This window comes from Sulfurimonas sp. RIFOXYD2_FULL_34_21 (assembly GCF_001830805.1).
Lineage (GTDB): Bacteria > Campylobacterota > Campylobacteria > Campylobacterales > Sulfurimonadaceae > Sulfurimonas.
Genome location: NZ_MICH01000005.1, coordinates 88,264 through 129,232, shown reverse-complemented (window position 1 = coordinate 129,232; position 40,969 = coordinate 88,264). Strand labels below are relative to the sequence as shown.

35 protein-coding genes, 1 tRNA gene and 1 pseudogene (1 of these 37 cut by a window edge) are annotated in these 40,969 nt (G+C 34.7%); 17 read left to right on the top strand and 20 right to left on the bottom strand.

The features are described 5' to 3' along the window. The 9 genes and pseudogenes from A2530_RS03540 to A2530_RS03500 form a co-directional block, all read right to left on the bottom strand. Nucleotides 1–641, bottom strand: a pseudogene (locus A2530_RS03540) (cell shape-determining protein MreD); the annotation flags it as partial. A 176-nt stretch (nt 642–817) separates the two neighbouring features. Further along, a tRNA-Ser gene (locus A2530_RS03535) sits at nt 818–907 on the bottom strand. A gap of 43 nt (nt 908–950) precedes the next feature. Beyond that, complete coding sequence (gene pyrF / locus A2530_RS03530; protein WP_294885762.1) at nt 951–1,634, bottom strand: orotidine-5'-phosphate decarboxylase; 684 nt, start codon at nt 1,632–1,634, stop codon at nt 951–953. A gap of 87 nt (nt 1,635–1,721) precedes the next feature. After that, nucleotides 1,722–3,671 carry an acetate--CoA ligase gene (gene acs, locus A2530_RS03525; RefSeq protein ID WP_294885755.1) on the bottom strand — a complete coding sequence of 650 codons (1,950 nt, stop codon included), beginning with the start codon at nt 3,669–3,671 and terminating at the stop codon, nt 1,722–1,724. Continuing rightward, nucleotides 3,671–4,285 (bottom strand): 3'-5' exonuclease, encoded by a 615-nt coding sequence (locus tag A2530_RS03520; RefSeq protein ID WP_294885754.1) that lies wholly within the window; start codon nt 4,283–4,285, stop codon nt 3,671–3,673. Before A2530_RS03520 ends, acs begins: the two co-directional genes overlap by 1 nt. A gap of 2 nt (nt 4,286–4,287) precedes the next feature. Then, complete coding sequence (locus A2530_RS03515; protein WP_294885752.1) at nt 4,288–6,102, bottom strand: putative nucleotidyltransferase substrate binding domain-containing protein; 1,815 nt, start codon at nt 6,100–6,102, stop codon at nt 4,288–4,290. 54 nt (nt 6,103–6,156) lie between these two features. Beyond that, a complete protein-coding gene (locus A2530_RS03510; protein ID WP_294885750.1) occupies nt 6,157–7,821 on the bottom strand; it encodes a cation acetate symporter in 1,665 nt (554 codons plus the stop codon). Continuing rightward, nucleotides 7,821–8,135 carry a DUF485 domain-containing protein gene (locus tag A2530_RS03505; RefSeq protein ID WP_294885749.1) on the bottom strand — a complete coding sequence of 105 codons (315 nt, stop codon included), beginning with the start codon at nt 8,133–8,135 and terminating at the stop codon, nt 7,821–7,823. The genes A2530_RS03510 and A2530_RS03505 overlap by 1 nt, the downstream gene beginning before the upstream one ends. A 9-nt stretch (nt 8,136–8,144) precedes the next feature. After that, nucleotides 8,145–9,485 (bottom strand): OprD family outer membrane porin, encoded by a 1,341-nt coding sequence (locus tag A2530_RS03500; protein ID WP_294885747.1) that lies wholly within the window; start codon nt 9,483–9,485, stop codon nt 8,145–8,147. A gap of 435 nt (nt 9,486–9,920) precedes the next feature. Between A2530_RS03500 and A2530_RS03495 the strand changes: the two genes are divergently transcribed. Continuing rightward, a complete protein-coding gene (locus tag A2530_RS03495; protein WP_294885745.1) occupies nt 9,921–10,520 on the top strand; it encodes a hypothetical protein in 600 nt (199 codons plus the stop codon). 115 nt (nt 10,521–10,635) lie between these two features. Here A2530_RS03495 and A2530_RS03490 read toward each other — a convergent pair whose 3' ends face one another. Continuing rightward, entirely contained in the window at nt 10,636–11,292 is a 657-nt protein-coding gene (locus tag A2530_RS03490) for a response regulator transcription factor (RefSeq protein ID WP_294885744.1), read from the bottom strand. Further along, entirely contained in the window at nt 11,292–12,512 is a 1,221-nt protein-coding gene (locus tag A2530_RS03485; protein WP_294885743.1) for a HAMP domain-containing sensor histidine kinase, read from the bottom strand. Before A2530_RS03485 ends, A2530_RS03490 begins: the two co-directional genes overlap by 1 nt. Before the next feature lie 64 nt (nt 12,513–12,576). Between A2530_RS03485 and A2530_RS03480 the strand changes: the two genes are divergently transcribed. From A2530_RS03480 to A2530_RS03425, 12 genes are all read left to right on the top strand, one after another. Next, on the top strand, nt 12,577–13,077 hold the full coding sequence (locus A2530_RS03480; protein WP_294885741.1) for a peptidylprolyl isomerase: 501 nt from the start codon (nt 12,577–12,579) through the stop codon (nt 13,075–13,077). Between the two features lie 42 nt (nt 13,078–13,119). Beyond that, nucleotides 13,120–14,202: an epoxyqueuosine reductase QueH gene (locus A2530_RS03475; RefSeq protein WP_294885739.1), complete on the top strand. Its 1,083-nt coding sequence runs from the start codon at nt 13,120–13,122 to the stop codon at nt 14,200–14,202. Nucleotides 14,203–14,253: 51 nt separating this feature from the next. Further along, nucleotides 14,254–14,700 (top strand): 3-hydroxyacyl-ACP dehydratase FabZ, encoded by a 447-nt coding sequence (gene fabZ, locus A2530_RS03470; RefSeq protein ID WP_294885761.1) that lies wholly within the window; start codon nt 14,254–14,256, stop codon nt 14,698–14,700. Next, nucleotides 14,700–15,485, top strand: a complete 786-nt coding sequence (gene lpxA, locus A2530_RS03465) for an acyl-ACP--UDP-N-acetylglucosamine O-acyltransferase (RefSeq protein ID WP_294885737.1) — start codon at nt 14,700–14,702, stop codon at nt 15,483–15,485. Before fabZ ends, lpxA begins: the two co-directional genes overlap by 1 nt. After that, a complete protein-coding gene (clpX, locus tag A2530_RS03460; RefSeq protein WP_294885736.1) occupies nt 15,482–16,726 on the top strand; it encodes an ATP-dependent Clp protease ATP-binding subunit ClpX in 1,245 nt (414 codons plus the stop codon). Before lpxA ends, clpX begins: the two co-directional genes overlap by 4 nt. 9 nt (nt 16,727–16,735) lie before the next feature. Then, the gene (locus A2530_RS03455) at nt 16,736–17,773 is read left to right on the top strand and encodes a rod shape-determining protein (RefSeq protein WP_294885733.1); all 1,038 of its coding nucleotides are present in this window, start codon (nt 16,736–16,738) and stop codon (nt 17,771–17,773) included. Then, nucleotides 17,766–18,527 carry a rod shape-determining protein MreC gene (gene mreC / locus A2530_RS03450; RefSeq protein WP_294885731.1) on the top strand — a complete coding sequence of 254 codons (762 nt, stop codon included), beginning with the start codon at nt 17,766–17,768 and terminating at the stop codon, nt 18,525–18,527. Before A2530_RS03455 ends, mreC begins: the two co-directional genes overlap by 8 nt. 83 nt (nt 18,528–18,610) lie before the next feature. Then, nucleotides 18,611–21,868, top strand: a complete 3,258-nt coding sequence (gene carB / locus A2530_RS03445; protein ID WP_294885729.1) for a carbamoyl-phosphate synthase large subunit — start codon at nt 18,611–18,613, stop codon at nt 21,866–21,868. Nucleotides 21,869–21,870: 2 nt separating this feature from the next. Beyond that, nucleotides 21,871–22,302, top strand: a complete 432-nt coding sequence (locus tag A2530_RS03440) for a Sua5/YciO/YrdC/YwlC family protein (RefSeq protein WP_294885728.1) — start codon at nt 21,871–21,873, stop codon at nt 22,300–22,302. Continuing rightward, nucleotides 22,299–22,742: a hypothetical protein gene (locus A2530_RS03435; RefSeq protein ID WP_294885727.1), complete on the top strand. Its 444-nt coding sequence runs from the start codon at nt 22,299–22,301 to the stop codon at nt 22,740–22,742. The genes A2530_RS03440 and A2530_RS03435 overlap by 4 nt, the downstream gene beginning before the upstream one ends. After that, nucleotides 22,739–23,314, top strand: a complete 576-nt coding sequence (locus A2530_RS03430; RefSeq protein ID WP_294885726.1) for a hypothetical protein — start codon at nt 22,739–22,741, stop codon at nt 23,312–23,314. Before A2530_RS03435 ends, A2530_RS03430 begins: the two co-directional genes overlap by 4 nt. After that, complete coding sequence (locus A2530_RS03425; RefSeq protein WP_294885759.1) at nt 23,314–24,492, top strand: glutathionylspermidine synthase family protein; 1,179 nt, start codon at nt 23,314–23,316, stop codon at nt 24,490–24,492. The genes A2530_RS03430 and A2530_RS03425 overlap by 1 nt, the downstream gene beginning before the upstream one ends. 7 nt (nt 24,493–24,499) lie before the next feature. Here the strand turns inward: A2530_RS03425 and pglF are convergent, their stop codons facing one another. From pglF to lsrK, 7 genes are all read right to left on the bottom strand, one after another. Next, a complete protein-coding gene (gene pglF, locus A2530_RS03420) occupies nt 24,500–26,218 on the bottom strand; it encodes a UDP-N-acetylglucosamine 4,6-dehydratase (configuration-retaining) (RefSeq protein WP_101244922.1) in 1,719 nt (572 codons plus the stop codon). Between the two features lie 6 nt (nt 26,219–26,224). Continuing rightward, nucleotides 26,225–27,433, bottom strand: coding sequence for a glucose-6-phosphate isomerase (locus A2530_RS03415; protein ID WP_294885723.1), 1,209 nt, complete (start codon nt 27,431–27,433; stop codon nt 26,225–26,227). Nucleotides 27,434–27,435: 2 nt separating this feature from the next. Beyond that, on the bottom strand, nt 27,436–28,275 hold the full coding sequence (galU, locus tag A2530_RS03410) for a UTP--glucose-1-phosphate uridylyltransferase GalU (protein WP_294885721.1): 840 nt from the start codon (nt 28,273–28,275) through the stop codon (nt 27,436–27,438). Nucleotides 28,276–28,332: 57 nt separating this feature from the next. Continuing rightward, nucleotides 28,333–30,429: an STT3 domain-containing protein gene (locus tag A2530_RS03405; protein WP_294885719.1), complete on the bottom strand. Its 2,097-nt coding sequence runs from the start codon at nt 30,427–30,429 to the stop codon at nt 28,333–28,335. Between the two features lie 13 nt (nt 30,430–30,442). Then, nucleotides 30,443–31,495, bottom strand: coding sequence for an aminofutalosine synthase MqnE (mqnE, locus tag A2530_RS03400; RefSeq protein WP_294885717.1), 1,053 nt, complete (start codon nt 31,493–31,495; stop codon nt 30,443–30,445). A 2-nt stretch (nt 31,496–31,497) separates the two neighbouring features. Further along, nucleotides 31,498–32,697 carry a methionine adenosyltransferase gene (gene metK, locus A2530_RS03395; RefSeq protein WP_294885715.1) on the bottom strand — a complete coding sequence of 400 codons (1,200 nt, stop codon included), beginning with the start codon at nt 32,695–32,697 and terminating at the stop codon, nt 31,498–31,500. 77 nt (nt 32,698–32,774) lie between these two features. Next, nucleotides 32,775–34,337 carry an autoinducer-2 kinase gene (lsrK, locus tag A2530_RS03390; protein WP_294885713.1) on the bottom strand — a complete coding sequence of 521 codons (1,563 nt, stop codon included), beginning with the start codon at nt 34,335–34,337 and terminating at the stop codon, nt 32,775–32,777. Nucleotides 34,338–34,748: 411 nt separating this feature from the next. Here lsrK and A2530_RS03385 point away from each other — a divergent pair, with 411 nt between their 5' ends. Both A2530_RS03385 and A2530_RS03380 read left to right on the top strand, forming a co-directional pair. After that, nucleotides 34,749–35,747 (top strand): DUF4062 domain-containing protein, encoded by a 999-nt coding sequence (locus tag A2530_RS03385; protein ID WP_294885711.1) that lies wholly within the window; start codon nt 34,749–34,751, stop codon nt 35,745–35,747. Nucleotides 35,748–35,837: 90 nt separating this feature from the next. After that, complete coding sequence (locus A2530_RS03380; protein ID WP_294885709.1) at nt 35,838–37,655, top strand: AAA family ATPase; 1,818 nt, start codon at nt 35,838–35,840, stop codon at nt 37,653–37,655. Nucleotides 37,656–38,134: 479 nt separating this feature from the next. Here A2530_RS03380 and A2530_RS03375 read toward each other — a convergent pair whose 3' ends face one another. Beyond that, on the bottom strand, nt 38,135–38,605 hold the full coding sequence (locus tag A2530_RS03375; RefSeq protein WP_294885708.1) for a hypothetical protein: 471 nt from the start codon (nt 38,603–38,605) through the stop codon (nt 38,135–38,137). A gap of 124 nt (nt 38,606–38,729) precedes the next feature. Between A2530_RS03375 and A2530_RS03370 the strand changes: the two genes are divergently transcribed. Next, entirely contained in the window at nt 38,730–38,936 is a 207-nt protein-coding gene (locus A2530_RS03370) for a hypothetical protein (RefSeq protein ID WP_294885707.1), read from the top strand. 39 nt (nt 38,937–38,975) lie between these two features. On the opposite strand, the gene A2530_RS03365 is transcribed toward A2530_RS03370, so the two are convergent. Next, a complete protein-coding gene (locus A2530_RS03365; RefSeq protein WP_294885705.1) occupies nt 38,976–39,263 on the bottom strand; it encodes a putative quinol monooxygenase in 288 nt (95 codons plus the stop codon). Nucleotides 39,264–39,356: 93 nt separating this feature from the next. Here A2530_RS03365 and A2530_RS03360 point away from each other — a divergent pair, with 93 nt between their 5' ends. After that, nucleotides 39,357–40,969, top strand: partial view of an HD domain-containing protein gene (locus tag A2530_RS03360; RefSeq protein ID WP_294885704.1) — the 5' portion only. The gene runs 913 nt beyond the window's last position; 1,613 of the gene's 2,526 nt are visible here — the first part of the coding sequence; its start codon is at nt 39,357–39,359; the stop codon falls past the right edge of the window.

Sequence of the window (40,969 nt, the reverse complement as noted above, 5' to 3'; positions counted from 1 at the left end):
TCAGTGTCTGTATCTGTGTCCGTATCTGTGTCCGTATCAGTGTCTGTATCTGTGTCAGTGTCAGTGTCTGTGTCTGTATCTGTGTCAGTGTCTGTATCTGTGTCAGTGTCAGTGTCTGTATCACCTTGACGAGTTTCTTCAAATAGTGTAGGATCGTAGTCGTTAGCTACAACTTCAGTAACTCCAAAACCTCGATCCCTAAGATCTGAAACTACATCTTGTTCATCTGCTGTTCTTGCATCAAATTGAGCTTCTCCCGCTTCTTCTTGTGCAGCATTTGCATCTGTTCCTGCAGCTGTTTCAATATCTTCAATATTATCACCTGCTGCAGTTTCAACAGCGTCACCATTTTCCATCATTGCTACAATAGAATCTGCTTCGGTAACTGTTTCATCAGCTGTAAAAATCTTTTCAGACATAGTTGAGTCAAAAAGTTGTGATTCATTTCCATTAATAGAAATTTCAGAACCATCATTTAAAGCTACTGAAATGGTGTTTATTGAAGAATTTGAGCTATCGCCAATAACAGTCTCCCCTTCATAAATCTTATCACCGTTAGAGGCTTCACGCGTTGAACCATCAGCAGTTTTTATGTAAAACTTACCTTCTAATCCCGTGATTTGTCCAATTATTTTAGACATAGCAGACCCTTTATTTTGATTTTATTGTGACAATTGTATAAAAAATTTTAATAAAAAGATATTGTACTTTAGTACATAAATTGTAAAAATAAGTTGTTAAGTTTGATATATGTAAATGTAAGTAAAGAAGTAGATTAAATATATAGATAAGACTCAAACTAATATTTAAAGCTTCGTGGTGGACAAGGAGGGATTTGAACCCTCGGTACAGTTACCCGTACGCATCCTTAGCAGGGATGTGGTTTCAGCCGCTCACCCACTTGTCCATTTGAAGACCGAGATTATAATCATATATACATAATATATAGCTTAAAATTGTTGCAAAATTTTCTCAACCACTAACGCCGGATTATTGGATTTATAAATCGGACGACCTACTACTATAAAATCTACTTGTGCATTTTTTGCAAACTCTACATCCGCAACTCTCTGCTGATCGCCGGCATCTTCACCAAAAGGACGAATCCCTGGAGTTAAGGTCATAAAATTTTGATTTGTTATATTTTTTATTGATTTGCTCTCGTAAGCAGAACAGACAACACCGTCAAGTCCGCTCTCATAAGCATCTTTTGCAAATTGGTCAGCTTTAGTTGCAATATCTTTTCCATATACTTCATTAAACTCATCTTCATTAAATGATGTAAGTGCTGTTACTGCTAAAACTATAGGTCTTTTTTCATAAGTGTTCAGTCTATCCATTACTTCTTTCATAGCTCGTTTGCCGGCACTTGCATGGACATTAAACATATCAACACCAAGTCCCATTATAGACTCAGCGGCATCTGCCATAGTATTTGGAATATCATATAGTTTGAGGTCTAAAAATATTTTAAAATCAGGATTTATTTTTTTGATATCTTTTAAAAACTCTTCGCCGTCTCTTATGTATGAACGAAGTCCGACTTTTAGCCAAATATTATAATCTTTTATTTTGTGGATTAAATCTAAATTTTCTTCTTTTGTGGGTAAATCGAGGGCTACGCAAAGTTCCATAATTAACTCTTTATATTTTAATGATGAAATTATAGCATTTTTGAAGTATGACATGTAGATATTTCTACATGTCAATATATGTAAAAACTACTTTTTAACCATACCTTCTATTACTGCAACGACAGTAGGGTCTTCAAGAGTTGAGATATCTTGAGTTATCACCTCTCCTTTAGCAATTGAGCGAAGAATTCTTCTCATAATCTTGCCAGAACGGGTTTTAGGAAGCCCCGGAGTAAAAACCATATCATCACAAAGAGCAATATTTCCTATCTCTTTTTGAATAACTTTGTTTATTGCTTTTAATTCTTCAACTTCATCAGCAATACCTTTGTCAGATTTTAAAACAACGTAGGCAAAAATACCCTCGCCTTTTATCTCATGAGGCTTACCGACAACTGCAACTTCTGCAACATTAGGATGTTTTTTGATAGCTGCTTCAACTTCAGCAGTACCCATTCTATGTCCTGAAACATTAATAACATCATCCGTTCTACCTGTAATAGTGATATAGCCATCTTCATCATAAATAGCACCGTCACCCGTAAAATAGACAGGTTTGCCGTCTTTTTTAACATCACCGAAATATGATTTAACATATCTATCTTCATCACCCCAAACACCGCGAATCTGAGAAGGCCATGGACGAGTTACGCACATGTAACCACTCTCTCCTGCTCCTACTTTTTCGCCTGTTTGCGGGTCTAAAATCTCAGCCATAATCCCAGGAAGAGGAAATGTTGCACATGCAGGTTTAATCGGAGTTGCACCTGGAAGCGGAGATACTATATGTCCGCCCGTCTCAGTCTGCCAATAAGTATCGACTATCGCGCACTTAGAGCCACCTACTGTTTCATAGTACCATTTCCAAGCAGGAGGGTCAATAGGCTCACCAACCGTACCAAGAACTTTCAAGCTCGATAAATCGTATTTAGCAGGTTCATGCTCACCTGATTTATGAAGTACACGAATAGCAGTAGGAGCCGTATAAAACTGGTTGATTCTATGCTCTTCTACCATTTTCCAAGGACGTCCTGCATCGGGATGAGTAATAACTCCCTCAAACATTACGGTTGTTGCACCCATTGCAAGAGGTCCGTAAACTATATAAGTATGCCCGGTAATCCAACCTACATCGGCTGTACACCAATAAGTATCGTTTTCTTTTACGTCGAACACCCACTCCATAGTCATTTGTGCCCATAATATATAACCTGCAGAGTTATGTTGAACACCTTTTGGTTTACCTGTACTTCCTGATGTATAAAGCAAGAAAAGAGGATCCTCAGCGTCCATAACTTCCGGTTCACATGTTACCGGCTGATGTTTAATCAACTCATTGTAAGAGTAGTCACGTCCTGCGACCCAAGTAACATCTTCGCCGTTTCTCTCAACAACTAAAACTTTTTTTACAGGTGTGTTACCGCTAAGCGCATCATCTACAACAGGTTTTAACATGTAAGGCTTATCTTTTCTATAAGCACCATCAGCCGTAATGACAACTTTTGCATCGGCATCTTCGATTCTGTCTTTTAGAGCTTCAGCCGAAAATCCTCCAAATACTATAGAGTGAATCGCTCCGATTCTTGCACAAGCAAGCATCGCATACGCAGCTTCAGGAATCATCGGCATATAGATTACGACTCTATCACCTTTTTTTACACTAAACTCATTTTTTAGCAGATTTGCAAATCTGTTTACATTATAATAGAGTTCGAGGTAAGTGATGATTTGTTTATCGCCTCTGTCACCTTCAAAAATAATTGCAGCTTTATTTTTGCGACTATCTAAATGACGGTCGATACATTGAGCCGAAACATTTAGTTTTCCGCCCTCAAACCACTTAACAAACGGTGCTTTGCTCTCATCCAATACATTAGTAAACGGCTTTATCCAATCCAACTTCTCTTTTGCATAACCACCCCAAAAACCTTCATAGTCTTCTTTTGCAGCATCTTGCAATGCTTGATATTCACACATATTTTTTATACGTGCATTTTTAGCAAACTCTTTATTAGGGTTAAAAATTTCTTTTATCATTACTTTTCCTTTGTTAATTTTAAATATATCATAGCTGTCATAATCGCGTCATTAACAGCATTGTGTGCTCCCATATTGGGAATACCGCAGTTTTTTAAGATTGTATCAAATCGTAAATCAATATTTCCTTGAGGAATTAGTGAAATCGTTTTATCAAAGTATATCTCAGATACTTCAATCATTCTATTGGGAAGTGTTATTCCAAGCATCGGTTTTGTATATTTGTTTATCATACTTACATCAAACTCCAAATAATATCCCACAAGTGGTCTAGAACCCACAAAATTTAAAAACTCTACAATGCCCTCCTTCGTTGTTTTTGCATTTTTTAAATCAAACGGACGAATCCCGTGTATTTTAATACTTTTAGAACTTATCTCTTTTGAGTTTTGCAAAAAAACCTCAAAAGTTTCTGACGTAATGATTTTATTATCTTTTATTTTTACTGCTCCTATAGAGAGTATCTCATCATCTTTTGGATTTAGACCCGTTGTTTCCGTATCAACAACAACATATTCACCGCTTTTATCTTCATCAAACAAAAATTCAAAACTTTTATCTTTGAGTTTTGAACGATTTGCTTTATGTTTTATCTTAGAGATAAATTTAAACATCACTAAACTACCATATTTAAATGAAAATGAAAACTCATAAATTTTTTAAATTTATTTATGATTTTAAAACTGTCTTTTAGCAAATCTCTTTGATTTTTTTCTAAGTTTCTAGGATTTATATAGTTGCTCTCATCTAAGCTTTTTGCCTCAAGCATCGCTTTAAGACGAATTGAACTTAGGGTGTCAAAACTCTCTATAAGTTCTGTTGCAAATGTTTTATCAATTATCTCTAAATTGTTTAACTCTTTAATTCTCTCTATAGTATTAGTAGCCTTGATTTCATACTGAAGACTAAGCGTTCTAACGCCGTGTATAAGGGCAAACAATCCACCTTTTTTCAAATCAAGCTTGTTGTCATGTTCTTTTTGCAATACAAAACTTGAAAATAGAGAAAGCGGCGTTTCAAAGTTTAAAACTGCTTTTGCAATATGAGCTAAAACATCATCTCTTGAGTGAAAACTTACATGTAGATATCTCATTAATTCATCCAGTAAACTATTATCGCCCGCCACACATTTTGCGTCTAAAAAGATACTTAAATTTTGAACACTCTCATCACTCATATCATAAGTCCATTTTTCTATCAGCTCTTTATATGAGTTAAAATTTCTGCGCCAAAACTCATTGCTTACCATTACGTCTCCGCTACATTTTGGGAAACCGAGTTCAAGTAGATAAGAGTTGAACTTTATCATCGGTTCAACAAAAAGCTCCTCATCAACGCCGTTTTTAATTATAAGCGCATTGTCTTGGTCGCTTCTTAAAGTCTGCTCTTCTCTTCCTTCACTGCCCATTACTATAAGAGCGCACTGCTCTCTTAGCTCCTCACTCACGCACATGTCAAAAACTTTTTTATATACTTTATGATTTAACGCTGCAATTAATTTGGTAATATATCTAACCTTAACGCCTTTTGCTCTAAGCGTGATTATAAGATTTCTAAAATCATGTTCAAGAGCTTTTAAGTCATCAAGATTTGAAGCTTTGTCTATTTGAACGGCAACAAGATGTGAATGACTTGCAAAATAACTAAGCAAATCCAACTGTTCTAACACACCTACAATTTTTTCATCTTCCACCACTACTACTCTTTTAACTGCGTTATGCGTCATCAGCAAAAGCGCATTGAATAAAAAATCGTTAATATCTATAGTCACAAGCCCTTTAGAGGCAATTGTAGATATTTTATTTTCTAAATTATTATCACCTAAAATAAATTTCTCTCTTAAATTTGTATCCGTAACGATTGAATAAGCATTTTGCTCTTTTACGATAATAACTTTTGCTTTTAGTTTTTTCTGTTTTATCAAAGAGTCATATATACTCTCATCGGCATCTACTACACAAGCTACATGTAAAAACATATCTGAAACTTTTGATATAAGAAACGGAGATAAATCACTTTGCAAATCATAATCTTTTAACTGTTTATGACGCGAAATAAAATCTTGCAAGAAGTAACTTTGTACCTTTTTATCCTGCATCAAATCTAAAAAATCATCTTTTTTAATCTCGTAACAGATAAGATCTTCATCAACTATAAATTTTGCTTTTGTTTTTGCGTAAATTAGTGCATCGGCATCAAAACTGTCACCTGCACTATAGACATTATGAATTTCATCATCTATATATTCGGTTACAGAGCCTTTTATAATGATATAAAAGGCAATAGATGAGATTGTAGGAGAAATAAGGAGTGTTTTATTTGGGTAATATGCAATATCTATCTTGCTCATAAGATTATCCAAAGAGGCTGAACTGAGCAATTCAAAGGGATGAATCGACTCAATAAGTTTTCTTTGATCTAAGATACTCAAAATACTCTCCTTTGTTTTTTTCTTTACATGTAGAAGTTTCTACATGTAATAGTATTAATGCTCACTTGCACCTTCAGCGCCTATACCTGTTTGACTTCTGATATATTGAGCTTCAAATGCCTCTTGTTCGTCTTTAGCATTTTGTGAGTTATCTGTAATTGAGAAAAACCAGATACCTATAAACGCTATTGTAACAGAGAAAAGTGCCGGATATTTATATGGGAAGATTGCTTCTGCATTTCCTAATATTTGTACCCATACGATAGGACCTAAAATTACCAGTAAAACAGCTGTAGCAAGACCTAAAGATCCACCGATAACTGCTCCGCGAGTCGTTAGTTTTTTCCAGTACATAGAAAGGAATAAAATCGGGAAGTTAGCAGATGCCGCGATAGCAAAAGCAAGACCGACAACAAACGCTATATTTTGTTTCTCAAAAGCGATACCCATAGCAATTGCAACTATTCCAAGAACTACCGTAGCAATTTTAGATACTTTCATCTCTTTTAATGAGTCAACTTTACCTTTTTTAATAACAGATGCATAAAGGTCATGACTAATTGCAGATGCACCTGCAAGAGTAAGTCCTGAAACAACCGCTAAAATTGTAGCAAATGCAACCGCAGAAATAAATCCTAAGAAGAAGTCGCCGCCGACTGCATGACTTAAGTGAATTGCAGCCATGTTGTTTCCGCCTAATATCGGTGAACCCCCACTTACTGCTTCTTTTGCCATATCTAAGTATTGTGGATTTTTAAATACCATAACAATCGCACCAAAACCGATAATGAAAGTTAAAATATAAAAATAACCGATAAAACCTGTTGCATAGAAAACTGATTTACGTGCTTCTTTAGCATCACTAACCGTAAAAAATCTCATAAGAATATGAGGAAGACCGGCAGTACCGAACATTAGCGCGATTGCAAGTGATATAGCCGATATAGGGTCACTTACAAGTCCGCCCGGGCTCATAATCTCTATACCTTTAAGTTCTGTAGCATGTGAAAAAAGTGCACCAAAACTAAAATCATAATGTGCCATAACGGCTAAAGACATAAATGTAGCACCGGAGAGAAGTAAAAATGCTTTAATTATCTGTACCCATGTTGTAGCAAGCATACCGCCGAAAGTTACATATAAAATCATTAAAACACCAACTAGCATAACCGCTACTTCATATTGAAGACCAAATAGAAGCTGGATAAGTTTACCTGAACCAACCATTTGAGCAATAAGATAAAGAATAACAGTTGCAATTGAACCTGAAGCCGCAAGAGTACGGATTGGAGTTTGACGAAGTCTATATGAAGCAACATCGGCAAAAGTGTATTTACCTAAGTTTCTTAATGGTTCAGCAATCATAAAAAGGATAACAGGCCAGCCAACTAAAAAACCGATAGAGTAGATAAGTCCGTCATACCCTTTTGCATAAACCAAACCTGATATTCCCAAAAATGACGCAGCCGACATGTAGTCTCCCGCAATCGCCATACCGTTTTGAAAGCCTGTTATTCCACCGCCTGCAGTATAAAAATCTTTTGCACTTTTTGTTTTTTTAGCTGCCCAGTAAGTGATTCCCAAAGTACCGCCGACAAATATTAAAAACATTACTATAGCAGACATGTTAACTGCTTGTTTTTGTATTTCACCCGTAATTGCACCCGATGCAAAAACTGCAACAGTTCCAAGGATTAAAAAAGCAAATATTCTATTCATTATTTCTCCTTTATTGAGTTTTTGATTTTGTTGTTTAAATCATCAAATTCGCCGTTTGCTCTTTTTGTATATATACCAGTTAAGATAAAAGCAAAAATAATAACTGCCATACCGATTGGAATACCGATAGTCGTAACAGAATCTGATGATATAGGCGTACCTAGTGCTGATGGGTTAAAAGCTATTGTTAATATAAATGTAAAATAGACTACTAACATAGCAATTGACAACTTTATCGCAAAGCCATTTCTTTTAGAAATAAGCTCTTGATAATTTGGATCATTCTTGATTTTTTGGACTAAATCTTTGTTCATCATTTTTCCTTAAAAATTATAGTTAGCTATAACTCTATACTCGTTCCAGCCTGTGTCGCCTGAAGCACTCTCATGAAATTTTCTCGGGAAATTACCGCGAAAACGAAGTTGTAATTTTTTAATCATCTCAGGATTGTATATAACGTCAAATCCGCTCTCTTTTGCAGTTCTTGCTATACCGTAGCCGCTATTTGCATCCATATCAAACGAAGCATAATAAAGCGTAGTAGAAAGATTTGCTCCCATATCTTTGAAATTATATGTTCCTGCAACTTTAGTCGCTTTTGTTCCAGCTAAGAATTGGTGTCTAGTTACCATTCCTTGCGTATATGCCGGCATACCGCCCCATGGAGTAATAATTGCATTTGGCAAGCCTGTTGCAGCTTCAGCAGCACTATTTTTTCCTGTTTGAGAGTATGCGATAGAAGCTGTAAAGTTTTCTACTTTAGCTTTAAATTGTGCAGCCCAATAAGTACTGTCGATTTTTCCTGCTAGTTCATCTCCTACCTCATTCTCTTTTATACCTTGAACCGATAATGAAGGCTTAATCATATCCGTTAGTAAACATTTCCATGATAAGTCGGCTTGAGCATATATAGCATTAATAATATCATGCGCATAGTAATCCCAAACTTGAACTTTAAAGTTTTTATCCATCGCATAAGTTGCAGATAATACAGATACACCGTCAGTTGATTTACCTACGGCATATTCACCCATATCTTTAAAATCACCTACTTGATTTTGCGCATCAACATATGAGTAACCAGATGTTACTGAAAGTAATTTATTTGCATTTGATGAGTTAGAGTATGCACGACCAAACGTTCCTTGTGCAAATTTTGTTACATGTGCAGCCATTAAAGTAGTGTTTGCAATATCTTTGTTTGTTAAAACATAAGCTTCAAACAAGTTAGGAAGCATTCTAGCATCATCACTTCCCGCTAAAGGTGTATCAAGCTTTTGACGACCGCCTTTGAAAACAGTGTTTGCCGCTTTATACTGAACATAAGCTTCGCCCAATATCGAATAACTTTCATTATCTGTCCCAAAAAGAGTAGCATCCGTTACTGAACCCGTAGCTACTTTATTTGTCGTATAAAATGCCGTTCCTAAGCTTAAACCTTTATAGTCAGCCGTTTCATACTTTAAATTACCGCCAAGTGCAGTTGAACTTCTGTGAGTTGTATTTCCTGCACTTCCTTGATAATCTCTATCTATAAAGAATGCACGAATCTGACCGTTTACTTTCCCTTGCGAAAACATACTGCTTAAATCATCCGCAGCGTTAACATGTGCCGTAGCTATTGCACTAATAGCTATTGCGCTTAACATCAATCTTTTTTTCATTTTACTCTCCCTTTTTAGTTCTTAACGACCTAATCCTAAAATAAGAAAATAGCATGAACATAGCATTGATGAAAAAGTATGATTAAAATTTAATAATTTTTAAAGGTGGGAAGGAAAGTAACAGTTAGGGCTTATCTATCATGTAGCAAAAAATTATGCGTAGTAAGCAAATAGGCTTATTTACTGTTTCGTAATAGCTAATCTATAAACAACTGCGTCAATTATCTTACTATATCTCTTATCAAAAAACGGTACAAAAAAATATATTAATTTTATATTTTCCTTTAATTTATTGGTAAAATTTTATAGTTGGTTTAATTTCCATTAGCAATATTTATACTACCACTAATAATTTAGACAACTATTTTAGTATATATTTTAAAATAAATAGATACAATCAAAAATAGAAATTACTTTATACGAGGAAAAAAATTTATGTCTAAATATATATATCTAATAAGCATTATAGCGATTTTCATAATATTTATCTTTTCAGGGTGCGGTGGTAAGACATTTTCAATTAAAAAAGTAACTAGTAATAAACAATATTCAATATATGACTTATCTAAAGAATCTTTTAATGAATATGAAAAAAATTTATACTTCTCTGAATATAGTGTATCTAGTTTAATTAAACAAAATGATCCATATAAAAAATTACAGACAGACTTGAAAAGTGGCTTTAAATATATATGTTCAAATCATGGTGGAAAAATTGAAATTGATCATAGCAGTGATCTTACAAGAATAATAAAAATGGAATTTGAAAGACATCAGAAAACTTATATATCACACACAAAGTTTGCTTCAATCAATGATTATAAAAGATTCCTTACAGACAAATCATATTATACAGTAAATATAGAAGGTACTACTGCCCCACAAGCTATAAATCAATATGCTTGTAAAGTAAATAATACAAACTTATTTTATTATGCAATTAGTGATACCTATACAGATTTCGTGAGTAAAGGTTTAAGTGGCATTAGTGCAAATTGGTGGACTATGAATGCATACATACATATTCCAAATTAATTATAAAAAGTTATCTATAAACTAACATATTCTCCACAGATTATAGCCACTTCCTCCATAAAAAAGGACTATTACAATTGCGTACAAAATAATTTTAACACCACTAAATAGGCAGTTAGGGCTTATCTATCATATACCCCATTCCTCTGACATTTATAATAACATCCTCTTTTAAAAACTTTTTGAGTCTATTTATCTCTGCTCTTATTGTGGCATTATCGACTATCTGTTCACTCCAAACGTAAGTCTGAAACTGCTCAAAGTCAACAACGCGTCCGCGATTTCTTGAGAGAAGGTCTATTATCTGAGACTGTCTTTTCGTAAGTATTTGCGGTTCTTGGTTGAATAGAAGCGTGCTGTGTTCTTGGTCGTAACTATAATTTTTAGAAAGACGCAGATGGATTCTAGGAGCATTGTTAAAAACATTTACTCTATCCACACGCAGGGAAAGTTCTTTTAAATGAAACGGTTTTTTAAGATAATCATTACAGCCCAAAGTATAAGCTCTTGAGATATCTTCTATATCAACCAAAGCGCTTATATAGATAACAGGTACATGTATCTTTAGCGCGTGAATTTCTTCCAAAAAGGTAAGTCCATCAATACCTGGGACTGTAATGTCTAAAATAAGAAGGTCATAAGAGTTCTCTTTTATAGCCTTAAACGCTTCAAGACCGTCAAAAAAGCTCTCAACCTGATGTCCGTCTGATTCAAGATACTCACAAATAGACTCATTGAGCATTATCTCATCTTCTAAAAGCAGTATCTTCATCAATCCCCCATCACTTTAAACTTGTAACTAAACATTGTCAAAGAGTCGCTTGAGCTGACTTTAACTTCTACCCCCTCTTCATCGCATATACTCTTTACCAGTCTAAGCCCGAGTCCGAAACCGTCTCTGCTTTTTTCTTCCCTATAGTAAGCCTCAAATACTTTATCCGTATCTTTAATAATTTTTGATTTGCTACTTACTAAAAACTCTACAAATGCGCCTAACTTTTCAAGCTTTACATGTACTACTTCATTTGGAAGCGTATATTTTATTGCATTTGTCAAAGTATTGTCTATAATTCTTTGAAGTTTTGTCTGATTAAAATATACATGTAGTTCCTCGGAAGTTTTATAATAATCAAATTTTATACGCGATAATTCCGCAACATCTTTAAAAAAGTCTATTCTGCTTCTTAAAAAATTCTCCAAATTTATAACCGTTTTTTTATACTCAATATGGTCTTTTTTAACTAAATAGCTCAAATCATCATATATACTAAAGATATTTTTTGCGGCTGCTTCTATTTTAGAGATTTGTCTATCTTTTTTATTTTTCATCAAGTAGAGTTCTATGCTTGTCAAAATTACGCTTAGTGGCGTATTTGTCTCATGTACCGTATATCTTAAAAACTCTTTTTGAGCTTTTAGTAAATCTTGTGAAAAAATCTTCTCTTTTTCTAAATTTTCGTTTATTTGCAAAAGAGCAGTCGTTTTTTTCTTTACTCTCTCTTCCAGTCCTAAATTCAGCTCAATTAAACTATTTTTTTGCTCATTAATTTTATGAACCATCTCATTTGCATAGCCTACCATTACTTTGAAATCTTGGAAAAATATAGTATTTGGATTTATCGCCTCTTCACGGTCAACCGCTCTCTTAAAAAAATCCAAAAAAGTTTGAGTATCTCTTTGTAACAATTTGTTAAAAAGGTTATTTAGTCCTAAAAATATCGCAAATATTATAAAAGAGAGAGTGACGATTGCTAAAACAGTTTTTATTAAAAGCGATTTTAATTTTTTTTGGTTTTGTGCCAAAATATCGATATTAGATATGTTGTCATCCAATTTTATAACATAGCTTTTTTCAAGTGCTCTCTCATACTCTTCATACATCTCTTCAACAAGAAGTCCGACAAAAATCATAGTAAATAGAAATATAATCAATATGGTAAAAACATCGGCTTGTTTTATAGTAATATTTTGAAATAGTGATTTTATTTTCATGTATAGGATTATATATTATTAAACTTAGATTATAATTTCAAAAAAATAACCACAAAGGCAAAAAATGTTTGGAAGAAAACTAAAAACATACGATTTAAGCGCAGAAGAGTTAAGTAAACTTCAGTGGGCAAAAGTATCAACTAGCAAAGGCGATATCTGGTTAAAATTACTCCCGGAAGAAGCTCCAAATACGGTAGCAAACTTTGCACATCTAGCAAATACAGGTTTTTACAATAACCTTAGTTTTCACCGCGTAATTCCCGGTTTTATGGCTCAAGGCGGTTGTCCTCACGGAACAGGAACAGGCGGACCGGACTGGGCAATTGCTTGTGAGACAAAACAAAACAAAACTAAACATAGAAGAGGCGCTCTTTCTATGGCTCACGCAGGACCAAATACGGGCGGAAGCCAATTTTTCATTACTTTTGTAGCGACTCCTCATTTAGACGGCGTTCATACTGTTTTTGGCGTAATTGAAGAAAATGACAAAGATAGTTTTGCAGTTCTTGATAGCATTAGAGGACAAGACGCAATTAATTCTATAGAAGTTCTTGAAAATAGATAATTTTATTGCAAAGCACTATTGCTGCTTTGCATGGAGACATAAATGCTAGTCCACATCTGCTGTAGCGTTGATTCGCACTTTTTTTTAGAAAAACTTCAACACGACTATCCTGATGAAAAACTTATCGGCTTCTTTTACGACCCAAATATCCATCCATATTCTGAGTATCAGCTTCGTCTTTTAGACGTTAAACGCTCTTGCAAAAAACTAGGCATTGAACTGCTCGAAGGCGAGTATGATTTTGTGAGTTGGATGGAAGCTGTTAGAGGTTTGGAAAATGAGCCTGAAAAAGGCGCAAGATGTGAAGTATGTTTTGATAGACGATTTGAAGTAAGTGCAAAAAAAGCTCTTGAGCTAAATGAGAGCAAAATAACTACTACACTGCTTGTTAGTCCGCTAAAATCCCAAGAACAGTTAAAGAGGAGCGGAGATATATTTTTTAAAAAATACGGTGTTGAATTTATAGCGTACGATTATAGAAAAGAGGGCGGCACGCAAGACCAAAGTCGAGTTACAAAAGAGCAGCAGCTCTATCGTCAAGACTACTGCGGATGTATCTACGGGCTTACCATGCAAAGAGAACAACAAGAACGTCTTATGGATGAGATGTTTTCACCGATTTCAAACCAAGTTTTACCTGCTTCAATAGAAGAGAGACTTGACATGTATAAACATAGAATGGAACTTGAAGATAAAAATATTGCCTATAAGATAGTAAAAGAGAAATTTTTAAACTATCGCCAATTTAATTTTAAACTTTTTTTTAAAAATGATACGATAATTCCTGCATATGCTCTCTCTTACTCAACTATGCCTAGAAAAAAAGCGCAAGGAAGCATTGAGTTTATCCATGATAATATTGGCTATTTTAATCGCGAAGAGATTAGATTTGTTACTTTAGATTTTTTCAATACGACATGTAATTTTGAGTACAAAACAGTAAATGAACTGATTTTTAATCAGCCTGATTTTGAGGAAGAGCAGAAATTTAGAAGCGTTTTAACAAATAAAAATTACGATTTAAGCCCAATAATTATTGTTGATGAAATCCCGCATACAAAACTTACAATCGAACTTGATGCAAAAATTTATGAAGACGTAAGAGAAAAACTAATCATTATATAATGTTTTTTTTGCTAAAATAACCGAAATTATTATAAAGGCTTTTGTATTATGATTATGGATGTTATGGAAATTCAAAAAATTATTCCTCATCGTTACCCTTTTTTACTTTTAGACAGAGTTACCGAGATTCAAGAAAACATATCTTTGGTAGGATTTAAAAATGTAACAATAGGCGATAACGTTTTCCAAGGTCACTTTCCGGGTCACCCAATATATCCAGGCGTTATGATTTTAGAAGGAATGGCTCAAGCAGGCGGAATTTTGGCATTTAAAAGCATGGGAACTATGACGGAAGAAGAAGCCGCAAACAAGGTTGTCTATTTTATGAGTATCGACAAAGCAAAATTCCGTTCTCCCGTAAAACCGGGGGATAGACTGGAATACCGCATAAATGTTATCAAAAACAAAGGTCAAATCTGGGTACTCGACGGCAAAGCTTATGTTGATAATGTTTTGGTTTCAGAAGCCGAATTAAAAGCCATGATTGTAGATAAATAATGAGTAAAATTTCTCCTCTAGCAATTATAGAAACAGGAGCCGTTATAGGCAGTGATGTTGAAATAGGAGCGTACTGTTTTATCTCTGCAAAAAGCACTATAGGTGATGGAACAAAAATAGAACAAAGCAGTTGTATCTATGGAAAAACGACTATTGGTAAAAATAATCATATCTTTTCACACGCCGTAATCGGTTCGATTCCGCAAGACCTTAAATTTGAGGGAGAAGATGTTGAACTTATTATCGGCGATAACAATAAAATTAGAGAGTTTACCCTTTTTAACCCCGGTACAAAAGGCGGAGGCGGAAAAACAATCATAGGCTCAAACAATCTTTTTATGGGTTATGTTCATATAGGACATGACGTTATTATAGGCAATCATTGTATTTTAGCAAATGCCGCTACTTTGGCAGGACATGTAGAGATGGGTGATTATGCAGTAATCGGTGGAATGACTCCGATTCACCAATTTGTTCATATAGGCGATTATGCGATGATTGCCGGTGCATCTGCACTTGCTCAGGATGTTCCCCCTTTTTGTATGGCAGAAGGTAATCGTGCAACGCTTAGAGGATTAAACCTAACAGGTCTTAGACGACACATTAAAAGAGAAGAGATAGATGAGATTAAAATAGCTTATAAAGAGCTATTTGAAGCAGGAAAACCGCTTAAGGATGTTGCAAGCGAGTTACTTGAAAAAACGACTAGTCATCATGTTCAAGATCTTTGCAATTTTGTTCTTAAAACAAAACGCGGAATTCCATATGAGAGGAAAAATTTATGATTCATAGAGCATGTAGCTTTTGTGATGCTCATGAGAGCGATGCAAATCCTTTAATTGCAGGCAACGGTGTATATATTTGTAAAAACTGTGTAATTTCTGCTTACAAAATAATGTTTGGAGACGAGAGTTCTTCTACTACTTCAAAAAATGAAGAGTTAGTTGATGCCGTTACAAAACTAATGACTCCAAAAGAGTTAAACAACTTTTTGGGTGATTATATCATAGGTCAGGAACGCGCTAGAAGGCTTCTTAGTGTTGCAGTGTATAATCATTATAAAAGAATATTTAAAACTCAAAATGTAAAAGATGATGAAACAGAAATAGCAAAATCAAATGTACTTCTAATAGGACCAACCGGAAGCGGAAAAACGCTTATGGCACAGACAATTGCCAGAGTACTAAATGTTCCGATTGCAATTGCCGATGCTACAAGTTTAACGGAAGCCGGATACGTTGGAGAAGATGTTGAAAATATTTTAACAAAGCTTCTTCAGGCGGCTGATGGAGATGTTAAAAAAGCTCAAATGGGAATAGTTTTTATAGATGAAATCGATAAGATTTCTCGTATGAGTGAAAACCGTTCTATTACACGTGACGTTTCAGGAGAGGGTGTTCAACAAGCACTTTTAAAAATTATTGAAGGAGCAGTTGTAAATATACCTCCAAAAGGCGGAAGAAAACATCCAAATCAGGAATTTATTGCAATTGACACTACAGGTATATTATTTATTTGCGGCGGTGCATTTGACGGGCTTGATGAAATTTTAAAGAAAAAACAAGGAGAAAATATTTTAGGCTTCGGTCATGAGAAAAAAAGCAAAAAAGAGCAAAAAATGAGCTATGACATGGTTGAACCGGATGATTTAGTAAATTACGGTTTAATTCCAGAACTTGTAGGTCGTCTTCCTATTATTGCTTCTCTTAATGAAATAACGGAAGATGATATGGTTCGCATTTTGACGGAACCTAAAAATTCTATTATTAAACAGTATAAAAAACTCTTCTCAATAGATAACGTTGAACTTAACTTTGAAGATGATGCGCTAAGAGCGATTGCCAAAAAATCTATTAAACGTAAAACCGGTGCGCGCGGACTTCGCGCGATTTTGGAAGAAAATATGATTGATATCATGTATGAACTTCCGGAATACAACGGATATGAAGTTTTAATAACGAAAGCCGTAATAGATGATGCTGATGTACCGGTGTACATCAAAAAACACTCAAAACAAATAGCATAAGGTAATATAATGATTTTTAATAAATTAATTGGTCTTTTCTCTAATGATTTATCGATAGATTTAGGAACTGCAAATACGATTGTAATTGCAAAAGGAAGAGGCATTATTATAAACGAACCATCCGTAGTTGCCGTTAAAACGGAAAAATTCGGTCATCAGAGAGTTTTGGCGGTTGGACATGAAGCAAAAGAGATGGTAGGCAAGACTCCCGGCAATATTAAAGCTATTCGTCCAATGAAAGATGGGGTTATTGCAGACTTTGACATGACAGAGAAGATGATTAGAAAGTTCATTGAAAAAGCTCATGGAAGAAGCTCTCTAATTAGCCCAAGAATTATTATTTGTGTTCCGTACGGCCTAACGCAAGTTGAGAGAAAAGCTGTACGAGAGTCTGCTTTAAGCGCTGGTGCTAGAGAAGTATTTCTAATTGAAGAGCCTATGGCTGCAGCAATCGGTGCAGGAATAGAGATACGTGAACCGCAAGGAAATTTGGTAGTTGATATCGGCGGCGGTACGACGGAAATAGGTGTTGTTTCGCTAGGAGGACTAGTACTCTCAAAATCTATCCGCACTGCGGGAGACAAAATAGATCAAGCAATTGTTAACTTTATCAGGAAAAAATACAATCTTCTAATTGGCGAGCGAGTTGCCGAAGAGATAAAAATTGCAATCGGTACTGCCGTAACTCTTGATGAAGAACTAAGAATGGTAATTACAGGCAGAGATCAAGTCGAAGGGCTACTCAGTTCTGTTGAACTAACTAGCGAAGATGCAAGAGAAGCTATGAGAGACCCTCTCAAAGAGATAGGCGAAGCCTTAAGAGATGTGCTAGAACAGATGCCTCCTGATTTAGCTGGCGATATAGTAAATCACGGCATTATATTAACAGGTGGCGGTGCTTTGATTCGTCAACTCGACAAGTATTTATCCGATATTGTAAAAATTCCGGTGTATGTTGCAGATGAGCCTCTTCTAGCAGTTGCTCGAGGAACAGGTCGCGCACTTGAAGAGATAGATTTACTACAAGAACTTTTTGAAAATGACTAAGGGATTATTTAGCTTTTTCCTAATATTTATTACGCTCCTTTTGGGTGCGTTATATTATACTGACATAATTCAATCGCCTTTTATTTCTGCATTAAATAAAGTAAAATCAAATTATAATGCTTCAATTGAATTTGTAGAAAAACAGCTAGTTAAACACTTTTATCAAGCCTCGCATATAGAAGAGCTTGAAGAAAAACTTCAAAAATATGAAGATGACCACTTAGTTATGCAACAGTTGGCTTCTGAAATAAACGACCTTCTTGCACAAAATAACTCAACTTTAAAAACAGATCCTAATGTTCAGCTAGTAAGAGCTATTTCTTACCAAAACTTCGGTGACCAAAATAGAATTTGGATGGATATAGACGATTACAACTCTTCACGTATCTATGGACTTGTGTATAAAGAGTTAGTAGCAGGTATAGTAGTATCGCAAAACGATAAAGCGCTTGGTCTCTTAAACAGAGATATAAAGTGTTCTTATGCCGTTTACGTCGGAGAAAGCAGAGCCTCAGGTATAGCACAGGGAAACAATGCTAAAAATCTAATTATCAAATTTATCCCTGCTTGGTTTATAATAAATATAGGTGATGAAGTAGTGACTTCAGGGCTAGATGAGATTTTTTTCAAAGGGCTAAAAGTCGGAAAAGTCATATCGGTTACAAAATCTCAAGGCTATCAAAGTGCAGTAGTGGAGCCTTACTACAGAGCCAATGACCCTAATTATTATCATATGATTACAAAAGTAAAATAAAGCTCTGCATAACTCATCAAATCTTAAGTGCTTTTTGCCTATAATATACAAATTTTTTTATGTATAAATATTAAAGGTAAAAAATGCCAAAACGCACCGACATTAATACTATTTTACTTATTGGTTCAGGTCCAATAATTATTGGTCAAGCTTGTGAGTTTGACTATTCAGGGACTCAAGCAGTTAAAACATTAAAAGAGCTTGGTTATCGTGTAGTTCTTATAAATTCTAATCCTGCGACTATTATGACAGACCCTGAATTTGCGGACAGAACATACATTGAGCCTATTAAAGAAGACGTAATTGCTAAAATTATCAAAGATGAAAAAGTTGATGCAATTCTGCCTACAATGGGTGGACAAACCGCATTAAACGTAGCTACTAAAATGTACGAAAAAGGTATGCTAGAGGGGATTGAATTTCTAGGTGCATCTCCAGAAGCAATACATAAAGGCGAAGACCGCTCTGCTTTTAAAGAGGCAATGATTAAAATAGGTATGGATTTACCTTTCTCAATGTACGCATACAATATGGATGATGCTCTTAAAGCTGCTGAAACAATAGGTTTTCCTATAATTATCCGTGCTTCATTTACACTTGCAGGCGGGGGAAGCGGTGTTGCTTACAATATGGATGAATTCAAAAAACTTGCAAAACGCGGTTTAGATGAATCTCCTGTTACAGAAATTCTAATCGAAGAGTCTTTGCTTGGATGGAAAGAGTACGAGATGGAGGTTATTCGTGACAAAGCGGACAACTGTATCATCGTATGCTCAATTGAAAACTTTGACCCAATGGGAGTTCATACAGGAGACAGTATTACTGTAGCACCTGCCCTTACCCTGACAGATAAAGAGTATCAAAGAATGCGTAATGCCTCTTTTGATATTTTAAGAGAGATAGGCGTTGATACCGGCGGAAGTAATGTTCAGTTCTCAATTGATCCTAAAACTGGGCGTATGATAGTTATTGAGATGAATCCTCGTGTTTCACGTTCATCTGCACTTGCAAGTAAAGCTACCGGATATCCTATTGCAAAAGTAGCAACTCTTTTGGCAGTCGGATTTACTCTTGATGAAATTACAAACGACATTACAGGAACACCTGCATCATTTGAGCCTGTAATCGACTACGTTGTAACAAAAATCCCTCGCTTTACATTTGAAAAATTTCCAGAAGCTGAAAATACACTAAGTACAAGTATGAAAAGCGTCGGCGAAGTAATGGCAATCGGACGTACTTTTAAAGAGTCTATTCAAAAAGCGCTCTGTTCACTGGAAACTGGTCTGTGCGGCTTTGACCAAATAGATGGAGATATGGATTTTATCAGACATGAAATTCGTCGTCCAAATGCTGACAGAGTTCTTTATGTAGCTGAAGGTTTTCGCCGTGGAATGAGCATAGAAGAGATGTTTGATACATGTCAAATCGACCCTTGGTTTTTATACCAATTGGAAGAGATTATAAAAAGCGAAGGTACTATAACAGAGAAGGTCTTGTCTGATGAAGAGTTTATGAGAAGCTTAAAGGTGGACGGTTTTTCAGATAAGAGAATCGCTCAGCTAATAAATAAGAACTCAAACCAAAATGTAAGTGAAGAGGATGTTTACAAAGCTAAAAAATCTCTACATGTAAACTTTGAATATAATGAAGTTGACACTTGTGCAGCAGAATTTGAAGCACTGACACCTTACCTATACTCTACTACAAATATTACAAAACTTCCAAATGTAAAAAACAGAGTAAGCGATAAGAAAAAAGTTCTGATTTTAGGCGGTGGACCAAACAGAATCGGTCAAGGTATAGAGTTTGATTACTGTTGTGTACATGCCGCTTTCGCACTTAAAGAGATGGATATAGAGACTATTATGTACAACTGTAATCCTGAAACTGTTTCAACTGATTACGATACTTCTGATGTACTATATTTTGAACCGATTGATTTTGAACATGTAAGAGAAGTTATAGAGAATGAAAATCCTGATGGAATCATAGTTCACTTTGGGGGACAAACACCGCTTAAACTTGCAAACTCTCTTACTAATATCGGAGCAAATATTATAGGTACGCCTTCAGCTGTAATTGATTTAGCAGAAGATAGAGAACAATTCTCTAATTTTGTTATTAAAAACGGTCTTAAACAGCCATTAAACGGTCTAGCTCGAACAAAAGAGGAATCTTACGGTATTGCTGAAAAATTGGGTTATCCTGTACTTGTTCGTCCATCTTTCGTTCTAGGCGGTCGCGGAATGCGAATCGTTTACAGTGAAGATGAGTTAAAACAGTACATGGATTTAGCTGTTTCCGTTTCAAACAATGCTCCTGTTTTAATAGACAAGTTTTTAGATCAGGCAGTAGAACTTGACGTTGATGCTATTTGCGACGGGGTTGATGTTTATATCGGTTCAGTCATGCAACATATCGAAGAAGCAGGTATTCACTCGGGTGATAGCGCATGTTCACTTCCTCCGGTTAATTTATCAAAAGAGATGATAGACAAAGTTGAGCAGCAAACAAAAACTATTGCACTTGGATTAGGTGTACGCGGTCTTATGAACGTTCAATATGCAATATATCAAGACGAAATTTATCTAATAGAGGTAAACCCGAGAGCTTCTAGAACTGTTCCGTTTGTAAGCAAAGCTACGGGAATGCCTCTTGCCAAAGTTGCAACACGCGTTATGGTCGGAGAGACTCTTAGAGACGCATTAAAATATTACGACAAATATAATATTGTTATGGAAGAAAATGGACTTTTAAAACCTCGCTTAAAAGGACATATTTCAGTTAAAGAAGCGGTATTTCCTTTCCATAAACTCTACGGTGCAGATTTAGTACTAGGACCTGAAATGAAATCAACAGGCGAAGTTATGGGAATTAGCTCTAATTTTGGTATCAGTTTTGCAAAAGCTCAAATTGCTGCTGGAAATAGAATTGTAACGGAAGGAACTTGTTTTCTATCTTTTGTAGATACAGATAAAAAATATGCTCCTGAAATTGCAAAAGGACTTTATAAACATGGCTTTAAACTTGTGGCTACAAAAGGGACACAAGCCGTCTTAGAAGAAGCAGGCGTTCCTTGTGAAATTGTTTTAAAGATATCTGAAGGTCGCCCAAATATTGAAGACAGTATGAAAAACGATGCTATTCATATGGCAATTAATACATCCGATAACAATACGTCAAAAAAAGATGCAGTTGTTATCCGTCAAGAGGTACTTAAGAGAAATATCCCTTACTTTACAACGCTAAGTGCCGCAAGAGCACTTATACTTGCTCTTGATGAGATGAAAAATGATTCATGGTCTTCTTCAAAAGCTCTGCAAGATTTTCTAGCATAACAATGAGTGTAATCTTAACTCAAACCGACACTACCGTCGGTTTTTTGTCAAAAGATGCACAAAAACTCTGCGATATAAAATCTCGTCCGTCTGTAAAACCTTTTATAACTGTATATAAGAATTTTAAAAGTTTTTTAACTGATGGAAACAGAGTGATGAAAAATAGAAAAAATCTTATTCGCCGCTCTAAAAAAACAACGTTTATAATAAATAATTTTGCATTCAGAATTGCCCCTTTTACACTTCATTCTCAAATATTAAGAGACGCTTCTTGGTTTTACTCTACATCTGCAAACAGAAGCAATGAAAAATTTGAGAGAAGCTTTTGTGAATCAAAAGCTGATATAATAATAGAAGATGTAAACTTTTTAATTGAAAAAGATTCGTCTGCTCTTATAAAAATCAATAAGCTTAAAAGGAGAAAACTAAGATGAATAGATTTATACAAGCACTTTTAACAGGTATTTTTATTACTTTTATATTAGATTTTTTTCTTTTTTTAGGAATTTTATTAAATTACATAAACTTTCATAATATCGATCTTTACTATAATATCTTATTTGCAGACAATCAAAACGGAGTAATATTCTTTTTTCTTTCTGTACTTTTGGGATTTATAGTCACATATATAAAAAATTATAAGATAAGCCTTATTACGGTTGGTTTACTATTTTTTCTTTCACTTTTAACACTTATTGAGAGTGTAGGACATTATGTCGGAGAAGCTATGTTTATGAAAAAAAACATTACGCTTAAGGACAAAAAATATAGTTATACGGGAGATCTCTACTATGAGGGAAGAAAAGAGATTACATTTTATGACTATAATCTAAAAAAAATCATTAAAATCAATAAAAAGGATTTAGATAAGTGAAGCATATATCTTCAATAGCAAGCGGTATCGCACTAGGCAGTGCCGGAATAGCAATGATGAGTGTTTTAAGCGGTTGTGAGTCAAAACAACAAGAGCAAGTACAGCAAAATAAGTTTTTAATAATCGAACAGCAAACAAACGGAAAATATGTAGTTGTAGAGGAAATGCCGACTGATGGTCCAAGCAGAGCTATAATTCGCGAAAAAGATGCTAACGGCAACGTTACTGAACGTTTTATGAACGAAGATGAGATGAAGACTTTAGCAGATCAGGAGTATCAAAAAGTTAAAGACGGTACATCAGAAACTCTCCAAAGCAGTGAAGGCAGTGCAGGAATGGGGCTTGCAGGAACAATTTTAGCTGTTGCGGCAGGTTCTCTTTTAGGAAACATGATAGGTAATGCACTTATGAATAATAAAAATTTTGCACAACGTTCAAATACGGTAAATAAGAGTGCATATAGCCGTTCAAGTTCTGCTTCAAGCAGCGGAAGTACATCTTCAACTAAAAAAAGTTTTTTTGGCGGCTCTAGCGGAGCTTCATCATCAAGCAGCACAAACTACGGCGGTTAATCTTGAAACTTACTAAAATAAAACCTCTAAAAAATGAACAGCTAGAAGAGTTGGGATTTACATGGCATACGGATAATGACAGCAGTAGATATATAGATGATACTCTGGTACAAATTACGCAAGATGAAGCCGAAGCCTACTATGAAGCAGTTAATGAACTCTATGACATGTACGCCGAAGCTGCCGAATATGTAATAGAAAACAACCTATTTTTTGAACTAGGCATACCTTTTAATCTTGTCGATGCGATTAAAAAAAGTTGGGAAAATGATGTTCACTGGCATGTTTACGGTAGATTTGATTTATCGGGCGGAATTGATGGCAAACCTATAAAACTATTGGAATTTAATGCCGACACGCCGACAGCACTTTTTGAGACTGCTCTTTTACAGTGGGCTATTCTTAAAGAGAACAATATGAATGAAGATAGACAGTTTAACAACGTTTATGATGCGATAAGAGAGAATTTTAGACGCCTTGTAACACTCTTTGATGATACGGATAGTTTTGATGAGAATTATGATGGTTGGAAGATACTTTTTTCATCAATACAAGGAAACGATGAAGAAGAAGCAACTACTAGACTTTTACAACAAATTGCTACTGACGCAGGTTTTAACACAAGTTTTGAATATCTTCAAGACATAAAATTTGACGATAACGGAATTTTTGACAGAGACGAAAATCAGTATGAGTATTGGTTTAAACTCTATCCATGGGAGGATATAGCAACCGATGAGCCTGAACTTGCCACTATGCTTACAACAATTATGCAAAATCAACAAGCAATCATTTTAAATCCTGCATATACCTTACTTTTTCAGTCTAAGGGAATGTTGAAAATTTTATATGATTTGTTTCCTGATTCGCCGTATCTTTTAAAAACTTCTTTTGAACCTCTTAAAGGAATCAAGCATGTTCAAAAACCTGTTTTTGGCAGAGAGGGTGCTAATGTAGCGATAATTGACTCAAACGGAGACCTTATTACTCAAGTGAGCGGTCCTTATGATAATCATAAAAAAGTTTATCAGGAGTATGTAGAACTAAACACTGACAGCAGCGGTGCAAAATACCAAGCAGGTGTTTTCTTCGCCTATGAAGCATGCGGTCTTAGTTTTAGAAAAGGCGGTGAAATCATGAACAATATGAGTAAATTTGTAGGACATTATATAGCCTAACATATTTTTAACGGCTAAACTCAGGAACAATTTCTTTGAGTTTAGCTAGTTTATCCTCGCAAAAAAGCAGTTCCTCAATATCTCTGTTTAATTTATCTATATCATACTTTGTAGGCTTTGCAACTGTTATAGAATCATAATCTGTTTTTGCGTCACTTTTGTCTATTAACAGCTCTTCATAGAGTTTTTCACCTGCACGAAGTCCTGTAAACTCTATCTTTATATCTTCTCTTTTACTAAGCTCAATCATTTTTTTAGCCAAATCCACTATTTTAACAGGCTCACCCATGTCCAGTATATATATCTCGCCTGCAGTTGCTATCGCTCCTGCTTGAAGCACAAGTTCGCAAGCTTCCGGAATAAGCATAAAGTATCTAGTAATGTCAGGATGTGTTACGGTTACGTTTTGTCCCTGTTCTATCTGATATTTAAATTTAGGTATAACACTTCCGCTACTTCCTAGAACATTTCCAAATCTGACTGCTACTATATCTGTTTTTAAAGAAACTACGTTTTGGGCATAAAGCTCACAAACTCTCTTTGTGGCTCCCATCACGCTCGTTGGTCTAACAGCCTTGTCGGTAGAAATCATTACAAATTTTTCTACACCATATGTTATAGCCGCATCAATAACATTCTTTGTCCCAAGAATGTTGTTTATGATTGCTTCTTCTATATTTGTCTCGACTAACGGAACATGCTTATATGCCGCAGCATGTATTACGATTTGAGGTTTATGTATTTTAAATGTTTCTTCTAGCAGTTCTTTGTTTACGACACTTTGCAAAACCTGCACTATTTTTATCTTTTGTATCTCTTCCCCGATAGCATAAAGATTATATTCGCTATGGTCTAAAAGTATTAATGTTTTGGCTCCGTATTTTTCGCATTGACGACAAATTTCACTTCCTACACTTCCACCTGCGCCGGTAACAAGTACTGTTTTGTTTTTTATAAAAGAGGAAATTTTATTTTTATCCAAATCTTGCGGATGACGTGCAAGCAAATCTTCTACCGATATATTTTTTAGCTGCTGTGCAAAATTTTTATTTTCTAAAATTTTTTCAAGAGAAGGTAATATCTGAATTATTCTGAAATATTTGGATAGACTATCATATATCTCTTTTACTCTGTTTTTGCTTGCTGATGGCATTGCAATAACCAATAAATCAAATTTATCATCGCCTATCTTATCTTTTAGCTTATCTTTTGAAAGTACATGTATAGAATCGATTGAGCGGTTTTGGATTATTTTATCGTCATCTACAAAATATTTAACTTTGTATTCACTGTTTGCAAACTCTGATTCAAGCCTTATTCCTGCTCTTCCTGCACCGTAGATAACAACCGATTTTGTCTTTGTTATATGACTTTTATTTATTAAATAGTAATACAAATACATAATAAAATTTATACAAAACAGATATAAAAATAGCTCAGATGCCAAAAATGCAATTCTTACCTTTGTGTAAAAAAAAGGCATATAGATTAAAAATGCGGATATATACACAAAACTTTTTATAAGAAACGTTTTTTGAGAAGCTTTAGACCATGAAAGAGAGTAGTCGCTAAATATGAAAAATGATGATAAAGTACGAACTACTATTACGATAAGGACCAATTTTATATCAAATGGCGTATGAAATATAAAAAAAGTCCACCAAAAAGTGATAAAGGAGAGCGCTATAATTACTAAAAAATTTAATATTCTTCTATCTGCGCCCATATCTTTTTACTTGTTACTCTCCAACTTCTGTTTTAGAATGACTTTTCCTGCTTCAACACCAGGTTGGTCATAAGCATTTATGTACATAAATTTAGCACAAATCGAAGTTAATAGTTCATACTCGTACATAAGACTAGCTATACTTTTTTCACTTACACTATCTATTGTTATTACGTCACACGGGATATCACTCAGATTATGTATCGATTCTATCGTTGCATCAGCTTGTTTGTTGATAAGCGAAGAGAACTCTATATTATCAAGATAATCAAGCTCACCAAGACCTTCGAGTTTTACAGGCGGAATTTTTAAATGATTGTCAAAATCCTCAACCTTTATAACGGTAACCGTTTTATCTCTTGTTCCCTCGACAATAAGCTGTAAAAAAGAGTGCTGATCAATCGGACCTATAATTCCGATTGGAGTAAGTCCCTGTCTGGAGCTGTTTATATCCACTTTACCTAAACTCTCTCCCCAAAGCTGAATATACCATTTGTTAAAACCGTCTAGTCTTGAAGAGTAGGAGAAGATTACGTTTATATTAAAACGATTTTTATACTCCACAAAAAATCTTGCTTTTTTAAGCACTCTGTCATACACATCTTTTTTATCGAAAAATGAGTCATACACCTCTTTTGCACCGCTTAAAAGCCCATCTATATCCATGCCGACAATTGCTAAAGGGAGCAGACCGACCGCACTAAAAACAGAAAATCTTCCACCAACGTTCTTTGGTATTTCAAAACTTTGTATATCGTTAGCTTTTGCATATTCGTTTAATTTAGAGTCGCTCTCTGTAATAACTACCGTATTATTTTTATCGCACTTAACCAAAGAGTTGATATATTTAAAAATAGAAACGGTCTCAATAGTAGTGCCTGATTTTGATATAACGATAAAAAGAGTGTCATTTAAATCAATATTTTCTACTTTTGATTTTATATCAATCGGGTCTGTCGTTTCTAAAAAATAGAGTTTTTTACTAAATTTTTTAGAGTGTTTTAAAAATTTATATATTGCGTAAGTACCAAGTGTACTGCCGCCTATACCGATTACGACTATATTTTTTTGCACTACATGTGAAGCATACTCTTTGTATTTTAAGGTATCTCCAAATACGAGATTATAGTAACCTATAAAATCTTTCTCTTTTACTATTTCGCCAAAAACATCCTCATCCGATATAGTAGGGTTAAAGTTGTGTTGATATTGCATCGCTATTCTTTAGTTTTATTGTAGAAAAAATTTGTAGCTTCTACAAACCCATCTACACTCCCGCAGTCAAATCTTTTGCCTTGAAACTTATATGCAAGAACTCTGCCCTCTTTTGCCTGAGTTAAAAGCGCATCGGTAATCTGAATCTCCCCGCCTTTACCCGGTTTAGTCTCTCTGATGATATCAAAAATATCAGGCGTTAAAATATATCTGCCGATAATTGCCAAATTTGAAGGTGCATCTTTTGGTTCCGGTTTTTCTACCATATCTGTAACCCTTATCACACCCTCTTCTTCTACATTTCCTGCTATAACACCGTATTTGTTGCTATCCTCGGGCTCTATCTCTTCAACGGCTACGATTGAACACTTATATTTATCATACAGTTTAACCATCTGAGATAAAACAGATTCGCCATCGTTATCGCACAAGTCATCTGCCAAAATAACTGCAAACGGTTCATCTCCTATTAACGGCTCACCGGTCAAAATAGCATGACCTAAACCTTTCATTTCAACTTGTCTCGTGTAAGCAATTGTACAATTTTTCACAATATCGCGTATCTCTTTCATGAGTATCTCTTTTGAAGTTCCATTTATCTGATGCTCAAGCTCATATGATCTATCAAAGTGGTCTTCAATCGCTCTTTTTCCACGACCCGTCACTATCGCCATAGTGTTTATTCCTGCTTCTCTAGCTTCTTCCACACCGTATTGTAAGAGTGGTTTTGTCAGTATAGGGAGCATCTCTTTTGGAATAGCTTTAGTAGCAGGGAGAAATCTTGTTCCGTATCCTGCAGCAGGGAAAAGACATTTTCTAATTTTTGTGTTCTCTTTTGGCATTTTTTAACCTTAATGAATTGTAATTTATAATTCTATCCAATCACGCCATAAAAAATATTAAATTTTTAATTTATAAACTTTTACATGTGGAGTTAATATAACTTCTTCAAAGAGTGATTTGTCATACTCTTCCAAAGCCATAAGCTGTATATATAAAGAGCTATAAGCTTTCTCATCAAGAACTAAAAAAGTATTGTAGTTTGACATGTAAATGATGGTTACATCTGCATCTGGATTTGATATTTTTAGCTCTTTATGAAGCTTCATATTTTTATCGTATGAAGTCTGTATAAATCTTTTAATAGATGTTTTTTGATTTCCTATAGTCAAAATTTGGCTTTGTAAATCAAACAAAATCCCCTGCCCAAGATTTAAAATATTTTCATTCTGCTTAAACATTTTTGTAGCATAAAACAGAGGTTGATTTTTCATATCTCCATTCATTAAATCTATATTTGAAAAAGTACCCACGACTGGATAAATATCTAACATTCTATAAGGAAGATAAAAATAGATATCTCTTGTTTTTTTCGGAAGTTTTAAATCTGTTTGCAAAGAGAGTAAAAAATCGTTTGTATCCTTAAAACCGTACTCTTTGGTCATTTTTTCAATATTTGATAAATTTGTATCAATTTTTATAAATCCATTTTCCGTATATTCTACATCAAGCCTTGCCATTTTTGCAGAAACATCCTGAGGATTTGTAAGCATAAAACTTACCGGAAAATTAACGCTTCCATCATGTTTTCCGCCGTCTATCAGCGTTTTAACATCACTGTAATATCTAATCGGATATCCGTAATCCCACCAAGAAATAACATAATCTTCCCTTTGCGCTACGCCTTTTAGCTCATCTAGCACTTTTACCTCATCTGCATTAAATACGGTAGGAACTTTATAATCCAGAACATGTTTATAATTTGGGTACAAGATTGCTAATGTAAGAACCACTATAAATAAAAATTTCAGCCTATAATTTGGCATATATCTTGCCGCTTCAGTGATTAAAAATGCAATTCCAAACGATAAGACCGGAACCGCATAAATGGTAAATCTAAGACCTCCAACCGAAGCTAAAAATCCGAGTCCGAGCATCGGCAGGGCAAAAAGCATTATTTTATGTCTATACGATAAATATATAAACCCGATTACCGATAAAACAAATGTAACTACATGTCCGCTAATTCTGTTTGCAAACATCTCAAAGGGAATATGTCCCGCTTCTCTTACCGTCTGCATAACAGAATAAAAATGGAGTCCCATACCATCTGTGCTTGTACTTACGGCATCTTTAAATACGTATCCTTTTAACTGCATCCAAATAGGAGCAAATCCGCCTGAAACAAAAAACAGAACTACTGATATAGCCAAAATATAATAAACATATCTATCAAATCTCTTCTGTTTGTACATGTAAAAAACAGCAAAAACGGAAAAAAATCTTACATATCCGTCAATATTTAACATAGCTAACATCATAATTGCCAAAAATTTATAGTTGTAAAGATTTTTTCTATCAAAAAAAAGCGTATAAAAAAGTATAAATCCAAAAAGCATAAGCTCAAGCGAGTAGCTCTGCGGGTACCACCATCTATAGATTAAAATATCAATCGCGGTAATGATGAGATACTTATCTTCATTTGTCTTTATAGCCCAAATAATCGACCAAAGCAAAAACATCGGCAATACTATATTTAACATGTCGGTGTCAAAATATCCGACCATTGTTCTGTTGTAGTAGCTCCATGCTATGCTTGAAAGAAGTGCGGCGATAAAGCCAAGTTCTAAATTCTCTAAGCTTTTGCCTATCAGTATTATAGGTATAACGATAAGCGAACCTAGAAATACAGGCATATATAAGATTATGCTCTCAAAAGAAAACGGCAAAACTTTAACAAAAAAGGCACTCAACTCTGAAGCGGCAGCACCTACTGCAGAGAGATCGTTTGATTGGGAGAATCCAGCTAAAATATCTCTAGCACCCTCTGCCCAGTAGTAACCGTCATTTGTATTTATCATAAACTGAGAGTTAAATATAAAAGGCTCATAGCCTGCAAACTGATAAAGCCAAATCATCCTTATTGCGACAGAGAATAAAAATGCTAAAACAATGTAGATAAATGTTAGTTTTGTCTCTTTTGCAAATATACCCAATTTTGCCCTTTAACTATATTTCGTTATATAAACTGTCTCTCTCTACGGGTATGAATCCGCTGTTTTTTATAAGTGCTCTAAAATCTTCAAGTTTTACGCCGTTTGCACTTTTAGCTCCTGCCGCAGAATTTATAGACTCTTTTTCTATTGTTCCGTCTAAATCATTTGCACCGAATTCTTGAGCAACAAGAGCAAGATTTACGGTAGAAGTTACCCAGTAAGCTTTAAGATTGGGTACATTATCCAAAACAATGCGACTGATTGCCATGGTTTTTAAAATCTCATTTGCCGTTATAGGCTCTTTTATATTTAAGTAGTTGTTCTGCGTTTGATAAACAAGCGGAATAAAGCAGTTAAAACCGCCCGTCTTGTCTTGAAGTTCTCTAATTCTCATCATGTGGTCTATTCGGTTTGCTCTATTTTCTACATGTCCAAAAAGCATGGTAACGTTGCTTTTTTTGCCCCTAGAGTGCCATTTCTCATGTATTTCCAACCATTGTGACGATGTTACTTTACCTTTACAGATATAGTCTCTTACCTTCTCATCAAAGATTTCAGCTCCGCCTCCTGGCATTGAGTCAACACCGTTTTGAACCATCAAATCAAGAATTTCATCATAACTTTTGCCGTACTCACGAGATAAAAAATCAACCTCTGCGGCAGTCAAAGCTTTTACATGTAGATGAGGATAAGCAGTTTTGATTTTTTTGAAAATCTCCAAGTACCACTCCAAACCCGTATTTGGATTATGAGCTGAGACGATATGAACCTCTTTTGCACCGCGAGAATCTATATCTTTTACGATATTCATTATCTCTTCGTGCGTCATTGTATATTGGTTTGGATTTTTTCTAGTAGCACTGTAAGCACAAAACTTACAGACATCCGCACAAACGTTTGTCGGATTTATATGGCGGTTTATATTGTAGTATGTTTTTTTGCCATGTTTTTTCTGTCTGATACTATCAGCCAAATCACCAAGTTCAAAAAAATCCATATCATAAAGAGCAAGCGCTTCATCAGAACTTACTCTTTTGCCGTCTAAAATTCTTTTTTTTAAATTCATCTCTATTTTAACGCCTCAAATTTATCTAACTCGTCTAACTTTTCCCAAGGATAATCACTCTGTCCCACTTGTCCGCGAGCCGCAACGTCTGCGTATAAAAACGTCTCTTTTGAAGGCTTGTCTAAGTGAAACTTGCGTGTTATCCAGTTTGGTGTCAAAGAGAAATTATTTAGTACAAATTCTGAAAGTTTATCATCATCTAAGCCGCTAATTACAGTACCGTAAGTATCAACCGCAACAGAGGTAGGACGAGCTACGCCTATCGCATAAGATATCTGAACAAGCGCTTTTTTAGAAAGTCCTGATGCTACTATATGTTTTGCAATCCATCTAGCCGCATAAAGTCCGCTTCTGTCAACCTTTGTATAATCTTTAGAACTTTGCGCTCCGCCCCCGATTGGTGCATAACCGCCAAAGCTGTCAACTATAAGTTTTCTACCCGTCAGCCCAGAATCGTGCAGTGATGAGTGTGATACATACTTACCTGTCGGGTTAATATGGATAATGCAGTCATTTTTGTCGTAAAGCTCACTAGGAAGTCCTGCATCATCTATTAACTCGCCGATTAATTTTCTAACCGTGTTGATATCCATAGTATTTACACATGGAGCAGATACTACGATAGTGTGGATTTTCTGCGGTTTGCAGTTTTCAAAGTTCTCTTTTTTACCGTAATCCATAGTTACTTGAGTTTTAATGTCAACACCCAATTTTGAAGGATTTGCTTTTGCAAAGTTGTAAACTTTTTCCATCAATACTCTGGCATAAGTTATGGCACTTGGCATATAGTTCCCAGTTTCTATGTCTGCATATCCAAACATAATCCCCTGATCACCCGCTCCCGTCTCGCCGTCTTCTTGGTCAACCCCTTGATTAATATCCGGAGACTGTGCATTTAAAAGCACTTGAAGTTCTACGTCTTCAGGGTGCAGACACTCTTCTCTCGTAAAGTAAGGATTTCCGTCATAGCCTATGTTTACAAGAGCGTCATGAACGATTTTTTTATAATCTTCCGTTGTAACTCTAGTTTTTGAGGTAACTTCGCCACCTATAACTATATGTTTTCCCGCTACAAAAACCTCTGAAGCGACTCTTGATTTTGGGTCTCCGATAATTAGTTTATCGACTATACTGTCTGCGATGATATCCGCACATTTATCTGGATGTCCCGGACTTACTACTTCACTTGTAAAAAGATACATATATTTCCTTGAGTTATTATCAGCCCGCAAGACTATCGCCTCGCAAACTAGTTTGAAAAACACCCCTTAATTTTGACCTATAGGCCGGGTGCCTTCCACATTGAAGTCGTAATATTATCATCTACTAACTTTAATTGCACTTCGTATGCTTTTTCAAACTTAATTTTTATCTCATCATAAACTTTTTTATTCTCTAAATTTGGCTTATAAACTTTATCCCAAACTACTATTTTTTTTGCTGCGTCTGCTATGTCTTTATAGATTCCGACACCCACGGCAGCCGCCATTGCTCCGCCTAGTGCAGTTGCTTCCGTGACACGAGGGATTTTTACACTGCACCCCGTAACATCAGCTAATATTTGAGACCAAAGCGCACCCTTGCTTGCCCCGCCTGCAAAAACAATTTCGTCAATTTTTATATCTGCAAACTCTTTAATCTTGTCAAGATTTATGGATGAGACTATTGCCGCATTTTCCTGCAGACTTCTAAACATTGACGCTCTGTTACATGTAGAAGGATTTATGCTTAGGTTTAAAAAACTAGGAGCCGCGTGGTACCATTTTGAGTACTTCATGGAGTCTGAAAAAATGGGTAAAATCCCATAAGAACCGACCGGCACTTTTGAGGCTTTTTCTTCCAAAACAGCATAAACATCAACTCCTCTCTCTTTTGCTTCCAACTTTTCCATGTCGCAAAAAGCGTCTCTAAACCAGCGCATAACAAGACCGCTGAAAAACGTGATGCCTTCGGCTTGAGACTGAGAAGAGATTACATGTGGATTTACTCTTATGTTCATATCTGATGGCGGAAGCGTGTTTTTGTCTATATTTACGACCTGTTGCCAAAACGAGCCGCCTAATATTGCAACCTGACCGACATCAACAACACCCAAACCTGCACATCCGAGCTGAACATCGCCGCCGCCCATCACAACTTTTGTACATGTAGATAAAGTCGTTTGTAATGAAGCCTCTTTCGATACACTTCCCATAAGTGTTCCAACCTCTAAAACTTCGCCAAATATATCGTCTTTAAGCCCTACTCTCTTTGACATGTCACTTACCCAGTTACGGTTTTTCAGCGAAAATATCCCCGTAGTTCCACCGTTACTCGGATCCGTTGCGATAACTTTGCAAAGCTTGTATAGTATCCAATCTCCTATCATAGAGATTTTCGCAACTCTCTCATACATGTCAGGTCTGTTGTTTTTTAACCACATGATACGCGGAATCGCTCCAAGTGCAAAAGTCTGCCCGGACTCGCTGTAAAACTCTTCTTCGATTCCGACAAAATTTTCTTTTAGATATCTTACTTCATCAGAAGCTCTAGCATCGACATTTGCAACCGCCCAAAGCTCCCTGCCCTCTTTGTCATAAAGCACAATCCCCTCACGCATACTCGTCGCACTAAGAGCTAAAATATCCTCGCCGCGCAGGTTTGCCGCCTCTAAAGATTCTCTTATGCACTTACATGTAAGGAGCCAGTTTGCATCAAAATCAAAGTTCATGGAGTTTGGCACGCCATCTTCTTCAAGGTGCGTCCACTCCTGCTGAGCAACACTTATCTGATTGCCCAAAGTATCAAAAATTACGGCTCTTATACTTCCCGTTCCTGCATCTATCGCCATTAAATATTGCATATTTTCTTTTCCTAAATAATGTTTTTCTATTGTGTTTTTTTGCGGTAATAGTATAATGATTTGGTTTTTTTGTAAAGAGTCTATATTTTACAATAGGCTTTTTCATAACTTTTTTTAGATTGCTCCCTCTGTGTTCGCAGTGACCGTCATTGCTAGGAGCATTTGTTTATTTAGCAAATATCAAGTAATTTTTTAGTCATAGTACACTCCTGATATATTTGTCATTTTGCTAAACTATTACGATTTTTGCTTGATATCTATACAAAAATCTTTAAATCCCCTTGTTTAGCATATATAACACACTTTAATAGTATTACACTTTTAATGATAGGATATTAAGTAGTTTTGTAGCTTACATGTATATAATGTACTACTAATAAATAGTTGGATGTAAAAAAGGAAAAATATAAAATGAAGAAAAATGTTTTTATTTCATCAACTTTTATAGATTTAGAAGAATATCGTAAAGAGATTTGGCAATTGTTATCACAATACGATGTTAATGTACTTGGGATGGAACAGTTTGGAGCACGAAAAGAAACACCACTTGAAACATGTATTAATGAAGTAAAAAGATCAGATATTTATGTCGGTATAATTGCTCAACGCCTTGGAAGTATAGAACCTAATTCAACTAAATCATATACTCAACTTGAATATGAAAAAGCAGTAGAACTTGATAAAGAAATATTAATTTACTTAATTGATGAAAAAAATGCTTTAGTTAATCCAATTCATATTGACTATGGATACAAGCATGAACAGTTAAATAATTTTAAAGAATTATTAAAAGAAAAACATACAGTAGATTCTTTTCGTGACCCGCAAGATATTGTTGGAAAAATAAAAAATAGACTAAGTTCTATTTTAACCGAAACACAATCCGCCCAAAATGATGACCCAATGAAAACATCAATGCACTTGTTAGAAAAATTTCACCTTTTGCCACAAAAATATAATAACAGAGAAGTCCACCTTAAAGTAAAACTATTAAATAATGCTTTTCCATTGTCGAAGCAAGCTTGTAAATTTCTTGGTTATAAATTTGGTGAAGCAATGGGTGTATCTTTTAAATTAATAGAACCATCTATTGATTGTAAAATAGAATATTTGATTATTAATGAAGATGTGTCTAGCATATACTTTGATATGAAGGATGATGAGGAAATAGAGATAATAGCTCGATTGTTGTTTTCAACTGAACGAATTAGCAACATTAAAGCAAAATTTTCTGATAGCTCTTATACTATTAAGAGAGAAAATCCTGATTACAATCCAAATATACCTGATTGGAATAGTTTCAGTTCAAAAAGTTTAATAGACATGTATGATAATCCAAAATTCATAACTGAAACAAAATATATTGATGGTGATTCTATGTTATTATTAGGGCTAAGCAGAAAAGTATAAAGTCATAAACCCAACACTAATAAATTACCTAGCAGTAATTTATTGGCTATATTCAAACGTTATACATAATCTAAAAAAGGATAAAATTATATGAAAATTAAATCACTAAAAATAACAGACTTTAAACCAATAAAAAACCTTGAACTTAATAATCTTGGTGAAATTGTAATTATCGCAGGAGCAAATGGTTCTGGGAAAACTCGATTAAAGCAAGCCATTGTTCAAAGTTTACAGAGTACTCCAATAATGGATATGGTTATTGAAGCATCAAGAAAAGAAGAAGAAGACCCTAAATATTTTAATGGATTACATCTTGAAGTAAAAAAAGGACAACCCAATCAATTATTAAATAATTATATTAATAGTAGAAAATATGGTTCTGGAAGGTATGTAGGTTCTTTAGTTCAAATTGATTCAAGTAGAAGTATTCAAACTCTTAAATATAATCCAGTAAATTGGCTTGGAGGAGATCCGGATGATACTGAGTCACCGAGTAATTTTTATTTCAATCCTTTTTCAAATAGGTGGCAAGATTTTGTTAATTATATTCATCAAAAGTCTGCATCAAGAGATAAGAAACTTGCAGATGAATTAAAAAAGAATCCTTCTACTGGAGAAGATATTATTAAAAGAAATCCTGACCCACTTGAAAAATATAAAAATATATTTGAAGATTTATTGCCTGGGAAAAAATTATTAGATATTGACCCAGCTCAACCTAAAGAGTTTCAATATCAAGATGAGTCAGGACAAACTTTAAATTTCAGGTCTCTAAGTTCAGGTGAGCAGGAAGTTATTAAAGTGCTGTTTGATGTTGCAAGAAAAGAAATTAAACATTCAATAATTCTTGTTGATGAACCAGAACTACATTTGCATCCTACTTTAACATTTAAATTAATTGAAGCACTTAAAGCAATTGGGGAACATACTAATCAATTCATATTTTTAACACATTCAGCTGATTTAATATCAACCTACTATTCAACAGGTAATGTTTTTTTTATTGATTCGGTTCAAACGGGAGCAAATCAAGCTCATCGCTTGAGTGATTTAAATCATAGCCACCATGAAGTCGTTCAATTAATTGGACAAAACTTAGGTCTTTTTGCTGTGGGTAAAAAGTTAGTATTTATTGAAGGAGAAAATTCAAGTATTGACAGACTTACATATCATACAATTTCTCAAACAATTGATAAGGAATTGAAAATAACACCTATTGGGTCAGTGTTAAACTTAATGACTTTGAATAAAATTGAAGAGCAAATACGTAATACTATTTTTGGCATTGATATTTTTATGATTAGAGATAGAGATGGATTAGATAATAATCAAATCGATGTAATAGAAAAAAGTGGGCGTGTAAAATGTCTTAAAAGAAGACACATAGAAAACTATTTTTTGGATGAAGAAGTTCTTTTTATGGTTGCTGAACAGCTTTATTTGACTAGAATGAATCCCACTTTAACAATTGAATATATAAAAAATGAAACAAAAAGGATTGCCAAAGAATCAATCAATTTTAATCTTTTTAAAAATGCCAAAGATTACCTAAGCCTCAATTATCACTTGAAGCATCCTAAAGTAAAGAAAGTTGAAGTAAAAACAATTAACGAAATAAAGAAAGAAATTATAGAGGGAGTACAAACTAATTTAAATTCTCTTTCAAATGAGCTTGATACAAGTAAAATATCAGAATGGTTAAATAAAGAAGAAGAAAACTTAGTCAAAATGTTGGACTCTGATGAATGGATAAACAATTTTCAAGGGAAGCTAATATTCACTAAAGTATGTGCTGATGTTTTAAAAGGGGATGCTTTGAGAGTAAAGCAAGCTTATGTTGATATCGCTCTAGATAGAAAGCCTTCTGCAATACAAGACTTATTAGATATTTTTAATGCAATAAAATAACAATAAGTACATATAAATTTATATTTAGAGTTGAAAAAATTAGAATATATAAACAAATATATAATAAATCATTGCACCTGACATTTTTCAGCTCCGCTCAAAAATGCAGGTGAAATCAACCGTTATCTCAAAACCTTTAATCAGTTGCACAAAAAAAATTAATCTGTACCAATTTCAAAATCCACGATGAGTAACCACTCTTTAAACCTCTCTCTCCTTCTGCTGCACCTGCTGTAATTTTTTTCACACAAACACTTTTTTATTTTTAGTTTTGCCTTTTAGGGCGTAGTGCGTCCGTATGCAGGCATTTTCTTATCGCTATTTTTCTTTTGCAAATCTTTACATGTAGGGATTTTTTTCTCAAGAGAGTGGGCGGATAAAACTGAGTTTGACTTTTGCCGCCGTTTGATAGAGGAGAGTCATTGCAAGAAGTATGCTCAACCTCATTTAAATACAAGACACGAAATAGTGAATACTCCCTAAAAAAGCGGTTTCTTATCTATATCTTTACAAGTTTTTTTATCTACAGCTATTTCGACTATAGTTTTAGATGAATTTTCAATAAAATACTTATAAAACATTACTACTCCTGCATCGATGCCTTTTCTTGATTGTATATCGCTACAAGCACCGATAGCATCAACTTGTTTATCTGTAAAAGATTTTTTTATATATTCAAATACCTCTTTTTTTTCATTCTCGGTGATATCTTCATATTGTTTCTTGAGAACTCTTGTTGCAAAAGTTGCCATATCTATACTTTTTAATATCGTTACGACATTATCATTACTAATTGCCGAATGAATGATTGTTAAATCATCAATACGATACGGTAGATAAGATTGTAACTCTGTAGCAATTTTCTTTGCCTGTTTTGCTACACTATCTTTTTGTACATCTGCCATCACAATTGAAGCAAGACACAAAGTAAATAACAATATTTTTTCCATCATACACCTCGTCAAGTTTTTGAAGATTATATCACATGTTTTATTTTGGTGATGCAAAAAACACAACTGATGTGTGCTAATATTACATATTGGTAAACACAAATAACGAAAAAGGATTTTAAAAATGTCCATTAACCACAATAAAAATATAGTTAAATTAGCAGGATGGGGTATCTCTTTTATAGCGCTTATTTATACCATTGTAGGCTATATAGATATAGCCTCAGATGCTTCTACAAGAGCTTTTGCACCTTTAGTGCTTATAGAAGGTATATTTTTTATCTCAATAGGTTTAGTAGTGGTATGGATAGGAAAAAGAAAATCTCAATAAAGAGATACTCACTTGTAAATATACCTCAGCTTTTAACTCTTACCCCAAAACCTCTAGCTCATCGCTGTATTTATCTTCGCAATATGGCTCGTAAGAAGACTTATAAACAGCGTAGTGAGCGGTTGTTTTGTGTCCCTCAAGTGCCGCTTCGTCTCTCCATGTCTCAACCGCAAAAAATTTTTCAGGTCTATCTTTGCACTGAAAAATATCATAAAATATACATCCGTCTTCCGCTTTAGATGGTTTAACCATAGCTGTTAAAAGCTCTTTCATTTTTTTAATTCCGTCTTTTTTCGCTATAAACGTCACTTTTTTAGTTATCGTCATTTTTTATCCTGTGTGCTTGTTTTTTAATCTAAGCGATTATAGCAAATTTGAGTAATTACACTATAATAGTAGAAAAAATATAGGATATTTCCTTTGGATTTAGTACTGCAAATTGAAGATATTATAGAAAAAAACGGTAGCGACTTCGAACTCTCAAAACTCTTTAAAGCTTTTATACACGAATATAAACTTTCTCTAAATACCTTATTTAAAAAAAATCAAGGCAAAGACTTTTTAGTACGTCATACAAAGCAGCTAGACTCGATAATATCACTTATGTATAAGACTGTTTTAAGACGGGTATTTGGTAATTATCTGCCGATGAGAACTTCTATACCCATAGCCATAGTTGCGCTTGGAAGCTACGGACGAGAGCAGCTATGTGTTCACAGCGATATAGATTTACTTATAGTTTATGAAAAAGTTGACGGATTTAACAGTGAGCTTATAATCGAGAAGTTTTTTTATTTGGCACTTGATGCAGGATTAAAGCTAGGACACAGAGTTCATCAGGTAAACGACCTTTTTGCCGCAAGTAACGAGGACATAACCATAAGAACATCTCTTATGGAAGCAAGATTCGTAACAGGTTCTAACTTTACATGGCATGCAACGACAAAAGAGCTTACGAAGATACGTCTTCACAACCAAAAAGAGTTTATTTTAGCAAAGGTAGAAGAAGCACAAATAAGACGCAAAAAATTTCCGCCATCAATGCAGCCAAACATAAAAGAGAGTGTAGGCGGACTTAGAGACTCCAACTTTATATTTTGGATTGCTCAAACTATCTACGGAGTTACAAGCCTAAAGGACTTAACAGGCACTCTGTATGCGGATGATGAGTACAAAGAGTATAGAGCGGCACTTGAGCTTCTCTTTCGCGTAAGAAGCGCTCTTCACCTCATAACAAACAAGCAAGAGGACAGACTTTTACTGGAACACATTCCCGAAGTCAGCCGAATGCTTGGATTTGCAAATGAGCAAAAAATGGTTACAAAAGTTCTTGAAGCACAGTGGAGAATCAGCAACTTTACACAGATTTTTGTTAAAAAAATGGTCAGACCTTACATTATTGACATGTCTAACGTCGGCAAATTCAGACACAATCGATTGAGCAGAGGCATATATGAATTAAACGAAAGAATTTATGCATCCTATAATCTTCCTATTTTACAATTAAACAAGCTTTTGGAAATTTTAGTATCACTTCCTGATAAGTTTTACCATTTTGATGCAGGATTTTTAAATCAACTGACATATACAAAGATATCTTATCCTCTTCAGACAAAAACATACTCACTTTTAAAAGAGCTTTTTAAAAAACAGCACATGTACTGCTTTTTAAAACTATTTTACGATGCCGGAATTCTACATCATCTGTTTCATAATTTTAAAAAGGTTCTTCATCTACCGCAGTTTGACGGATACCATCACTATCCCGTAGATATTCACTCTATCAGATGCGTTGAAGCGCTTGAAAACATTGAAGAGCCGTTTATTAAAAAGCTTTATGACGAGTTTAGCCCTGATGAAAAACTACTTTTAAAAATAGTAACTCTCTTTCACGATACCGGAAAAGGGCGAGTTCAAGACCACAGCGAAGTAGGTGCAAAACTGATAGTTCCGTTTGTAAAAAAAATGAAACTAAAAGATGAAGAGATTGAGCGATGCGTAACTTTAGTTAAACAACATGTAACTATGAGCAA

Bases quoted from the DNA above. Each gene is read 5' to 3' on its own strand.
- mreC (WP_294885731.1), top strand. From the start codon at position 17,766: ATGACTAAGGGATTATTTAGCTTTTTCCTAATATTTATTACGCTCCTT.
- clpX (WP_294885736.1), top strand. From the start codon at position 15,482: ATGATTCATAGAGCATGTAGCTTTTGTGATGCTCATGAGAGCGATGCA.
- pyrF (WP_294885762.1), bottom strand. From the start codon at position 1,634: ATGGAACTTTGCGTAGCCCTCGATTTACCCACAAAAGAAGAAAATTTA.
- A2530_RS03520 (WP_294885754.1), bottom strand. From the start codon at position 4,285: ATGTTTAAATTTATCTCTAAGATAAAACATAAAGCAAATCGTTCAAAA.
- A2530_RS03440 (WP_294885728.1), top strand. From the start codon at position 21,871: ATGAGTGTAATCTTAACTCAAACCGACACTACCGTCGGTTTTTTGTCA.
- A2530_RS03485 (WP_294885743.1), bottom strand. From the start codon at position 12,512: ATGAAAATAAAATCACTATTTCAAAATATTACTATAAAACAAGCCGAT.
- A2530_RS03435 (WP_294885727.1), top strand. From the start codon at position 22,299: ATGAATAGATTTATACAAGCACTTTTAACAGGTATTTTTATTACTTTT.
- A2530_RS03510 (WP_294885750.1), bottom strand. From the start codon at position 7,821: ATGAATAGAATATTTGCTTTTTTAATCCTTGGAACTGTTGCAGTTTTT.
- galU (WP_294885721.1), bottom strand. From the start codon at position 28,275: ATGCCAAAAGAGAACACAAAAATTAGAAAATGTCTTTTCCCTGCTGCA.
- A2530_RS03380 (WP_294885709.1), top strand. From the start codon at position 35,838: ATGAAAATTAAATCACTAAAAATAACAGACTTTAAACCAATAAAAAAC.
- A2530_RS03475 (WP_294885739.1), top strand. From the start codon at position 13,120: ATGCTAGTCCACATCTGCTGTAGCGTTGATTCGCACTTTTTTTTAGAA.
- A2530_RS03500 (WP_294885747.1), bottom strand. From the start codon at position 9,485: ATGAAAAAAAGATTGATGTTAAGCGCAATAGCTATTAGTGCAATAGCT.
- acs (WP_294885755.1), bottom strand. From the start codon at position 3,671: ATGATAAAAGAAATTTTTAACCCTAATAAAGAGTTTGCTAAAAATGCA.
- A2530_RS03385 (WP_294885711.1), top strand. From the start codon at position 34,749: ATGAAGAAAAATGTTTTTATTTCATCAACTTTTATAGATTTAGAAGAA.
- pglF (WP_101244922.1), bottom strand. From the start codon at position 26,218: ATGGGCGCAGATAGAAGAATATTAAATTTTTTAGTAATTATAGCGCTC.
- A2530_RS03480 (WP_294885741.1), top strand. From the start codon at position 12,577: ATGTTTGGAAGAAAACTAAAAACATACGATTTAAGCGCAGAAGAGTTA.
- A2530_RS03370 (WP_294885707.1), top strand. From the start codon at position 38,730: ATGTCCATTAACCACAATAAAAATATAGTTAAATTAGCAGGATGGGGT.
- A2530_RS03495 (WP_294885745.1), top strand. From the start codon at position 9,921: ATGTCTAAATATATATATCTAATAAGCATTATAGCGATTTTCATAATA.
- A2530_RS03505 (WP_294885749.1), bottom strand. From the start codon at position 8,135: ATGAACAAAGATTTAGTCCAAAAAATCAAGAATGATCCAAATTATCAA.
- mqnE (WP_294885717.1), bottom strand. From the start codon at position 31,495: ATGAATTTAAAAAAAAGAATTTTAGACGGCAAAAGAGTAAGTTCTGAT.
- A2530_RS03365 (WP_294885705.1), bottom strand. From the start codon at position 39,263: ATGACGATAACTAAAAAAGTGACGTTTATAGCGAAAAAAGACGGAATT.
- lsrK (WP_294885713.1), bottom strand. From the start codon at position 34,337: ATGCAATATTTAATGGCGATAGATGCAGGAACGGGAAGTATAAGAGCC.
- carB (WP_294885729.1), top strand. From the start codon at position 18,611: ATGCCAAAACGCACCGACATTAATACTATTTTACTTATTGGTTCAGGT.
- A2530_RS03415 (WP_294885723.1), bottom strand. From the start codon at position 27,433: ATGCAATATCAACACAACTTTAACCCTACTATATCGGATGAGGATGTT.
- A2530_RS03455 (WP_294885733.1), top strand. From the start codon at position 16,736: ATGATTTTTAATAAATTAATTGGTCTTTTCTCTAATGATTTATCGATA.
- A2530_RS03490 (WP_294885744.1), bottom strand. From the start codon at position 11,292: ATGAAGATACTGCTTTTAGAAGATGAGATAATGCTCAATGAGTCTATT.
- lpxA (WP_294885737.1), top strand. From the start codon at position 14,700: ATGAGTAAAATTTCTCCTCTAGCAATTATAGAAACAGGAGCCGTTATA.
- A2530_RS03375 (WP_294885708.1), bottom strand. From the start codon at position 38,605: ATGGAAAAAATATTGTTATTTACTTTGTGTCTTGCTTCAATTGTGATG.
- metK (WP_294885715.1), bottom strand. From the start codon at position 32,697: ATGTATCTTTTTACAAGTGAAGTAGTAAGTCCGGGACATCCAGATAAA.